We start from the raw sequence: 54,279 nt of genomic DNA, 5'->3' as shown, positions 1-54,279 counted from the left end.
CATGCCGCCAGGGTACTCCAGGGTTGCCATCGGGAACTCAGCCTTGTTCCAGGCGGAGACTTAGCCCATCGAGCCGGGCCTCAAATGCTCCGCCTGAGGCCGTCACCGGCCAGTCGGCTCGGTGGATCGACTTGCAGCCGCTATTACGAGCCAGTCTTTCCGCCGCCGTACTCCCGGCCGTGCCGCACACCGCCGAATGAGATCCGGTACAGGCCGGAACAGTTTCCTGCCCACCACCGCTTCAGCCCATGGAGGGAAATATGTCGCGCAACAAGGCGATCGTCGATGCTTGCCGACTAGCCTATTCCGGCTCATCGCAGTAGAGGGTGTAGTCGGGGTCTGTCGGTTTTCGAGGTCGCCGGCACGGATTTCAGGCTCGGCTGCACTCCTGTCCGAGCGCGACGAGACGTGCGCCGCGGAACGAGCTATGCACCCTCGTTGTCATCGCGCAGGGAATGGATCATGCTCTGCAGGATCCGAAATGCGTCTGACTGCTCGGTCTCGGTCAGGCCGGCCAGCATTCTGGCCTCGACGGACCGGACGGCTGCGCTCGCCTTCTCGAGGCTTCGTCGACCGCGAGGCGTGAGCCGCGTGGGAAGAACCTTCCCGACGGGTGCCTCCGCAGGCCTGGTGACGTAGCCCTCTCGTTCCAGGGCCTGGAGCAGCACGTTCATCGTCTGCCGTGTCACGAACGCGCCCCGCGCGAGCTCGGAGTTCGACAAGCCCGGTCGTTGAGCCAGCAGCTCGAGGCAGGAGTAGTGCGTCACGCTCATCCCGAGCGGCCGTAGCACCTCCTCCATGGCCGCGCGGAGGGCGCTCGAAGCCTCTTTCAGCAGGTAGCCCAGTGACGTCTCCAGGTCGACGCCGACATCGTTTTGACTCATGTCAGTATTCTGACATAGGTTGATGCATGTCAGAAAACTGACACGAAAAGAAGGAGTATCATCATGCCCGCCACCGGCCCCGACTTCATCTCGCTCCAAGTGCGCGACCTCGACGCTTCGCAGGCGTTCTACGAGCAGTACCTGGGCCTCGTCCGCTCGCCGGCCGGACCTCCGCACGCCGTCGTCTTCGAGACGAAGCCGATCGCGTTCGCACTCCGCGACGTCATTCCCGGCACCGACCTCGCATCCGTCGCTCAGCCCGGCATCGGTGCCGCGATCTGGCTCCACGCCACCGACGTCCAGGCCATCCACGATGCGCTCGTAGCCGACGGTCACACCATCGTCTCCGCACCGATCGACGGCCCCTTCGGTCGGACCTTCACCTTCGCCGACCCCGACGGCTACCAAGTCACGCTCCACGACCGCGCTTGATCCACCAAACGCCACCGGACGATCATCAGCTGCGCCCTGGGCTCGTGCCTGACGCTACCTTCTGCCCTGCTGACCTGACGACGTTCTGCCAGCTGGATGACCTCGGCTTGGAAGTGGTCGGCCAACAGCTGCATCCCGACCACACCGTGTTGCTCTTTGAGTGGTCGACCCTGATGACTGGTGCCATGCCTGCGGCTGTCTGGGGGTGCCGCGCGACAGCGTGCTGCGCCGACTGGTGCACGTCCCGCTCGGCTGGCGGGCAACGATCCTGCAGGTCCGCATCCGCCGCTACCGCTGTTCGGGCTGCGGGCAGGTCTGGCGCCAAGACACGACCGCGGCCGCCGCGCCGAGGGCGAAACTCTCGACGCAGGCGGTGATGTGGGCGTTGAAGAGTGTCGTCATCGACCGGATGTCGATCGCCCGGATCGCCGCCGGGCTCGGGGTGTCCTGGCACACCGTCAACGACGCTGTCCTGGCGACCGGCCACCAGTTGCTGATCGCCGACCCGACCCGCCTCGACGGTGTCCAAGTCTTGGGCGTGGATGAGCACTCGTGGCGCCACACCCGCCGCGGGGACATGTTCGTCACCGTCATCATCGACCTCACCCCGGTCCGCGACGGCACCGGACCGTCGAGACTGCTGGACATGGTCGAAGGCCGATCCAAGCAGGTGTTCAAGACCTGGCTCGAGGCCCAGACACCAGCGTTCCGCGACGGGATCGAGATCGTGGCCATGGACGGCTTCACCGGCTTCAAGACCGCCGCAGCTGAAGAAATCCCCGACGCAGTCGCGGTGATGGACCCTTTTCATGTTGTCGCCCTGGCCGGCGATGCGCTGGACCGATGCCGCCAACGCGTCCAGCAAGACACCTGCGCGCACCGCGGCCGGGTCGGTGATCCGCTCTACGGCATCCGCAGAGTGCTGCGCACCGGTGTCAGCCTGCTCACCGACCGCCAACACGCCCGACTCACCAGCGTATTCACCGCCGATGAGCACGCCGCGGTCGAGGCGACCTGGGGCACCTACCAGCGCACCGTGTCCGCCTACCGACAACCCGACCGCCGCGCCGGCAAGGCCGAACTCACCGCCGTCATCAAGACGATCAGCCACGGCGTCCCGGCCGGACTGCCCGAGCTGAGTCGACTCGGCAGAACACTGAAACAGCGCGCCGCTGACGTGCTGGCCTACTTCGACCGACCCGGCACGTCCAACGGCCCGACCGAGGCCATCAACGGCAGACTCGAACACCTCCGCGGCACCGCCCTCGGCTTCCGCAACCTGACCAACTACATCACCCGCAGCCTGCTTGACACCGGCGGCTTCAGACCCCGACTACACCCTCTACTGCGATGAGCCCCTATTCCGGATTCGACAAGAACGATTCATCCGACCTGGTCGCCCTGATGTCACCCGACGTGATTTTTCACTTCCCCGCATCCCTTCCCTATGGCGGCACATTCCACGGCCGCGAAGGGTTTCTCGCCTTCTATCAGGACCTCTTCGATCATTACTACGAGTACTTCAACTACGACGCGTACACGGTGCTCGATGCCGGGTCACACGTGGTGGTTCCGGTCAGGGCCAGGGCGAAGGCGAAGAACGGTCGCACCATGGAGAACGAACACTGCCTGCTGTTCACCGTCTCCGACGGGCTGATCACGGAGGCACGGCTGTACGCGGACACCGCCAAGGGGCGGGACGTGATCGAGGGCCTTCAGGTCTTCCCCTCAGCGGCTTCCTGAGTTCTGAATCGATTGGAAGAACGTACGGGAAAATCCGCGCTGCCCGCCGCCGGAAGCAGTCCGGATCAGCCAGTTGGACTCGTCGAGTTCTTGCGCTCGACCAACGGAAAGACATGCGAATGGCTCTGGGATACAACACAGTGGGCAGCGGTGCGACCAAGGTCATCTGGGCACATTCCTGGCTGGCTGGCCATGAAGCCTATGGCTGCATGATGCCCTTTCTCGACATCGAGCAGTTCACCTGGGTCTTCCCGGACTTCCGCGGGTACGGGTGGTCCAAGGGGCTGGCAGGTTAGTTCTCCATCCCCGAGATGGGCCGAGATCTCCTCCATCTCGCCGACGCCTTGGCATGGGACGAGTTCCATCTCGTCGGACACTCCATGGGCGGCCAGGCCGCGCAGTGGGTGTCCGGACAGCCGGAAGCCCGCGACCGCCTGCGCAGTCTGGCGTTGCTGTGCGCGGTTCCCAGCCGCGCCTTCCCTCTCGACGCGGACGGCTCGCGGCTGTTCGAGGCGGCCGCCGATGACCTTGACGCGCGGGCCACAGTCATCTCCGCAGTGACCGGCGGGCGGCTGGGAACAGGGTTTGTGCGCTACGTGAACGAGTTGTCCCGCAAGACTGCCGATCCTGCGGCCATGCGCGCCTACCTCCGGACCTGGACCCAGGACGACGTCTCCGATCAGGTCGAGGGGTATCGGCGACCTGTCCTCGTACTCACCGGCCAACACGACCCCGTTCTGACCGCTGCCGTGGCCGAAGAGCAGATCGCCCCGCAGTACCCCGACGTGCGCAGCCTCGTCCTCGACGGCGCAGCCCACCTTCCCCCCATGGAAACTCCTGCCCGCACCGTCACGCTGATCGCGGAGCACTTCCTGGGGCAGGCCGAGAAGCCGAGCAGCTGATGAGCCGCATCGCCTCCAAGGGCGACAGGCGGTCAGGCTGCGCAGTGAGCCAGGCCAGGTGCAGCCCCGCACCTCGGCACAAGTCCAATGCCCCATCATCTTCGGCGGAACGCTGCCGGGCACGTCCGAGAGGCCATCAACGTGATCATCAACTCCGACGGGCTGGATGCGAGGTCCGCCTACAAGCTCCTCATCGGGTCAGTCACGCCGCGGGCGATCGGCTGGGTGAGCACTCTGTCGCCGTCCGGTAGCGCCAATCTGGCGCCGATCTCGTTCTTCACCGTAGTGAGTCGAAAACCTCCGATGGTGTCACTGACCATCCAGCCCCGGTCGGACGGGAGGACGCTCAAGGACACCTTCGTCAACATTCGGGACACAGGTGAGTTCGTCATCACCTGGTCACGCTTCCCCACGCCCACCATATGCACCGCAGCGGCGCTGAGTTCGACAGCAACTGCGACGAGTTCGACGAGGTGGGTCTGGGCAAAGAGACCTGCGAAGTAGTACGGGCGCCGCGTGTGAAGGAAGCTCCGATCGCCCTGGAATGCACGCTCGATCGGATCATTCCGGTCGGCGATGTGCGGGATCACGTCGTCTGGGGCAAGGTCGTGCGGTTCCACATCAGAGATGACCTGCACACCGAAAACGGTCGGATCGACACCGGAGCCATCCCGACAGTCGGCCGGCTTGCCGCTGAATACACCCTGGCCGACAACGCATTTGTCACGCCCCTCGCCGAGGACGTGCTTCGCACACGGCTCGGCAGGCGTATGCGCCGCATCGACGAACACCCAGACGGATGGTCGCCGGTGGACAGCGCCGAATGGTCCCCCTCCGGATCCACCAAGGCATAACACGCTGAAATCGCCGAGCAGTTCACACCCGACGTCGCACTCCTCGTGGGAGGACCTCATGCCCGTCTTCAACGCGCACATCCCCGCCAACCGCTTCTCGCCGGAACAGAAGCGCGCCCTCGCTGATGCGCTCAACCAGTCCCTGGTGCAGGGACTCGGTATCCCCGAGGGCGACCGCTTCATCATGATCAGCGAACACGGTGACAGCGAACTGTTCCTGGACCCGACTTTCATGGGCATGCAGCGCAGCAGCGACGCCATGATCATCACGGTACTCTTTGGGGCTCACCGTCCTCTGGAGGACAAGCGGGCAGTGGCCGCGGCCATCAACAGGTTGGCGGTCGAGGCGCTCGGCATCTCGCCCGACGATATTTTCATCGCGCTGATTCCCGCCCCTAATGAGAACTTCTCCTTCGGCAGGGGGGAACTCCAACTGGCAGAAGGCGCCCCTCGTTGGTGAACTCCGGGGCCCGGTCCTGGAGAGCGATCAGGAACCGGCGGTGCGCGGGCGTAGATAGAAGGCGCATGTATGTCTCGTGTGCTCGTTGGTGGAAAGGTTGAGACTGTATGAGCAGCGAGGACTCGCCGGGGTTCGGCACTTCGGTCGCGCTTGAGTTGACGCCGCAGGGATGGGCAACCAGGGCCCGGCTCGTGCAGGCTGCGGCAAAAGTATTCGCCGAGATCGGCTTCATCCACTGCCGCTTCACAGACATCACTGCGAGAGCCGAAACCGCTCCAGCGACCTTCTTCCGGTACTTTGACAGCACGCAAGCGATCTTCAAGGCAGTCATGGATGAAGTGATCGCCGACTTCCTCGCGGCACCACGGGCCGATCAGCCCGACGACGCGGACCCGGTCCGCCAAATCGACCAGGAGAACCGCCAGTACGTGGGCGCCTACCGTAAGCACGCCGCGATTATGCGGGTTTTCGAGCAGGTGGCTGCCTACGATGACGAGGTTGCCGAAATGCGGCGCGCCCTGCGAGAGCGCTTCGCCGAGAGAGCTGCCCGCAGCATCGACCGATGGCGACGACTAGGACTCTGTGACCGTACGTACACTCCTCGTTTGCTGGCCGACCTGCTGATCGCGATGGTCGACAACTTTTCGCACACCCGGTTGTCTTTGCGGCACGACTATGCCGATCAGGAGATTGCGGCAGCAATGACCCAGGTGTGGGTCGGAGCCCTGGGTATCCAGCGAGCGGCGGACTGAGAACGACCGCCTACGTGCCTCCCCAAGCTCTCATCCGTGCGGCTCGGACGGCATGTTCGGCGGGACTGGCACTGCCGGCTGGGACAGCCAGGTGGAGCGGTGCCCCCGAGGGCCGGGAGCACGACCGTCCGTGGTCAGGCGATGGCTGGCTGCTTTTACTCTGGCATTCACGGTCGATCACGTCCTGCTTCGTAGCCACCATCGCCGGGTTGAGCTGCGGCGACAGGCTGTGGGCGGCGCACGGTGCGACGACGGTCAGAGCAGTGACCGCTCCAGGAGATCGACTAGGAGACGCAATCAAAAGTGCTATGGCTATTTTCGTGACGCCTCGGGGAATGAGCGAGCTTGCGGGCATGGGCCCGAGGGCGTCGGCAAGTGATCGGTTGGCGCCAGCCGGGTCGTTACCTCTTGGTTCGAGCCTCGGCGTGCCCTGCCGTCGCCCTGGCCGTGGCTGACCGGGTGGGCGGTAGGGCACGCCGGTGACGTGCTGATGCCCGGTGCGACCGGGCGGGGCTAACCGGCTGAGCAACCCTTGATCGCTATAACTGTAGCTACTATGGTTATGTCAGGAAGTTTTGTCCTCGAATAAGGAAACGACCATGGCGCTGCAACTTGGAGACGTCGCCCCCGATTTCACCGCTCCGACGGCAGACGGGGAGATCCGCTTCTACGACTGGCTGGGCGATGGCTGGGGGGTTCTCTTCTCGCACCCTGCCGACTTCACCCCTGTCTGCACAACGGAGCTGGGCGCCGTTGCCGCGCTCACCGAGGAGTTCGCGCGGCGGAACACGAGGGTGGCGGCGGTGTCCGTGGACAGCGCCGCCGACCACAGGGCGTGGTCGGCGGACATTGCCGAGACTCAGGGTCACAGCGTCGACTTCCCGATGATCGCGGACGTGGACCGCTCGGTTTCCGAGCTGTACGGGATGATTCACCCCAACGCCTCAGACACCTCGACGGTGCGTTCCGTGTTTGTGATCGGCCCGGACAAACGGATCAAGCTGACGCTCACCTATCCGGCCAGCACGGGCCGGAACTTCGCCGAGATCCTCCGCGTCATCGACTCGCTCCAGCTCACGGCGGAGCACAAGGTCGCTACGCCTGCCGACTGGCACGACGGCGAGGACGTCATCATCACGCCGGCTGTCAGTGACGCCGAAGCAGCCGAACGCTTCCCCGGGTACCGCACGGTCAAGCCGTACCTGCGCTATACCGCGCACCCGAGCCGCGCCTGAGCGGCAGCCACGGCCCGGTCGCCGAGCCCCCGTGATGACCACGCTTCCAAGGGGGCTGTCCCGGCCAAGAGGGCCGCGCCTTGGGCGAGCGTCGTGGGGGCCCGTGCTCCTGCGCCGCCGACAACATCTGGATGAGTCGCAGCGGCGTCTGCTGATCGGTGGGGAGGCCCGATCGCTCTGCCAGGCTCCCTCGGAGCGGTCGCCCCTGCTGCAGGGTCCGTGAGGTGACTGTCTCGCTCGGAGTGCGGGAACTCGAGTTCCCCACCCGGCAGTCGGCTCGGGACTCAGCCCTGGTGGAAACGTTCATTCAACACCGGACCCGGGTGAGAGACTATGTCGTCCCAGACGTACTGGTCATCCAGGAAGCCGTGGACGAACACTGCGGCGAGTTCACCTTCGCCCTAGCGTCGGAACCGCACATCACTGTGCCCGATCCGCTCCGTCTTCATCCTCGTTCTCACTTTCCGGGAGCGGACGTCGAGCCCGAGGGGGGCCGCCGGGCGTTGTTTGGTGGTGCGGAAGGCCAGCAGGACTGCGGAACCCGCGGCCCACAGGATGAGTGTCGCCAGCGGGGCGAGGACGTGGGAGCTCTGGAAGTAGCTGAGGTCGGCGATGGCGCGGACGGCGGCGCCGGGGGGCAGCAGTGCCGACACGGTCCGGGCTCCGCTGGGCATCAGGTCGCTGCCGACGGTTGCGCCGCTGGTGGAGTTGCCGACGGTCAGCAGCAGCAGGGTGGCGAGAGGGATACCGAGGGGGCCGACGTAGGTGGCCAGCATCTTCGTGGTGAAGGCAGCAGCGGCGGCCAGCAGGGCCAGGACGAAGGCGAGGGGGAGATACGGTGCGGGGACGGCGTCGAGGATGGGGCCGGCGATGGCGGCCGCGACAAGTCCCGACGCTGCGGCGAAGACGGCCATCAGGGTGAAGCGGTGCCGCAGGTGGAGCAGACTGCTGAGTCCCACGACGTTCTGGGCGAGGGCGAAGCCGGAGAGGGTCACCCCGAAGGAGACGTAGAAGCCGGCCAGGCCGCGGGCGTCATACCGGTCGAGCGGCACGATGTCGGAGACGCTGAGGTGCTGGTCGGCGCCGTGTGCGTAGGCCGTGACGAGCTTGGTGACCGCGGCGGTCGTCGACAGGCCGTTCGCGCTCGCGACGTCGAGTTTCAGGCCCTTGCCGTGAGGGCCGGTGCCGAGCACAGCCACGATGTCGCGGTGGCGCAGCGCATCGCGTGCCTCGGTGGTGGAGTCGGTGCGCCGGACGTCGATCGAGTCGCCCAGGGCCTGCTGGACCTTGTTTGCCAACTGTGGTCCCGTGACCGCCACGGGGATCCGGTGGGGCTGGGGGTCGCGCATGAGTCCGACGTAGCAGCTGACGAACGCAGAGACGATGACCAGGCCGATCAGGAACGGCTGCAGCCAGACGCGGACGGGGTGGCGGCGCTTGTGATGCGGGGGGTGGGGCTGGGGATGCACTCCGGGTTTCTCCATGACTGGTGGGTGATCGACGACAGTGGGACCGTTCGCGGTGACACCGCTGGGTTGCTCACCGCCGGGTCACCCCCTCGAGCCGGGCGGCGGTGGCGACGGCCTCGGCGACCGCGGGGGCCACTCGCGGGTCGAAGGGCGAGGGGATGATGTGGTCGGGGCGCAGTTCGTCGGCGATCACGGAGGCGAGGGCATCGGCGGCGGCGAGTTTCATGCCGGGGGTGATGCGGCTGGCGCGGACGCGGAGGGCTCCGGCGAAGATGCCGGGGAACGCGAGGACGTTGTTGATCTGGTTGGGGTAGTCGCTCCGGCCGGTGGCCACGACGGCCGCATAGGTGCGGGCGATGTCGGGGTGGATTTCCGGGGTGGGGTTGGCCATGGCGAAGATGAACGCTCCCTTGGCCATGGTGGCGACGGCGGCTTCGGGGACCGTGCCCCCGGAGACGCCGATGAAGACGTCGGCGCCTGCCAGGGCCTCTTGCAAACTGCCGGTGAGTCCGGCCCGGTTGGTGTGGAGGGCGAGGTCGCGCTTGACGTCGGTCAGGTCGCTGCGGTCGCGGTGGATGATGCCGGTCCGGTCGGCGACGGCGATGTCCCCGATGCCAGCCTCTATGAGGATCTTGGCGATGGCGACGCCGGCCGCGCCGGCGCCGGAGATGACCGCGCGCATGTCGGCGAGGTTGCGGCCGGTGAGCCGGGCGGCGTTGCGCAGGGCGGCCAGGGTGACGATGGCCGTGCCGTGCTGGTCGTCGTGGAAGACGGGGATGTCGAGGCGTTCCTGGAGCCTGCGTTCGATCTCGAAGCACCGGGGGGCGGAGATGTCCTCGAGGTTGATGCCGCCGAAGGAGGGGGCGAGGCGGGCCACCGTTTCCACGATCTCGTCCACGTCGGTGGTGGCCAGTGCGACGGGGACCGCGTCCACGGCGCCGAACTGCTTGAACAGGACCGCTTTGCCTTCCATGACCGGCAGCGAGGCCTGCGGCCCGATGTTGCCCAGGCCGAGCACGGCGGAGCCGTCGGTGACGACCGCGACGGTGTGGGAGGCCCAGGTGTAGTCGTGAACGAGTTCGGGCTGCTCGGCGATCGCGGTGCACACCTCGGCGACGCCGGGGGTGTAGGCGAGGGAGAGGTCGTCGCTGTCGCGCAGCGGCACGGTCGATGTGATCGCCATCTTGCCGTGGCGGTGCAGCGCGAAGAGCGGCTTGCTGTCCCGGCCGACTGCTTCGCGGTGCTCGGCTGACGTGGCGCTTTCTGCGTTCATGACTACTGTTCCTTCGTGCGCGTCGCGGCTGCCTGCCCTGGGCAGGTAGACGCGAGGGCTGCGGTGGAGGTCCGTTCCCCGGGCTGGTTCCGTACGGGACGGCGTGGTTGCTCGCGGGCTGCCCGCCGGGACGGGCAGGCGCCCGCGGCGGCGGGCCGGCGCCGTGCAATGTCGTGCCGGGGGCCTTGCGGTCGGCCCGGGCCGTGGCATGGCCGCCCTGCCGGGCCACGGTGCCGGTCATGGGGGGCCGGTCACGGTGGGTGCTGTGCACCATTCATTGGCGGGTGCCGGCGGCAGGGAGGCGTGGTGCCTGGGGGAGGGGTCCTGCGGTTTTCTGTGGTGGTGGGGGTGGGCCCGGGGCCGGTCAGTGGCCCTGGAAGTCGACGGCGGGCCGGGGCTGCTTTGCCTTGAAGGCCTTGACGGCGGAGGCGAGGCCCTTGTTGACGTCGTCGGTTTCGAACAGCGGCATGGCGATGTCGAACATCGCCTCGTCCGCGGCGGAGACGCCGCCGACGGTCCAGGCGCGCAGCAGGGCCTTGTGTGCGGCGTAGGCGCGGGTGGGTCCCTTGGCCGCCTTGCGAGCGAAGGCGGTCGCCTCGGCCAGCAGGGTGTCGTCGGCGAAGACCCGGTTGACGACACCGGCGTCGGCCATGACCCTGGCGGGCACCTGCTCGGAGGTGAGTGCCCATTCCGCGGCGCGTGCTCGGCCCGCACGCTCGGCGACCCGGTAGATCCCGCCGAGCAGGGTGACGATGCCCAGGGTCTGCTCAGGGTGGCCGAAGCGGGCCGTCTCGCCGGCGAAGATCACGTCGGCGCGGAGCGCGAGTTCCAGGCCGCCGCCGAAGCACAGCCCGTGGACGGCGGCGATCACCGGCAGCGGGAGCCGCTCGAGCTGGTTGAAGACCTGCATGTAGCGCTCGAAGAGGGTCCGCAGTTCGCGTACGTCCGCGTCCGGCCAGTCGACGATGTCGCCGCCGAAGCTGAAGTCCGGGCCCTCGGCGCGCACCAGGACCGCGCGGGCGTCGCTGTGGCCGATGGCCTCCAGCGCCTCGGCGAGTTCGGTGGCCATCTGCGGGTCGATGCGGTTCTGCGGGGGGTTGGTCAGAACCAGCGTGGCGAGGCCGTCGTCGATGGTGTGGGTCAGATGGGGCATGGTTCGTCCTTGCAGTCTGTCGGGGCGTCGGTCAGGAGAGGTGCTGGCGGAACCAGTCGAGGGCGGCGGCGCTCGCTTGGTCGAACTCGGTGGTGTACGGGGCGAAGTGGCCGCCGGGGATCATCTGCAGCCGCTTGGGCTCCAGGGCGCGCTCGAAGGCGGCGAGACCGGTGTCGGTGAGGGTCACCGTGTCGTTCCCGGCGACCACCATGAGCAGCGGCGTGGGAGAGACCCGGGTGACCCAGGTCCCGGGCTCGTACATGCGGGCCAGCCGGTTGGAGCGGACCGTGACCTCGTTGCTCCACATGCCCTCCGATACGGGTTGGAGGTAGAAGTCGATGGCTTCCTGCGTGCGGTAGGAGGCGGGCACGGCCGGGTCGTCGCCGACGACGGCCTGGGTGCGGGGGGCCTCGCCGCGGGCCTGGGCGCGCTCGTCCTCGTCGAAGGCCGCCTCCACCTTCACGACCGCTTCCGGCGCGATGCGGCGCTGCCCCTGCTCGAAGCCGCTGATGGTCGGCACCTGGGAGACCACGGCGCGCAGCCGGCGGTCGGTGGCGCCCAGCACGATCGCGTGGCCGCCGGCGTAGCTGGTGCCCCACAGGCCGATCCGGCCGGCGTCGACCTCGGGCCGGCTCTCCAGGTAGGAGATGGCGCGGCGCCAGTCGGCGATCTGCCGCCAGGGGTCGATGTCCTGCCGGGGAAGGCCGTCGCTGGCGCCGAAGTTGCGGTGGTCGTGCAGCAGGACGACGAAGCCCGCCCCGGCGAAGGCCCGCGCGAAGGGCTCCAGGCCGTGGTCCCTGACCCCGGCGTAGCCGTGGGCCATGGTGATCGCCGGGCGGGGGCCGGGACCGTCCGGCAGGAAGAGCCAGCCGCGCAGCGTGACCCCGCCGTCGGCGTCGAATGCGACATCCTCGCGCTGGACCATTGAACAACCTCCTCGGTGCGACCAGGGCCGGGCCCTGGCCGGAATGACGGAAACGGGGGCTCAGCCCTGGTGGAAGTACTCGGCGTCGAGCACGCCGTTCAGCCTGCGGCCCAGTTCGGCGGAGAACCGGTGGACGGCGCCGAGCGGCCGGTGGTGGATGGCGGCCCGGACGATCTGCCCGTTCGCGTTCTTCGTGAGGATCGTCACGCCGTCGATCTGCGTGCCGCCGAACGCGGTGGCCTGCCACTCCAGGTAGCTGCGCTCCCCGCTGACGGTCTCCTGGGTGAAGACGAGCGAGTCGTAGATCGTGCTCGCCGCTGCCATCACGTTCTTGACCTGGTCGCGGCCCTCGACCGTGCGGGTGAGCGCGCTCGCATCCAGCGTCACGTCGGCGGCGAACGCGTCGCTGAACGCGTTGGCCGACTTCTCCTCGAAGGCGTTGGTCCAGCCCGACGCCTGCACGGCGGGCAGCGCGCGGGCCAGGAAGCGATCGAGGTGGCCCGCGACGCGGGCCGGCTGCTCCAGGTGGGCCCAGTGCCCGGCCTGGCCGACCGCCACCGTCTCGGGCGCGGCGAACCGCGGCGCGACCCCCTGGGCGACCAACTCGTCGGTGACGAAACCGTCGTCCTCGCCGCGCACGATGAGCACGGGCCCCGTGTACCGGCTGGGCTGCTCGCCCGCCGGGTGCCTGTTGTTCCAGCAGTCGGCGGCTTCCCGCACGGTCTCGGGACGCATCCGCGTCCCGCTCACCACCAGCCGGTCGAGGTCGGCCTCCGCCAGCGCGGCCGACAGCTGTGACCTGACCGCGCGTTGCGCATCGGGATCGCCGCCCAGGCAACGGAAGGGGTCCATCATCTCGTCCGGCAGCCCGGTGCCGGCCAGCGGGACCGGGGTCACCAGTACCAGGCCGAGAGCCCGGTCGGTGCGCTGCGCAGCCACCAGCTCGGCCACCGCCGATCCCATGCTCTGCCCGACGATCACGAAGGGCTTGCCGAGGGCGTCGGCCACGGCGCCCACCTCGTCGGCGAACCGGTCGTAGGTGAACGGCCCGCGCGCCTGCGTGCGGTCTCCGCTTCCGGCCAGGTCGAGGGTGACGCATTCGATGCCGGGGGTGGTGAGTTCGCCGATCAGGCCGTCCCAGACGTACTGGTCGTCCAGGAAGCCGTGGACGAACACCACAGCGAAGTCTCCCTCGCCCTGCCGCCGGAACCGCACATCGCTCGTTCCGATCCGCTCTGTCCTCATTGCCGTGCTCACTTTCCGGGAGCGACCCTGACCTCGCCCGAGGGGGACCATTCCTTGGTGCTGATCGGGGACCAGTCGGCGGGCCGTCCGTCCAGGCGCTGCATCCGCTGGTCGTGCCGGGCTTCGAGCAGTTCCTTGTCCAGGGGGGTGGTGAAGACGTTCTCGACCAGCGTGTACTCGGCGGCCAGGCGTCCCACGGCCGGGAGGGCGGCGGTGTCGATCCGGCCCCGCTCCAGGTAGAGGTCGTCCCGGACGTGGAAGCGCACCACCCGGCCCCACACCACGTGGTCGACCATGTCGTCCCCTACGGGGATGATCCGGTCGACGACGCACTCGAAGGAGATCGGCGCATCCTTGACCCGGGGTGCGCGCACGACCTCGGACGGCTCCTTGCCCAGGTCGAGCGCCTCGAACTCGTCCACGTCCGGCTCGAACCCGTACGCCGAAGCGTGCATGGCGTCCGCCTGCGGCAGCGTCACCAGGTTGGTGACGAACTCGCCGGTGTCACGGATGTTGATGAAGGTGTCCTTCAGCGTGACGCCGTCCGCCTGCGGCTGCAGTGTGATCGAGACCATGGGCGGCTTCCTGCCGACGGCGGTGAAGAAGGAGATGGGCGCGAGGTTGGCCACGCCCTCGGTCGACACCGTGCTGACCCAGGCCACGGCGCGCGGAATGATGCTGCCGATCAGCAGTTTGTACGCGTGGGCGGCATCGAGTTCTGCAGCGTCAATGATCATCGTCAGACCTCCATCGGTGGGAACGCGGCATGGGAACAGCGCTGCGCGCCGTACGACCACTGCCGGGAGAACGGCTCATGGGTGGCGCCGGAGAGGGGGGCGCTGCCGCATCGAGCTCCTGTTGGAAATAAGCGTATGCCTTTTGACTATGTTGTGCAAGTTAGGACATTACGGCAGCTCGCCGCCACAATGAGAGAGCGTAACAACATAGCTGTATCGTGGTTGCCTCTGGCGGAAGTGCTGCGGCGCCCGCTGTGGCGACGCCCAGAGAGGAGTTGGCCGATGAGGATCCTGGTGGTGGGCGCCGGCGCGACGGGCGGATACTTCGGGGCCCGGCTCGCGCGGGCCGGCCGGGACGTGACCTTCCTGGTGCGGGCCGGGCGCGCGCAACTTCTGAAGCGGCGCGGGCTGCGGATTACCGGCCTGGGCGAGGAGACCGTCATGTGTCCCCGTGTGATCCGGGCCGGGGACATCGAGGCCCCCCTACGACGTCGTCCTGCTGGCGGTCAAGGCCACCGGGCTTGAGCAGGCCGTCGACGACATGGCGGCTGCGGTCGGTCCGCACTCCCTCGTCGTCCCTGTCCTCAACGGGGTCCGGCACGTCGACGTCCTGGCCGCACGCTTCGGCGATCAGGCCGTCCTGGGCGGCGTGTCGAAGGTGGCGACCACCCTCGACGCCCAAGGGGACATCGTCCGCCTCGCCCCCCTGCAGGACCTGCGCTACGGAGCTCGCCGCAACACCGCCCCGGCGCGGCTGGACGAGGTGCACCGCGTGCTCAGCGGTGCCGGGTTCACGACCGGCCTGTCCGACGACATCGTCGCGGAGATGTGGGCCAAGTGGGTTTTCATCGCCGCCCTCGGCGCGGTGACCTGCCTCATGCGCGGCTCGGTCGGCGAGGTCGCGGCCGTTCCCGGCGGGACGGCGTTCGCCCGGCAGGTGGTCGACGAGTGCGCCTCCGTCGCCACCGCGGCCGGCTACCCCGTGCCCGCACCGGCCCTGCAGCAGACGCTGGCGACGGTGACCGAGGCGGGCTCGCCGCTCACCTCGTCCCTGTACCGCGATGTGACGGGCAACCGCAGCGCCGAGACCGAGCACATCTACGGAGACCTGGTCCTGCGCGCCCACCGGCTCGGGCTCACCGTTCCACTGCTCGATCTGGTCACCATGCACCTGCGCCTGCACCAAAACCGCATCGAGGGCGCCCGCCTCACAGGGCAATACACCTTGGGCGAGTGCTTCCGGAACCCGTGGAGCGGCCCGCCGCGGTGCGGCGATCCCGCCGGCGGGCGGGGTCACGGCGGGAGCGGACGCCGGGTTTCCGGAACACGTTCCGCCGCGCCACCGGGTAGAACCATGGGCAAGACAGGCTTGTACGTGAAGTTCCGAGCGCAGCAAAGCAGCGCGACGCCCTGGCCGAGATCCTGCTCGAAGCCGCGAAGCTCATGACAGACGCACCAGGCTGCGCGCTGTGCGCCGTAAACACCGCCGTCGGCGACGAGGGCGTCACGTGGGGCACCGAGGGCTGGCGCAGCCGACCTTGAGAACTCGCTGTCCGTGATCGCAGTAAAAGAACTGGTCGGGCAAGCGATGCCGCTGCTGGCAGGACCGCCCAAAGGAATCGACCTCCGAGATTTAAGGCCCCCGGCGACGAATACCACCGCAACGGGCAGCGATCTTCGCGGCCGTTGTCGAGATCATAGTCAGAATCCGGGCATTTTTGCCCAAATGGTCCACCGTGTCAGTAAAGCGTGAGGGCTTCGGTTTGAGTACGGTCAGCTGCGGAAGGGGTCGCGAAGGTCTCCCGCCGCCGCGGCCCCGACCGGCGCACCGGCGCCAAACCGTCGTACCGGTGGGAGAAGGTGAGGGCCTGCTGGTAGTACTTCGGGCTGGGGACGCCGAGGAGGTTGCCGGCGCTGTCGGCGGCGACCATCAGACGTCTTCACCCTGGCGTCGACGCCGACGGCCGCCTCCGGCTGTTCGACGGCCGGGAGATGACCGAGGCGTTCCTCGGCCTGGAACGAGACGAACCAGTAACCCCGCTCGCACCGGACGGTCGTGAACGTGCACGGCAGGGCGCGTACGCCGGCGAGGACGGGAGCAGAAATCCTCGCCGGTCACTCGACGGCCTGCCAGCGGCAGCATCCGCGGGACGGGCACGCAGGGCGATGACTGCCTTGAGGCGTGCCCTGCCCTCGAACCCCCGGGGGGTCGTTCCGGCACGCGCGCAGCCGCGCACACCCCGGTGCCGAGGGGGAGACGGGCCGTCAACAACTGCGGGGCCCTATCGCGCTCGCGGCATGTCGACCGTCCGGAACTGTCACAGGGTCAGTTGCGGGGGCACCTCGCCGCCGAGCAGGACGACCAGCCGGGCGAGGTGGGCGTCGAGTTCGCGGCCGACGTCGGTGATGCGCGGGTCGCCGTAGCTGGCGAACAGCACGCTCGGCTGGTCGATGGCCAGTTTCGTGTCGCCCTCGAGGTCGCTGTACAGGAGGGTCCGCAGGGGGGGCGTGGAGCATGACCGATGGGTCGTGGCGGTACATGCGTTCGGCGATGGTGTGGTTGCCCATCAGGTACTGGGTGGCCTTCCAGCAGGACGCCGATCCGTTCATCACAGCAGGGATGTCCATGCGGTAGTAGCGCATGAAGCCGTGCGGAGCGTTGGTCTCGGCCAGTTCGAGCGTGGCCTGCCAGGAGGTCATGTCGTGGAAGCGGCCGAGATCGGCCTCGGGGACGAGGGTTTCGTAGTGCTCGCGGGCCGCGTCGTAGAGAGCGGGAAGCCCCACGACAAGCCGCCGGGCGGCGTGATCGATGACGCCGGTACGCGTGGTCATCTGAAATTCCTCCGGGAAAAGGGAACCGGGCTCCTGTAAAGCGGGGCGTGGAAATTTCGAACGCCGCCTTCCACGTCTCGCGGTCCGCAGCCCGCCGCATGGCCTGCCGCGGCCGCGACATCATCGTCGTGCGCTGGGTGCCCTTCACCCCGGACGCCCCGCAGTTGGAGCGAACGTGTCTGGTCCGCACGGGACCAGGCGGTGCACAGGACCAGATGTAATCCCCTTGCGCAGGGGGTATCAGCTGCATGCCGCGGCGGAAGGCGGCGGCCCGGCAGGACGCCTCGGTCGGCGACGCGTGCCTACAACGTGCTGGGGCGGCGCTCTTTTGGCAACTCCTGCCCCGGTCGCGGGCGGCCGGTACCCCCTTCAGGATGGCTGCCGGCCGGCAGGGGCGCGACCCGAGCCGGGCGGGGCGGGCCGGCGCCCGCGCGCGGTCCATGGCCTCAGATGGCCGCGACCGGGCGGTAGTTCGGCTGCCACATCGCCGCGCGATGGGGGGCAGCGGCACGGCCCCTCTCCTGAAGCTGCGGTGACGCGTCATCGACCTTCGACTTCCTGGCCTGGTCGACCACCCGGATTCCGTAGCGTGAAGTTACTCAGGTGACCAGCGACGTCTCCATCGCGGCGAGCTTCCTGGACGAGCTGAATCTGATCTGCCCGACGGAGCGCGGCGAGGCGTACGCGCTGTTTCCAGGGGTCCGGACGGCTGCAAGGTGCTGGCACCGTTCGTGTCAGCCGCTGCACTGTCGCCACCACGGATTCTCCTGGTCACTTTCCCAGCAGCCCGACCGCTCCGTACCACACCGGACCCGGGTTGAGCAGATCCGGGTAGAGCCCGGTCGTCCGGTCGAAGAACTCGCGGGCAGTCGGGTTTTCGTCGAGCAGCCGGATGGCGTCCAGCAGGTACTGCCGGGTCCGGTCGAGAATGGCGGGATCGTCCGGTAGGTCTTTGTTCTTGTGGCCGGCCACGACCGAGCGCGGCTCGAGCGCGGCGACGCGATCGATGGCCGCAAGCCATTCCTGCAGGCCGCCATTGCGGCCTTCGAGGATGTACTGGTGCACCCCGTTGTAGGCGACGTCGCCGGCGACTACGAGGCCGATGGACGGTACGTGCAGGACGGACGTCTCGTCGGTGTCCGTGTGCCCGACCTCGACGGCCTGGATGAGGTTGCGCTCCAGCAGGAAGCCGTCGACGGGAATGGGCTGGGCCAGAACCGGGCTGTCGGGGATCAGGCCGGGAAAGCGCTTGTCCCACATCTGTTCACGCCCGTCGGCGGCCTGCTGGTGCATGACCTCGATGGTGCCGCGGGTCGCGTAGACGGTGAGCCGCGGAATCGCTTCACGAGTTCCGCTGTGCCGAACCAGTGATCGCCGTGCCCGTGGGTGGAGTAGACGTGGGTCAGGCGCCTGCCGGACCGCTCGACCCAGTTACCGACCTGCTCGGTCTGTTCACGGGTGAAAGGCGGATCGACCAGGACGGCGTCTTCTTCCCCGAAGATCAGCGTCGAGGTCAGCGGTGAGGAAACGAGTCGGTCACCGTTCGGCAGACGTTCCTCGCCAGCCCGGGGTGTTCCGTCCGAAACGAAGGTCTCGTACGCCAGAGAGCTGGGCGCGGATGCGGTCATGATGACTCCTCCCTGAGGGGCAACGTGCGGCCCGCGCGGTCGTCTGGTCACGTACCTGCGGCGGCGGACCGCTTGCGCATGGGAATTCAATGCCTACACAAGGATGACTATGCGACATAACCGTACAGAAATTGACTCTTTCGTTGAGTCGAGTTACTTTCGGCTGGAGAAGTACGACAGGCCAGGCAGGTATCGACACGGCTGATCGGTTACAGCTCTCTCGTGGCTGCCTCTGAGTCCCAAGGAAGCGATCATGCCCGGAGCACGACTGAGCTGGAGTGTCCACGTAGCGCCGTCGATCCCCACCGAGATCGCGGACCTGCCGCCCGACGTCCCCCGGCGCATGTGGTCGCCCATCACGGCCACACTGATCACAGGCGAGCGCGATGCGGTGCTGGTCGACGCGCTGATGACTGCCGAGCAGGTCGACCGGCTGGCCGACTGGGTTGCGGCGAGCGGCAAGAACCTCACCACGGTCTTCGTGACCCACGGGCACGGTGACCACTGGTTCGGGCTGGGCACCCTTCTTGAACGCTTCCCGGGGGCGCGCGCAGTGGCGACGCCGGCAGTGGTGGAGCAGATGAAGAAGCAGATGGCGCCGGAGTTCGTCGCGTCGTTCTGGGACAAGCGCTTCCCCGGCCAGATCCCGGACCGGCTCGTGGCCGCGGAGCCGCTGGCCGGCGCTCGGCTGGATCTGGAGGGCCACGACCTCGTCGTCGTGGGACTCGGGCACACGGACACTGATGACACCACCTGTCTGCACGTGCCGTCGATCGGCTTGGTCGTGGCCGGAGACGCCGTCTACAACGATGTTCACCTCTACCTCGCCGAATCGCCCGCCGAGGGCCGCCGAGCCTGGCTGGACGCGCTCGACATCATCGCGGCGCTGGAGCCGGAAGCGGTGGTCGCGGGACACAAGAACCCCGACCGTCCCGACGACCCGAAGGCAATCGCCGAGACCCGGCGCTACATCCACGACTTCGAGGCGGTCGAAGAGCGCACCACGACCACTCTCGACCTCTACCGCGGCATGTTGGAACTGCATCCTGGCCGGGTCAACCAGGGCGCACTGTGGGGCTCGGCGAGGTCCGCCAAGGGCTGAGCGGCCGGGCCTGGCCGCCCGGTCACGCAATGGTCGGGGCGCCCGGGGCAAGGAGGCGTCAGCTGAGTGTGTATCCGACGTCCAGGCTTCTGTCCGCGACTCATCCGAGCGGCACAGCCTGCATGGGCGAACCCACCGGACCCTACGCGGAACTTCGGGAAGCTGACACTCGTCATTCGGAGAGTTACACTTCCAAACGTAATAAGTAAATAGGCTATGGACATGTTGCTGTAGCTGCCGTCACCGAAAGAGATCCGCGAATGTCCTGGACTGCGACAGCGCGATACGACCTGGAGCCCGCCCCGGGCGGGCTGGCCTTCGTGCAGGACCTGCTCAACACGCGGTCCGCCGGCAAGCCCCGGGAGCCCGACCTTCTGCAGACCGCTGAGGGCGCCCGTACTTGGCTTGACCAGGCATTGAAGAGCTGGAGTGGCGCGACCCACCGGCCCGCACCCAGCATCGAACTGACAGCCGAGGACGTGCAGGGCCTCCGCGACTTCCGTCATGACCTTGGCCAGATCCTCCACGCCCAGCTCGGTGACTCGGAGCCGGAGCCCGGCCTAGCGGCTTCACTGATGACCTTGCCCACCGCACTGCGGCTCGACGAACACGGCGCCATCCATGCTGAGCCCCGCGGCACGGGATGGCGGCAGGCGGCGTCACTCGCCCTCATCGAGGCCTACCAGGCGCACTGCACCGACACTCTGCGCCGCCTGAAGTCCTGCCGAAACACGCGCTGCCTGGCTGCCTTCTACGACCGCTCCCGCAACAACAGCGGCGTCTGGCACGACGTCCACGTCTGCGGCAACGCGGCCAACCTGCGCAACTATCGTGCGCGCAAGCGGGCCGGCGCCGACCAGGCCTGACAGCCGGCTCTCCGGCGCGGTCCTCGCCGTTGTGCCTCGCTTGTCGGCACCTGAGCCGCCTGCCGCAGCAGGGCAGCCTCCTTCGTGAACGGATTCGTCGTGCAGGAAGAACCACGGAGTCGACCGTCTGGCGCATCGCGCGGGCCTGACCGTGAGGGTGCCGCTTGTCGCACGATGTTGCCGCCCGGGTAGGGGCAGCTATCAAGGGCGGACGAGGACGGTGCCGATCTTGCCGGGCCGTACCGCGTGCTCCACGGCGTCTGGCAGCTCGCCGAGGCGGCACGTGGCGCAGGTCGATACTGACCATGAGGTGATCGTGGTCGGGACGCCCGTCGGATCGGCCGAGATACGCGCGACGCCTGGTCGGGAACTTGATTCCGTCTGCTTCATCGATGTCGTAGACATACTGCGCGGCCGCGAAGCCGCCAGCGATGTCAACGTGGTAGTCGTGGCGCCTGAGCAGATAGTCGTCCCCGAAGTAGAAGTCCTGCACGATGCTGTGGCTTGCGACAGCTTCCGGTTCTCACCCTTGGAGCCGCCGCCGGGTATCACCCGATGTTGCTGAGCGCTCCGACGATGATCTGAGCCACTTCGTCCGCGTGGGAGAGCGCGATGGCGTGCGAGCCGCCGGCGATCTCGGTGACGGTCGATCCCATGCGTTTGGCCGCAGCACGTTCGGCGTCGGGGCTGATCGCGTGGTCGGCGCCGGCGACGACGAACCAGCTTGGCAGCCTCTTCCAGCCCGGCTCGACCGCCAGGGGTTCGCCGAATGCCACATCGGCGGCGGGGCGTTGGATGACGGCGAGCACGGCGGCCTCGTCGTCGGGCAGGTCCGCACAGAACACCGAGTGGAAGTGCTCCGGCTGGATGTAGAACTCCGTGCCGGTCTCCTCGCCGCGCGGGAATGTGCGCGACAGAAGGGAGCTGTCCAGCTCGGCGGGCGGGAAGGCCTCGTTCGAACCGTGGATGGACACGCCCTGGTCGACACCGAAGGAGGCGACGAAGACCAGTCCCTTGGCGTTCTCCGCCTTGGCCGATGCATAGGTGATCACCGGGCCACCGTAGGAGTGGCCGACCAGCAGCACAGGGCCGTCGATCTGGCTGACGACGCTCGCGATGTACTCACCGTCGGCGGTGAGACCCCGCAGCGGGTTGGGCGGCGCAACGGCTGCCACGTCCGCTGCGTCTAGGCCCGGACTTCGCACATGGGGTTTCAGGTGTCCAGCCAGCGTGGGCGGGTTTCGTCGATGCCGAGTAACTCGAGGAGGTGGGCTTGAACACCGCGGATGATCAGAATGGTTGGCGGGTCGGTGGCTGTTCCGGCTCGCATCCGCAGGCCGGCGAGGTGGTAGAGGATCATGCGTCCGGTCGGGCGGACGGCCCGGTTGTCGGGGTAGAGACCGCGCATCGTCTGATTGCCGCCGAGGGCCTGGCGGACTTGGCGTTCGATGAGGCAGAACACCAGCAGGGCCAGGCAGATCACGGTAATCAGAGCGGAGATCCTGCGGTTGTGCTGCAAGAACACCGGGGCCACGGCGAGCGGGCCCTTGAAGTCGCTGTAGCGGCGCTCGACCAGTTCGGCTGGTCCTTGTAGCGCACCAGGACCTCCGCCGCGTCGGCCTCGGTGGCCTCAAGGGTGCTCAGCAGCGCGTACCAGCCGTCGGCTGCGGCTTGGCGGGCCAGGATGTCCTGGTCGAAGTGCCAGGTCAGGGTGGGGCGTCCGGCCGTGTCGGCGCCGATGACGGTGACCAGGCAGGAGGCGATGCGCCGTTTCCTGACGATGACGCCGATCCGGGCGGTGACCTTCTCGGTGGTGCTGTAGTAGCGGCCGCCGCAGGAGTGCTGGAGCTTGTCCAGTTCCTCACCGGCCTGCTGAAGACGCCGGGCCCGGGCTGCCTGCTGGGCCGTGGCGTTGGCGGTGGAATGGACCAGGATCCGGCGCACCGTGATCTGCGGGTCGCTCTTGCGCGGACCGGCCAGAGTCTGGGTGACTTCCAGCACGCGGTAGCGTCCGCGCTGTGCATCCGGTTTCCCGGCGTCCCGCTCGGCGGTGTAGTCGACCAGAGGGGCTGTCTCGATGTCGAGGCCGGCATACAGGTCATCGGGGATCTTGGCTGCGGACGCTGGAGCGATGAACCGCACCTGTGCTTGCGCCAGGGCCATCAGGTTGGGGTAGGAGACCAGCTTCGAGTCGCCGACCATCAGGAAGTCGCGGGGTGCTGCCAGCTTGCGCAGGGCCGTCATCGCCCCGACGACCTGGGCGACTTCGCCGGCTCCGCCGTCGTAGGCGCGGTGGAAGACGGGGATGCCGCCATCACCGGAGATCGCGATCCCGGCCTGGATCTGCTTGAGATCTGTCCTGCGGTCTTTCGGATGACCGTACTTGACCTGCGGGAATCCATCCTCCGGGTCCTCGTAGGCGCCATGCAGGGAGATGCTGGTCATGTCCCAGTGCAGGCGCGAGACATCGATGCCGAACTCGGCGATCGCGCTCGCTCCCACACTGCCGACGATGCCGTCCAGCTGGGGCGCGATCGCGTCCAGAGCACGGGCGATACGGTCGTCGTTGAGCAGATACGCCTCGATCCCGAAGACCTCCTCCACGGCCCATTCACGGGCCCAGTCACCGACCCGCACCAGCGGCGCGGGCGCGGACAGCCGGTTGGCCACCAGCACCTCGATGACCTGCCCATGGGTGAGATGCGCGATCTCACGGACCGGGCACAGCTCGTCGATGATCCCGGCCACGTCCAGCCGGCGCAGAAACCCGGCAGAGGCAGGCAGAGCGCCCAGACGCCTCTCCACCACGGGCGCGATCTCCACATTCATCCGTGGACGCTGCACCCGTGGCCGCTTGGCACGCGAAATCTTCGACACATCACATCAACGACTACACCGACGACCGGACACCGCACACACCTCGATCCAACCGGACGAGGCATGTGCGGAGGACGGGTCTAGAGCTTCCTCACCCGCACCAGGGGCGATATGAGGACAGCCCTCACCCTGCTCAGGGCCTCCGTGGAAGGTCTCCAGGACAAGGACCTCCTGATGACCGACTGCCGGGGTGAACCGCTCGACGAAGTGCTCCAGCGCCATACCGAGTGGACTGTCGCGGCGCAGCAACTCGCGGCAAAGCTGGGCAAGGCCTACTCCGCCGTCGGGGACCTCGCGTACAAGGAGGCCCCCGACGAGCAGGGGCCGGCGACGCGCGGCTGAGCCTGCCTGTGGGCGACCGACGGAATGCTGTGGCCTGCTGGAACGCAGTGTCCGTGGGGTGAGACTCCCGCGTACCGGACTCCGTTGGGAAATCCGCAAACCGGCGGGTGTGGTCCTGTCGTCAGGCGGCGAGTTGGAGTCGGGCGAGGTATGAGCTGCGGGTTCCGCCGAGGGGTGTTTCGTTGAGCCAGGCGTCGAGCCTGATGATGTTGATGGCGGTGGCTGCGAAGAGGTGCCCGAGGTGGGTCTTGGGCAGGCCGGCGTAGCGGGTGCGGCGGATGTGGGTGCGGCGGACGGCCTGGGAGATGGTGCCCTCCACCCCGGCGCGGATGTTGTAGCGCTGCTGCCACTGGTCGGTGAGCTGCTCGCGGCGCCAGTCCTCCAGTGCTTCCTGCTGGTCTTGGGGCAGCAGGGTCAGGCTGCGGCCCCACTTGCCGTTCGCCGCCTTGGTGCACTTGCCGCGCACCAGGCAGACCGCGCAGTCCTGGGCGGTGAAGTGCACGCGTGAGACGGGGGTGCCGCTGCTCTTGCGCTGGTCGGACCAGCTGGCACTGACCTTCCCCTGGGGGCAGGTGGCCTTCTTGGCTTGCCAGTCGATCGTGAACGCGCTCTGCGTGAAGTGCTCGCCCTCGTAGTTCTCGTGGCACGTGTCCGACCCGACCGGCCCCAGCAGCTCGATGCCGTGTGCGTCACACGCCACCACGATGTGCGCGGCCGTGACGTACCCGGCATCGACGTCGTGCTCATCAGGCAGCAGTTCACGTGCGGCCAGGCCCTGGTGGACGGCCTCGGTGACCTCGGTGTCGGCGACGGTGGCGTCCGTGATGAGGACATGGGTGATCAGGTGCGGGGCATCCGGCTCGCAGGTCTCGCTCAGGTGGGTCTTGTAGCCGCACCAGCCCGAGCCCTGCTTCACGCCGTAGCGGGCGTCGGGCTCGTAGGGGGAGGAGAGCCGGCGTCTGCCCGGCGGGAGGTCTTTGCCCTCCCGCCAGCGCACCCCCTCGCCGTCGCGGTGGTACTGCTCCACCCAGGCCCGGCGCAGGACCTGGACGGCGGGGACCTCCCGTAACCAGGCGGGAGCCTGGGGTGCGTAGACGGCCTGCAGGATGGTGAAGCCGTCCTGGCCGACCTGCTCGGCCCATTCCCGGCGGACGTTGTCACCCTTGGGGAAGCGGTAGGAGTCGATCCGGGCGCCGTAGCGTTTGGCCCAGTCAGCGGTGACCAGCGGGGACAGCCAGTGCGGGGCGGCTGCGGCCAGCGCCTCCAGCGCGGCGCGCAGACTCTCGCCGACGAACTCCATCCGGTTCAGTGTCCGCACGGCCGCGAGCACATGGGTGGAGTCGGTGCGCTGTCGTCCGCCGGAGCGCAGCAGCCCGAGGCCGGAGATCCGCTCCAGGACCAGGTCCAGGACCCTCTCCTCCAGGCCGTGCTCGATCAGCCGGGCGCGGAAATCGCTGAGGACGGAGAAGTCGAACCCCGGGTCATCCAGTTCCAGGCCGAGGAGGAACTTCCAGTCCATGCGGGCTCGCACCTGGTCAGCGGCCTGCCGGTCGGTGTGGCCCTCGGCATACTGCAGCACCGAGACCAGCGCCAGCGCTCCCGGTGACACGGCTGGACGCCCCCGTGCCGAGAACGCCTCTGCGAAGGATTCGTCCTCGAACAGCGGGCCGAGCACCTCACGCACCCGGACGGCCAGCGTCCCCTTCGGGAAGGACGCCCGCACCACCCGAGCGGTCAGCTCCGGCACCCCACGGTCGTCCCGAGACTCCAGCGACACCCAGCCCCACCCCTCGCTCCGACGAACAGAACGATCATGCCGACCTCAGCGAGTCAACGAAGCCGGTTTGCGGAATTCCCAACGGAGTCGTACCGGTGTGGGATTTCCCTGACGAACTCTCGCACGTGTGTTCCGTCAGCCCGGGAACCCCAAATCCTCGGATGCTCGGCAGGCGCAGAGGCCGACGGGTGCGGCGGCATCACTCCGGGTGCGGATCGGGATCGATCCTCATCCAAGGCAGCCCCTCGAACTCCGCGATGATGCGGCTCCAGCCATTGGTTCGCGCACCGCCGGTGGGGCGGCATCGTCTAGCCAGATCTCCGTGCCAGGCGGAAGGTCCTCCGGTCCGCGCTCGGTGCCGATGACGAGTGTGAATTCGAGGTCATCAGGGTTGCTGCGGCAGCAGTAGTAATCCCCTTCGCGCCAGGCTTCCAGAGCGAAGTCCGCGAGGATGGCCTGCCCGTGGCGGTCCCCGGGAAAGAGCAGAAGCAGCCTGTCGCCCCTCACGGGCACGTTGGTGTCGGCGACACGGGCGGCCAGCGCCTTGATGGGGACGGAGGGCTCGACCTGCAGACCGAAGCCCGAGCGGTGCGAACCGGTCGCGGTCGCGATGTGGTAAGGCACGCCGCATCTTCCCACCCTCGTAGGGCTCTCCCGGGAGCCGGGGCGCCGGTGGCGGTCGGCGGGGCGAAGGGCGCGTCGTTCAAGGCGACAGCCTCACCTCTCGTACGACTCCCCCCTCTGGGGGTGCATTCGTCTGCGGACGCGGTGAGCGGAGGCCGGGGCCAAGGGGTGGCCCCGGCCTCCGCCATGTCGTCCGGCCCCGCAAGGTTCTCGACGATGAACTCTCATGGGAGTTTCCTGGTGATCGTTTTGGTTGTTTAGGTAGCTGGCCAGCGGTCCTGTGAATACGCGGGAAGTGGCCGTCCGGTCGAGCCCCGCCCTGCGCACAGGGGTGTGGGGGATGTTCGGAGATCCTCCGCAGGCCCCGTTCGGGCCCTCGGCGATCATCCTCGCCACACCCGGATGTAGTCATCGCCACGTTGCGCCTCACCGATATGAGCATATGCTCTTAATTGTCGACTTGGGATCACCTGCGGTCGGCGCCCCCACCCACACCCGGTCTTACGGCTGGACCTTCGAAGGAGAAACATGTCGAACACGGATGACAGCAAGACCCAAGGCCTCAGCTACTACCCCTGGTGGCTGGACAAGCTGGCCGACAATGTCACCGGGAACGGCTCGTTCATCGACAACGGGCCCATCCAGGGCCCTGAGGCCGTCCACTCGGTCGTGACCGCCGCCCGCGGGCTGTACGAGTTCCAGGACTTCACCTACACCGGCGACTACGGCGACAACGGCTTCATCGAGGAGTACACCACCCGGGTCAAGGGCGAGACCCTCCACGTCGTTGTCACCGTCGCCCGCAATGCCGCCGGCGAGTGCGAACAGCTCGTCGTGAACCACCGGCCGCGCAACGCGATGCTGCTCTTCTCCCGCGAGATGCACAAGAAGTTCGCCGGCACCCCCCTCGCCGATCACTTCCTCGCCGACGAGTCCTGAACCGACGGCATCACCGATCAGCCCGGCCCTCGCGGGGGCCGGCCAAGTCATCGCGATGGTAGGCCTTCAGGCCTGACCCAGGCCGGGCCGCCGCCGCGGTTGCGGTGGGGGACGACTGCCGCATCGGCGTCCCACCCCGACAGCACGCCTCCGACACCGCCCGCATCGCCGTGACCGGCGCATCCACGCACCAACTCAACCCTCATACAGGACCTTCCTGGCACAGCCTGTAGCCCAGTCGTCCGTCTCCATCCCCGTTGTCCCGGCCAAGCCGCCGCTGAAGGAGATAGCCCCATGGGCGATCGCCCATCGGCATCCTCATGCTGGTACTGCTCTACTTTGTGTCACAGGGCACCATTAGTGGCGTCAGCGGCGCGGGCTCGACATCCCGTGCCACTGGCGAGGACGCCGTGCACCCATGGAATCCGCACCCGTGAGGAATCCTCTCGTGCGAGGCATGCCTCCCGCCTGGCCGCAGATGTGCTCGCCCTCGTCGTCGCCTCCTTTCTCGGTGAGCCGAGCGTCGACAGCTCCGTCGGCTTTGAAGAGGCTCATGCCGTGCCCCGCGAGCACGAGGTCGCCACCTGCAGTTGCCGGGAACTTCCCGCCATGCTGCGGCGCTTGCGACTCTCGGCCGTCGCCATCACAGGAGACCTCTGGAGCGCGATCGCACTCGTCTTCGGCGAGCTCAAGGGGCACTCAAACCGCCCCTCCGCCCCGAAAGCGCACCAGGTGACGGTTTTTCTGAGTTGCCACCATTGTGGCAAGATCCCTTGGCTACGCCCCCTCTTCAGCACTGCCGGCAGCGTCGACAGCCAGGCGTGCCGTGGACGCAGAGTCCGCAGGCGAACGCCGCATACCCGGCCTTGGATGGGTGCGGGCGCGGTTTCACCGTGGGCACCGCCGGTCAGGTCGTCCAGGACGTCCGCCAACCGTGCACCACGTGTGTGGGCGCGCTGGGCTCAGGCAAGCGCAAGCGGAGACTCTGGGAATCGTGGCCCTACTCAGCCCAGGGCTCGAAGCCGGTCTCGAGGACGGCTTCGAGGGACGCGCGCAGTCGAGCCGCGTCGGCATCCCCGAACGTCTCCTCGAACCGGGCCTGCACCGCCCGCCACAGGGGCAGCGCCTCCTGGACCCGGGACAGTCCTTCCGGCGTGAGCGTAACGATCCGCGCGCGGCGGTCGACCGCCGACGGCTCGATGGTCACCAGACCCTCACGGGCCAGCGGCTTCAGGTTCGAGGCCATCGTCGTACGGTCCATGGCGATCACCTCCGCAAGGGCGGTGATCGTCGTCTCCCCGTACGCACTGAGCTTCTGCAGGATGCTGAACTGCGTCCCGCGCAGACCGACCGGCGCGAGGGCCTTGTCGTAGGCCGCTCCGAGATACCGCGCCGCTTTGCGCAGCGCCAGGTTGTTGCACAAGGCTGTGCCATCCATCGATACAGCGGCCATCGTCGCCTCCAGAAGCTCTCCCGCCCATTATAGGAGCAAGTGCTCGTTACAGGCGAAGGAGCTTCATCACGCCCGGTGCGCGACAGTCACTGCGCCTGACGTCAGAGGGCCGACGGCGGGTCGAAAGGCGAAGCCCGGCCTGGCGAAGAGCAGCCGTGCGAAGGATTCTGGCGGCCCTGGGCACATCCGGGCACCAGTCGCTTTAAACCACCCCCGCCACCAACTTCAGCGCCTTGTGCAGAGCGGTGGCCGGTCTTCCGGCTGATGGCTGACGCCCCATGAAAGGCCGGGCGGCCCGCCGGGTCTTCCGAGGCCCCGCGCCACGGGCCCTTGATCGGGGGCGGCCGAGGAGGTATTCGGCGCGCTCCCGCTGGGTGTGCATCGCGTCGCTGGTGACGACCAGCCCGGAGACGAGGTCGGCGACGGTGGCCGGGAGCGGCTGGAAGCAGGTGATCTCGTCTCGCTTACAGCATGAGGGCTGTTCGATGGGCGAGCTCACCTTCTCGATCCGGTCGGCACTCTGCTGTGGCAGGCGCCACTTCACGCCCCGACGGCCCTCGCCTGCGAGCGCCAGATCACACACGGGCCTCCGCGTGCCGGGCGCGGTGACGTGCGGGGTGCCCCTCAGGCGAGGTGCTCGCGGAACCACTCGACGGCGGCGTCGCTCGCCTTGTCGAACTGGGTGGTGTACGGGTCGAAGTGGCCGCCCGGGATCGTCCGCAGTCGCTTGGGTTCCAGCGCGCGCTCGTAGGCCGCGAGGGCCAGGTCGGTCACGGTGACGTTGTCGTTGAGCGCGACCACCATGAGCAGCGGTGTGGGCGAGACCCTGTCGACCCAGATTCCGGGCTCGTACATGCGTGCGGCCCGGGTGGAGCGGACGGTGACCTCGTTCTCCCACACACCGTCGGGCTTGGGCTGGAGGTAGAAGTCGATGGCTTCCTGTGTCCGGTAGGACGCGGGCACCGCCGGGTCGCTGCCGACGACGGCCAGGGTGCGGGGGGCCTCACCGCGCGACTGGGCGCGCTCGTCCTCGGAGAATCCCTCCTCCAGGGCCGCGACGGCCTCGGGGACGATGCGGCGCCGGCCCTGCTCGAAGCCGCTGATGGTCGGCACCTGGGAGACCACGGCCCGCAGCCGGCGGTCGGTCGCGCCCAGGACGATCGCGTGGCCGCCGGCGTAGCTGGTGCCCCACAGGCCGATCCGCTCCGGATCGACCTCGGGGAGGCTCTCCAGGAAGGAGATGGCCCGCCGCCAGTCCGCGATCTGCCGCCATGGGTCGACGTCCTGGCGCGGCTGGCCGTCGCTCGCCCCGAAGCCGCGGTGGTCATGGATCAGGACGACGAAACCGTTCTCGGCGAAGGCCTGCGCGAACGGTTCGAGTCCGTGCTCCTTGACCCCGGCGTAGCCGTGGGCCATGGTGATCGCCGGATGCGGGCCCGGGCCGTCCGGCAGGAAGAGCCATCCACGCAGCTGTACCGCGCCGTCGGCCGTGAACTGGACATCCTTGCGCTGAATCATGGAACAACCTTCTTAATAGGGAGGGCCTTCAGCCCTGGTGGAAGTAGTCGGCGTCGATCTCGCCGGCCAGCCGGGTACGCAGTTCCGCGGAGAAGCGGAGCACGGCGCCCAGCGGCCGGTGGTGGATGGCGGCTCGGAGGGTCTGGCCGTCCGCATTCTTGGTCAGGATGGTGACGCCCTCGATCGGCAGGCCGCCGAACGCGGTGGCCTCCCACTCCAGGTAGGTTCGCGGGCCGTCGACGGTCTCCCGGGTGAAGCGGAGCGACTCGTAGATCACGCTCGCCGCGCCCATCACCTTCTTCACCTGGTCGCGGCCTTCCACCGGGCGGGTTAGGACGCTCGCCTCCAGGACCACGTCCTTGGTGAACGCCTCACCGAACGCGGCGGCGGACTTCTGTGCGAAGGCGTTCGTCCACCCCTGCGGGCGGGGGGTGTTCGCGGCGGGGGCGCTGTCGGTGCCGTGGGCCTCGGCGAGGAGGCCGTCGAGGTGGGTGGCGACGTCGGCCGCCTGCTCGATGTGGGCCCAGTGGCCGGCCTCGGCCACCGATGCCGCTGTCCTGGCGGTGAAGCGGGGCGCGATCGCGTCGTTGACCATGTCCTCGGTGACGAACCCGTCGCCCTCGCCGCGAAGGATGAGCACCGGGCCGGCGTAGCTGCTCGGCCGTTCGCCGTGGGGGTGCCCGGTGTTCCAACAGTCGGCGAGGGCGCGGACGACCTCCGGACGCAGATGCCGCCCGGTCGCCACCAGCCGGTCGAGCTCGGCCTCCGGGAACGCGGCGGACAGCTGTTCGCGTACGCCCCGCTGCCCGTCCGCGTCGCCGCCCAGTGCGCGGAACTGTTCGATCATCTCGTCGGGCAGGTGTACGCCCGCGAGGGGGACCGGGGTCACCAGCATGAGTCCGCGGGCCCGGTCGGGTCGCTGCACCGCGACCAGTTCGGCCACGGCGGCGCCCATGCTGTGACCGACGATCACAAAAGGCTTGCCGAGGGTGTCGACCACCGCGCCCGCCTCGTCGGCGAACCGGTCGTAGTCGTAGGGTCCGTCCACCGCGTCGCGGTCGCCGCAGCCGGCCAGGTCGAGTGTGACGCACTCGATGCCGGGTGTGGTGAGCTGGGGGATCAGGCGGTCCCAGGCGTACTGGTCGTCGAGGAAGCCGTGGACGAACACCACGGCCAGGTCTCCGTCGCCGGTGCGCCGATACCGTACGTCGGTGTCGGCGACGCGTTCCGTCTTCATATATGTCCTCACTGTCCGGGAGCGGACGTCGCCCCGGAAGGGGACCGGTCCTGGCTTTCGATGGGGGAAGTCGGTCGGACGTGCGTCCAGGCGCTGCATCCGGTGGATCGTGTCGTCTCTCGTGACCTGCGGATTCGGGATGCGACGCGTTCGATTGGCTGGGCGCGGCGCTGTCCTCGGATCACGGGACAGAACGCAATTGGCCGCCTAGATCCGGGCCACGCCGTCGCGCCGGGCGGCCTCTGCGACGGCTTCGGCGACCGCGGGGGCCACTCGAGGGTCGAAGGGCGACGGGATGATGTGGTCGGGACGCAGTTCCCCGGCAATCAGGGAGGCCAGGGCGTCCGCGGCAGCGATCTTCATGCCCGGCGTGATGCATGAGGCGCGGACGCGGAGGGCGCCGGCGAAGATGCCGGGGAAGGCGAGGACGTTGTTGATCTGGTTCGGGTAGTCGCTACGGCCGGTCGCCACGACGGACGCGTACTTGTGGGCCACGTCAGGGTGGATCTCGGGCGTGGGGTTGGCCATGGCGAAGACGAAGCCTCCCTCCGCGAGGGTGGCTACCGCGGCCTCGGAGACCGTGCCGCCGGAGACGCCGATGAAGACGTCGGCGCCGGCCAGGGCCTCCTCCAGGGTGCCGGTGCGTCCCGCCTGGTTGGTGTTCACGGCGATGTCCCGTTTGACGTCGGTCAGATCAGTACGGCCGGAGTGCAGGACGCCGGCCCGGTCGGCGACCACGACATCACCGATGCCCGCCTCCAGCAGGATCTTGGCAATCGCGACCCCCGCCGCTCCCGCGCCCGATATGACCGCGCGCAGGTCGTCGAGGGTCCGCCCGGTGAGACGGACGGCGTTGCGCAGGGCCGCGAGGGTGACGACAGCCGTGCCGTGCTGGTCGTCGTGGAAGACCGGGATGTCGAGGCGGTCCTGAAGCTTGCGCTCGATCTCGAAACACCGGGGCGCGGAGATGTCCTCGAGGTTGATGCCTCCGAAGGACGGTGCGAGGCGAGCGACGGTTTCGACGATCTCGTCCACATCCGTGGTCGCGAGCGCGATAGGTACGGCGTCCACGTCACCGAACTGCTTGAACAAGACCGCTTTGCCCTCCATGACCGGCAGTGACGCCTGCGGGCCGATGTCGCCCAGACCAAGCACCGCGGTGCCGTCCGTCACCACCGCGACCGTGTGCGAGACCCAGGTGTAGTCGTGCACGAGATCGGGCTGCCCGGCGATGGCCGTGCATACCTCGGCGACACCCGGCGTGTACGCAAGTGAGAGGTCCTCAGGGCCTCGCAGCGGCACCGTCGGGGTGATCGCCATCTTTCCCCCGTGGTGCAGCGCGAACACCGGCTCGACGCGTCGCCGGGGCGTGGGGCTCTGCGTCGACGTGACGCTTTCTGTTTCCACAATTGATTCCTTTGCTGATCCCTTTGCCGGCGTCCCGTGCCCGCTCGCCAGGCCGGATGCGGAGGCCGGACGACGAGGCCGTGTGCCCTGAATCTCGTGCGGAGCGGCTGCCGCCGGGCCGGCGACGACCGCTCGGGCGCTGTCAGGCAGGCGCTGGTTCTCTGTGGGGTGGTCCCGTCTTGAGGTGGCCCCCGATGCACAGTTCGCGCCGGCATGCCCGGTCGGCGGATCGTGGTGGGCTCCCGGCGCGGGGCAAGGCACTTCGCGGCGGCGCCGGAACGCTCCGGCAGCACCGGTGGTTGCGACGCTGCTGGCGACGACGGCCGTGCACCCGCGTCGGGCACCGCGCCCGGCCTGCCCCGGTCTCCGTCGGACAGGCCCTGGCGACGGCCGGGGCCGTGGGGTTCACCAGCGCGGAGTCCCTTCGGCCAGCTGCAGTTCGCCCCTTCCGAACGAGAAGCTCTCGTTCGGGACCGGGATCAGGGCGATGAAGATGTCGTCGGGCGAGACCCCGAGCGTTTCGACGACCAGCCTGTTGATGGCCGCGGAGACCGCCCGCTTGTCCTCCAGGGGCCGGTGGGCCCCGAGGAGAACCGTGATGATCATGGCGTCTGAGCTGCGCTGCATGCCCATGAACGTCGGGTCGAGGAACAGTTCGTCCTCGCCGTGTTCGCTGATCATGATGAACCGGTCGCCCTCGGGGATGCCGAGCCCCTGCACCAGCGACTGGTTGAGGGCATCGGCGAGCGCACGCTTCTGCTGCGACGAGAAGCGGTTGGCGGGGATGTGGGCGTTGAAGACCGGCATGGGGGGCTCCTTCGGGGAGTGCGGTGTCGGGTTGCCCGACCGTTCGGAGGGCCTGGTCCAGGCCCCGGTTGCGGCGCTGCCGCCCTGGATGTCCGCGGCGCACGGCCCGAGCCTGCGGGGCGCGGAGGCGATGGGTGTGGGCGTCGGTGCCGTCAGGCCTTGGTGGCTCCGGAGGGGGACCACTCGGCGCTGTCCACCGGCGACCATCCATCCGGGCGCTCGTCGAGGCGTTGGCTGCGCCTGCCCAGACGCTCGCGCAGTACATCCGCCGGCAGGGGTGTGACGAACGCGTTGTCGGCCAGGGTGTACTCGGCGGCGAGGCGGCCGACCGCCGGAATTGCCGCGGTGTCGATCCGACCGTTCTGGGCGTAGACGTCGTCGCGGATGTGGAAGCGCACGACCTTGCCCCAGACAACGTGGTCGTTGACGTCGCCGACCTGGATGATCCGGTCGAGCGTGCATTCCATGGCGATCGGGGAGTCCTTCACACGCGGCACCTTGACCACTTCACAGGCCTCTTTGGCCAGGCCGACCTCGTCGAACTCGTCCTGGGAGCTGTCGAATTCGATCGCACTGCGATGCATCTCGTGGGCCTGCGGAAGCGTGACCAGGTTGGTGACGAACTCACCGCTGTCCCGGATGTTGACGAGCGTGTCCTTCAGGGTCCCGTCCGACCGCGGCTGCAGGGTCAGGGACACTATCGGGGGGATCCGGCTCACTACGGTGAAGAACGAGATCGGCGCCAGATTGGCGATACCGGATGACGACAGGGTGCTCACCCAGCCGATCGCGCGCGGTGTGACCGCGCCGATGAGGAGCTTGTAGGCGGACGTCGCGTTCAGTTCGTCGCTGTTGATGATCACGTCGATGGCCTCTCTGGCGTGCACGGCGGTACCCCGCCGGTGAAGGTGCGGCTGGTGCGGGCTGGGGACGGGGCAGCGGGGCCATGGGTCTTGGGGGTGGTGCGCCGCGCCGTCGCGGTTGCGGGGTCAGTTGGCTGCGGAGGGAAAGAACTCAAGGCCCTCGAGCACGTCGCGCCCCTTGGCGGTGTCGGCGTACAGCCGCGCCTCCGTGACCAGTCCGTCGGTCACGGCGAACAGCAGGAGGTGCTCGTTCTCCATCGTGCGGCCGTTCTTCGCCTTCGCTCGGGCCCGGACGGGGACCACCACGTGCGACCCGGCGTCGAGCACCGCGTGCAGGTCGTAGTTGAAGTACTCGTAGTAGTGGTCGAAGAGATCCTTGTAGAAGGCCACGAAACCCTCCCGCCCGTGGAACGTCCCGCCGTAGGGCAGTGAGGTGGGGAAGTGGAAGACCACGTCCGGCGACATCAGAACCACCAGGTCGGACGAGTCGTTGTTCTCGAATCCGGTGTAGGCGCGGTGGCAGGCATCAACGATCGCCTGGTTGCTCGACATGCTTCCTCCATGCTCATGGCTGAGTGCGGTGCTGGGTGAACATGTGTCCACGCACCTTGGGTTCCGTCCGGTCGTACGCGGAGGGACCGGAGGCAAGGGGGCGGGCCGATCGGCTCGTGAGACGCGCGGCGGGCCGGAAGCCTGACGGGCTCGGGCGGTCGCCGAGCGGCTTCGCGGGCCGAGGGTGCGGTAGTGCCAGTGCCTGCCGACCGCCCGATGGCCGCTAAGTTCTCATCTGGAACCCAGGAAGTCAAGGCTGGGTTCCAAATGGCGACCCTGGGGCTATCCTGGCGATATGGAGTGGCGTGAACTAGATCTGGGCAATTGCAGCGTCGCCGCGACCTTGGGGCTGATTGGCGAGCGGTGGACCCTGCTCATCCTGCGCGAGGTCTTCGCCGGCCTGCACCGCTTCGACGAGATCGCGGAGCACCTAGGGGTCTCCCGTCGCGTCCTGACCGAACGCCTGGGGCAACTCGTCGACGCCGGCCTGCTGGAGCGCCGGAGCTACCAGGAGGCCGGACAGCGCGCGCGCTACGAGTACCACCTCACGTCGCCCGCCCACGACCTGCAGTGGATTCTGGCCGCCCTCCTGCAGTACGGAGACACCCATCTCGGCGGCCCGGAGGGCCCGCCGACACTGCTGAACCACGCCGGCTGCGGCGGCCAGGTGCATGTCGAGCTGCACTGCTCCTGCGGGCAGGAGGTCTCCGGCTCCGAGGTGGTGCCGATTACCGGCCCCGGCGCCGTCAGCGCGTCTTCCTGACGGCAACCCGCTCCTCGATCACTCCCGCATCCCGGCAGCGCAGGGCGACAGGCAGCCTCGGCGTTCCCGCCGCGTCCGGGCCGGCCCTGTTCGCCTATCGGCCCGGCCACGCTGCGGCCGGTCCAATCCGGGGCGCGTGTGATGACACGAGAGAGGGCCGTCACACCGAACATCCGTGAGCGTGACAGACATCGCAAGATGATGTCTCTTTCGGCCGAAACGCTGATGCATCGGGCGCCTTCAGGGGAACCCGTTCCTTGGAAACAGCAACTCCCTTTCAGCACACGCAACTTCGATGAACGATGAGGGGGATCCCCTCAGTCGCCCGGGCGTTCTCTGAAAGAAGTAAAGTGATTGTGTACATGTCGTTAGTGTTCCGTAAGGAAAGGCGGTTTCGAGGATGCCCTGGACTGCGACCGGCCGATACGACCTGGAGCCCGCCCCAGGCGGGCTGGCATTTGTCCAGGACCTGCTCAACACGATCTCTGCGGGCAAGCCGCGCGAGCCCGACCTCCTGGAGGACGTCGAGGTCGCGCGGACGTGGCTCGCCCAAGCCTTCGCGAACTGGAACGAAGAGACCGGCCAGCCCGCACCCGTGGTCGAGATCACGGCAGATGACCTGCAGGAATTGCGCGACTTCCGGCACGACCTGCACCGACACCTGCAGCCGGCGGGACCGGACACCTCGCCGAAGTCGCACCCGGTGCGCACGCCCACGGCCGCGCAGACCGCCCTCCGCCTCGACGCGGACGGGCGCATCCGCGCCGAGGCGCGGGGCAAGGGATGGCGCCAGGTGGCATCTCTCGCCATGATCGAGGCGTATCAGGCCCAGTGCGCCGACTCCCTGCGCCGCTTCAAGAGCTGCCGGAACACCCGCTGCACCGTCACCTTCTTCGGCCGCTCCCGGAACAACAGCGGCGTATGGCACGACGTCCGCGTCTGCGGCAACGCGGCGAACCTGCGCAACCACCGCGCCCGCAAGCGGGCGGCCGCCGGCACCGCATGCCCAACCGCTCCTGGGAGCCGGCCCGCCCCTACTCCCTCGCCAACCTCGGACAACACCCGTAAGGGGAGACACGGCTGTCCGCCGCCATCGGCGGGCTCCGCCACGCCGCAGCGCGCCCCTGGCACAGCATTCATTCGTACGGCGCCGCGCCGATCCGCCCAGGGCCGGGACGCGCGAACGGGCGGTCGTTCCGCATGCCTGCTCCGGATTCCGACCGCACAGCGATGGCCCCGCACGGGGCGGCGGCACTGCTCGGCCGGGCCAGCGTCCGGGCCAGAACCCGGGGCCCAGGCGCATGAACGGGAGCATGCGCCCGTCGGGGGTGTCGCCGCGTCCCCGGAGATCCACCGCCGCGGAAGAACGCCCCCATCCATGCCTGCACACAGCACGCAGGAGCGTCCGGTCGTATCCGCGGCCGCCGGACAGTCGGCGGCGGACGGCCGCCGCATCCGGACTCCGTCCGGCCCCCCGGTTCACCCGAGGCCGTTCGCCCGACGGGGCGAGGGTGACTCCGCTGTAACCGGAGATGACATAACCAAATGTGCTACGCTTATTTCTTGAGGGTCATACGGAGACCTGCCACCCCGCTCGGGCGAGCGCAACCGGGGTCGGCGGAACGCCTTCGACGAGCCGACCGTGCCGGTCCACCACGGTGCCGGGCGTATCGCACCCGTCGGATCAGACCATCTCAACTGCGCACCCAGACGTTGTGCCCGGCTCGCGACCCGGCCACGGAGCAAACGGTCGCGCGAGCCACATTCCGCCCCTGAAGGAGGCACCATCATGACCGCATCCGCATCCGCATCCTCTCCTCTGGCGTACGAGGTTCTCGTCCAGGAGGGGACGCCCCGGGCCGGCGGCGAGCGGCTGCCCAACGGTGAAGGGCTCGTCTCCTCGCCCCTGACGTCGACGCTGATCTTCGGGGGCGAGGACGCCGTGCTGGTCGACCCGCCTCTCACCATCGAGCAGACCCAGCGGGTGGGCGACTGGATCGAGCGCTCCGGCAAGCGCCTGGCCTACATCTACGCCACCCACGGGCATGGCGACCACTGGTTCGGCACCGCCGATCTCGTGAAGCGGTTCCCCGGCGTCACTGTCTACGCGACCCCCGGAACCATCGAGGTCATGCACAAGCAGGCCACCGAGGGACGCGAGGAACTGTGGGACAAACGCTTCCCCGGCCTGATCCCCGACACCCCGGTCCTGGCCGAGCCCGTCCCCGCCGAGGGCTTCTTGCTGGAGGGCAACCTCATCGAGGCCGTCGAGGTCGGTCACACCGACACCGACAAGACCACGGTCCTGCACGTGCCGTCGATCGGCCTCGTGGTGGCTGGCGACGTCGTCTACAACGGCGTGCACCAGTACATCCTCGAAGGCGGCGACGGCGGCCTGCAGGAATGGCTCCTGGCCCTCGACCGCGTCGCCGCGCTCGAGCCGCGCTCCGTCGTGGCCGGTCACAAGAACAAGGACCTGCCCGACGACCCGGCCACCATCGAGGAAACCCGCCAGTACCTGGTCGACGCCATCCGGCTGCTCGGCCAGAACCCCACCGCCCGCGAGTACTTCGACCAGATGACTGCCCTCTACCCGGATCGACTCAACCCGGGCCCGGTGTGGTATGGAGCGGTCGGCCTGCTCGGAGCCTGACGGAACGAGGGGAACGAGCCCGAGACGCGCCGCGCGGCGCCTTCCACTACGGAACGGTGCCGCCGCCGTGCACATAGGGAACGCCGCGGAGCGGACCGGTCGACGTCATGCTGGGACGGCGGGAAGAAGGTGGCAGGCCGCTAGCGGCACCTGGTGGTGGACTGCCTCGGCCGGGTCCTTGTCGTCGCGGTGACCGCGACGAGTGTGCAGGACAGGGGGAGACATCCGTCGAGCTGATCGAGCGGCTGCGCAGGCTCTACCGCAACCACAGACCCACGCTGAAGCATGCCCAGCGGCTTCACTCGCTGGGTGGTCAGCTCCGTACGGTCCCCGATAAGCGGTTCCGTGGATGCCACGACCAGGCGCTCGCGGGTGCTGCCCGGGCCCGACCAGGCGCCGCCTGCATGAATGCACCTAAATCCGTCCATGATTATGTGTATGCGGGAGGTGGTGTCATGGATGGTATTGCCGATATGGGAGGTACTCCGGGATGGGGACCCGTCCCGTCACCCAACCCGATGAACCGGTCTTCGCGGAGCCCTGGCAGGGCAGGGCGTTCGCGCTGGCGCTCCTGTCCTCAAGCGTGGCCGGGGCGAACGTGGACGCCTTCCGCCACTCGCTGGAGCGCCTGGACCGGGCCGCCTACCTGGAGGACGGCTACTTTGGACGCTGGCTCAACGGTGGGGAGCTGCTCCTCACGGAGAGCGCGATCCTCGCGCCGGGCGCGATCGACGCCCGCGCCCGAAATCTTCGCGGCGAGGGCGTGCAGGAGCCGCCGTTTCCTGAGCCCGCCAGGCCGGACTACCGGCCCACCGCGGAGGGCCCACTGCGCTCCGTGGACGCCGCGCCCGCCTTCGCGGTCGGCGATCGGGTGCACGCCAGGAGCTTCTCGGTTCCCGGGCACACCCGGCTTCCGGCCTACATCCGGGGTCACGCCGGTGTGGTGGAGCTCATCCAACCCGCCCATGTGCTCGCGGACACCAATGCCTGCTTCCAGGGTGAGAACCCGGAGCACGTCTACTCGGTGCGATTCGACTCGCGCGAGCTGTGGGGCGTCGACGCGGAACGATTCTCCGTCACCGTAGAGATGTACGAGAGCTACCTGGAGACAACCTCATGACCGACACCACCGGCGCACGGGGGACGTCTTCCTTCCGCTCTGCGCACCGAGGCGCTCGAGCAGTTGCTCACCGAACGGGGTCTCATCGACCCCAAGGTGATCGACGGGATCGTCACCACCTATGAGACCAACGTGGGCCCGCTCAACGGTGCCAAGGTCGTAGCCAAGGCGTGGACGGACCCGGAGTACCGGCGTCGGCTGCTCGCGGACGGCACTGCCGCGATCAAGGAGCTCGGCTTCTCGGGGTCCATGGGCTGGCACATCGTGGTCGTGGAGAACACTCCGACCAAGCACAACGTGGTGGTCTGCGCGCTGTGCTCCTGCTACCCCTGGCCGGTGCTCGGCCTGCCGCCGAGTTGGTACAAGGATCCCTCCTACCGCGCCCGCGTGGTCAAGGAGCCCCGCACGGTGCTCTCCGAGATGGGCCTCGACCTCGACGAGGACGTCGAGATCACGGTGCGTGACTCCACCAGTGAGGTGCGCTGGCTGGTGCTGCCTGAGCGTCCGGCCGGCACCGAGCACCTTACCGAGGAGGGACTCGTGCCTCTGGTGACCCGTGACGCGATGGTCGGTGTGGCCGAGGTGGCGGCCCCATGACCGCGCCACTGGACATCGAGGGCCCGGCCGCACCGCCGCGCTCCAACGGTGAGTTGGTCTTCGCCGAACCCTGGGAGAGCCGCGCCTTCGGCATGACTGTCGGCCTCTACGAGGCGGGCGCCTTCACCTGGCCGCAGTTCACGGACGCACTGATCGCCCGGATCAGGGCTTGGGAGAGCACGGCGGCTCCCGACGAGCCCTACGACTACTACCGGCTCTGGCTCGCCGCCCTGGAGGACGTGCTCACGGACCTTTGCGTCGTGAGCACCGACCAGGTCACCTCCCGTACCCGGACCCTGGCCGAGCGCCCCGCGGGCCACGACCACCGGGACGGCCACGGGCACGATGACCATCACTGATCGCCGGCGCCCGCCCTGTCGGCGCCATCGCGGTACGGGGCCGCACCGGCCAGGGACCGACAACGGCGGAGTGCCGCCGGCCGCTCCGTACCCGGCGACCGGCACGGGTATGGACATGAGACATCAGAGGAGTTGAGCGCTGGGCCCCGCGACTGTCGACCGTGCCACGGGGCCGCGCGGGCCCCGGCGCCCCCGTGGCCGTGCGGCGCCCGGCGCGGCGTGGTCTCCCTGCGCGGTGAGCCGGCACTCTGCCGCAGCCGTGCCGTATACGGCCCTGTGAGTGCCGGTCGCCGAAACGGCGGTCACTCACAAGCCCGGGCGTGGACCGGTGGCGGAGCGGTCAGCCCAGGTAGAAGTCCTTGCGGGCGGCCACGAACGTCTCGATCGACTCGGGAGCGATGCCGGTCACGCGCTCGACGCCGTCAGCCGTGCGGTCGTAGCGGTTCTCCTGGTGGAGACGGCCCATGACGGCGATGTGGCGCTCGATGTGCGGTGGCAGGGCCGCCTTGGCGAGCACTTCCGCCTCCCACCGCTCCAGCGGGACGTCCACGTAGCGCACCTTGCGGCCCAGCGCCCGGGTGAACTCCGCGGCCAGCTCGTTCATGTCGACGGAGCGCGGCCCGGTCAGTTCGTAGACCTGCCCGATATGGGGAGCCGGGTCGCGGAGCACGGTGGCGACGACCCGGGCGACGTCGTCCACGGCGACCGGTGAGGTGCGTCCGGTGCCGAATGGCAGGGCGATCGTGCCGTTCTCCTGGATCGTCCGTGCCGCAAGGGACGTGAAAAGGGGGTTGTCCAGAAATGACGTGGGCCGGATGTGGACCACCGGCAGGCTCGACCAGTCGAACACCTGCTCAGCGAGCCAATGCAGTCGCTGCTGGTGCGACTCCTCGGTGCTGGTGGCGGTCATCTGCGACACCGTCATCTGAGAGAGGTCGACCAGGGCGTCCAGTTCCCCGTGCTCGCGTGCGACGGAGGCCACCACCGTGGCCGCCAGCAGGTGGTCCGGCGACACACGCATCGCGAAGTACATCCGCGTCACGCCCCGCAGCGCGGCCGCCAGGGACTCGGGCCGGGTCAGGTCGCCGATGACGACCTCCGCGCCGAGCCTGCGCAACTCGGCGGCTCGCTCGTCCTCGGTGCGGACCATGAACCGCACCGGGACGTCCTGCGCACGCAGCTGTTCGAAGACCGTACGGCCCACGCCACTGGCGCCGGGGATGAGAACGAGATTGCTGGCGACCATCAGTTGTCGTCCTTGGTGAGTGATCGGATATCCGAGTTGCGGCATGAGCAGAGGACCAGTGCGGCCGCAGCGGGCGCCGGCGGGCTGCCGCTGCTCCGAGAGGCAAGCGGACCGGCACGCGCCGGTCGATGGCGGCGGCCCGGCCTTGGGGGCAGAGGGCCGGGGGACGGTCCGTCGCCCGGCCCGGCGGCCCCCGTGCCGCAGGCGACCGGCCAGGAGGCACCCGGAGGGGTCGGAAGGCCGGTAGCGGGGCGCACGCCCCGGGTCGCTGATTCAGGACTCGTCCTCAGCGAGGAAGTGGTCGGCCACGGGGGTGCCGGCGAACTCCTCGTGCATGAGGCGGGAGAAGAGCAGCATCGCGTTGCGCGGGCGGTGCAGTACCGCGAGATCCTGGGCCTGCCCGGCGGCGTTGCGGGTGACCGTGACGACGACCTTCAGGGGCTCGCCGTGAATCGAGGAGTCGTAGATCTCGAGGAAGCCGTCGTCGCCGAAGTCACCGGTGTAGCTGAAGTCCTGGTGCCCGTACAGTTCGCGGGCCTTGATCACGATGGAGCGGACCGTCTCGGCGCCGCGCGCAGTGCCGCTCATCGCCGCGCCTTCCAGGGTGGCGTCGTCGGCCAGGTTGTCCAGCCACCACGGGTAGTAGCTGAGGCCCTGACGGTCGGCATCGCCGTTGCCTGCGTTCCGCATGTCGTGTCTCCTTCGAAGATCCCGGCCAATGGCGGGACGGTGGGGGGTGGGTCGCCGGGGCGGAGCAGCTCCGGCCGACACATAGGAGCATATCCTCGTATTGTACATTCGAGCAAGCATGTCACCCGGTCGGCGGGCAACTGGTCGCGTCGCCGGACCTTGCTTCGAACTCATTAGGAGCATATGCTCCTAAATGTTTCGGGGAAGCCGTTGCCTGCACGTCCGCGCCGGCGGCCCGACGCGGCGGGGTCTTCCGAGCGGACAGCACAGCGGGGTCAATCGCCTCGACGGCGCCTACCCTCCCGCCCCCGTTGCACCGACATTCCAGAGGGTGCAAGGCCACATGCCTGCGCCCCGTGCATTGTTCAAAGGAGTCACACCATGACCGTTGTGAGAGCTGCCGCAGTTCAGATAAGTCCCGTGCTCTACAGCCGCGCGGGCACCGTCGAGAAAGTCGTGCGGAAGATCCGGGACCTGGGCGCACAGGGCGTCCAGTTCGCCGTCTTCCCCGAGACCGTCGTCCCCTACTACCCCTACTTCTCCTTCGTGCAGCCGCCCTACACCATGGCCAAGGAGCACCTGCGCCTCCTCGAGGAGGCGGTGACGGTGCCGTCCGCCGAGACCGACGCGATCGGCGCGGCAGCCCGCGAGGCGGGCGTGGTCGTCTCGATCGGCGTCAACGAACGCGACGGCGGCACCATCTACAACACTCAGCTGCTCTTCGACGCGGACGGCACGCTGATCCAGCGCCGGCGCAAGCTCACGCCGACCTACCACGAGCGGATGATCTGGGGCCAGGGCGATGCTTCGGGACTGCGCGCGGTGGACAGCGCCGTCGGCCGTATCGGCCAGCTCGCCTGCTGGGAGCACTACCTGCCACTGGCGCGCTATGCCCTGATGGCCGATGGCGAGCAGATCCACGCCGCGATGTACCCCGGCTCCTTCGGCGGTGAGCTGTTCGCCGGGCAGATCGAGGTGAACATCCGTCAGCACGCGCTGGAGTCAGCCTGCTTCGTGGTCAACGCCACCGCCTGGCTTGATGCCGACCAGCAGGCAAAGCTCGCCGAGGACACCGGAGCCCCAGCCGCTGCGATGTCCGGCGGCTTCTTCACCGCCATCGTCGACCCCGAGGGCCGCATCATCGGCGAACCGCTCACGTCCGGCGAGGGCGAGGTCATCGCCGACCTGGACTTCGAGCTGATCGACCGGCGCAAGCGCCTGGCGGACACGCGCGGCCACTACAGCCGCCCGGAACGGCTCAGCCTCGTGGTCGACCGCACGCCGGCACCCCACCTCCGCGAGCGCGACGCCCACGCCGGAACCCACTCCTTCACGGCACCAGGTGAAGACCGCACCGCCGACACCCAGTGAGACGTTGCACACCTGACTGACCCGAAGACGGCAACGGTGCTGTCCGTAGGGTCGTGGCCCTGGGGCGTGCCGATGCTCCAGAGGCCTGCCGAGGGGCCCGGTCACAGGAGACCGGGCCCCCGCGGCGCCGGGCCGGTGGACCTGCCCGCAGGATGTGCAGCACCCCCCGCACGGACGACGACCACGTCTGAGGGTTGCCTCGTCCCGCCCGGCGGCGGCTCTGTCGCGCGTCGTGACGGGCTGCAAATTTATACTTGCCGTTGAGGGAGCTGTCCCGTGGTGACCAACAGCGCAGTCGAAGAGCACCGCCGCCGAGACCGGTCCGGCCACAGCCAGGGCGCGGATCTCGCGGAGGCACTGCACGCTGCTGTCCGCAAGACGATGCAGCGGGTCGACGCGGCGGCAGCCGCGGTCTACCTCCTGGCCGAGGACGGCACCGAGCTCCGCGCGGCGATGATCGCAGGCGGTGCGCCGTCCCTGTTCACCCTTCCGGCACGGATGCCCCTCAATTCGCCCTAGGCGACAGCGCGTGCTCTGGCTTCGGGGACAACAGCGCTCCTGACCGACCCCGACCCCGCACCGACGCAGCAGCAGTACGCCCGGCCGTACCCGTACGCCGCGCTTGCGGCCCCGGTCCTCGCCGCCGGCCGGCGTTTCGGTGCCCTGACCGTCCTGCGGCTGGAGACCCGTGGCGACTACCGCGGGGCAGACCATACGGCCGTACAGGACCTCGCTGCCGAACTCGCCGAGGCCCTCGCAGCGCTCGCAGAGCGTGGCATCCCGATCACACCCGGGCCCATGCCGGCGCTCGTGCCGACGAGGTTCGATGCGGATACGAGCGCCGACACTCCGGGCTGGGGAGTCTCTGGCGTCCCCGGGTCCTCCGGCGTCAGCCTGATGTATCCACTGCGGCGGCTCTCCGACCTGCTGAACCAGGCCACCACCATGGGCGACATCGTCGCAACGGCCCAGGAGTGCATCATGTCGCCGTTGCATGCCGACGGCCTGGTCCTGACATCGGCCGGCGAGAACCGCCTGTGGGTCCTGGGGCACAGCGGCAGGTCGTCAGGAATGGCCCGAACTGTCCACGGTGCCCCCCTCACTGCCCCCACGCCCGCAGCACAGGCGGCCCAGGGCGCCCCCTGTTCATCTCCGCAGGCCAGCCGTCGGCTGCCCGCCCCGACTGGTGCGAGGACTTGCCACGAGCCGAGGCCCAACTGCCTCTCATCGCCAGCAGCCAGACCAACGACCTGGCTCTCACGGGACACAAGAACGTCATCGGCATCTGCTGCCTGTCGTTTCCCGGCCCGCGCGACTTCCCGCCGGAGGAGAGAGCAACCCTGAGCATGATGGCGGCCCTGCTGGGAGCAGCGCTGCAGCGCGTAGGGCTGAGCGAGAAGCAGCACCAGACAGCCGAATGCCTTCAACGGCGGCTCCTGCCCTCCACACTGCCCGAGCTGCCCCGACTGACGACGGCGGCGCGCTACCGGCCCGCCACTGTCACCGCGAGGGTGGGCGGCGACTGGTACGACGTGATCAGACTGACGGACGAGCGAATGGTACTGATCGTCGGCGACGTAGAAGGACACGCCGTGGAGAGCGCCGCCGTCATGGGCCAGGTACGCACCGCGGTGGCCGCCTACGCGGCGGAAGGACACCCTCCCGCCACGGTGATCGACCGGACCGCGCGGCTGCTCACCGCACTACGCACGGAATTGCTCGTGACCTGCTGCGTCATCGCGCTGGACACGGCCGACGGCACCACGGAGGTGGCTCTGGCCGGACATCCGGAGCCGCTGGTGCTCCGGCCCGACGGCAGCACCGGCACGCTCGACGCACCCGCCAACGTCCCGCTCGGCGTCCCAGCGCCCGACGCCTACCGAGGGCGTGAGCACATCCTCGCGCCCGGGACGGTCCTCTTGCTGTACTCGAACGGCCTGATCGGCGGAAACGCCACCGACCCGGGATCCAGCGCCCAGGCGCTCCTCGACTCCGGCAACCGCGCGGCCGGAACCGATCTCGAGCACCTGGCCGACCATCTCGTCGCCGAGGTCTTCAGCCCGCAGCAGCGCCGCGACGACGCCGTGCTGCTCCTGGCCCGCTACGAAGACGCCGCCAAGGCGCGGGCGCACCGCGAACGGCCGGCCTGTGCATTCAGCGCCAGGACGTCCAAGGGGTCAAAGCGGTACGGAACTTCGTCAGCGACCGGTTGTGTGCCTGGGGGCTTACAGAGGTGTCGGACTCCCTGCAACTCATAGCCTCCGAGATCGTGACCAACGCGCTCATCCACGCGGGCAGCGACGTCGATGTCCGGCTGAGGGCGTTCGCGGATCATGTCCGGCTGGAAGTACGGGACTCCGACAGTAACCCGCCCGTTCCCTCACCACTGGCGCTTGACGAGGAGGAGAACGCGGAGGCCGAACACGGCCGCGGCCTCCTCATCGTGGAAGCCCTCGCCGGTGGGTGGCACAGCTTCCCCAACGGCCGGGGCAAGACGGTGTCACTGGACATGCCCATCCCGGCTGTCTGAGCCGCGAGCATGCTCTCGCGCCGCCCGTGAAATTGCCCGCCAAACGGCTCCTCGCAGGCAGGTCCGGCATTGCGGACCTGCCTCTGGTCCATGAGGAGAAGCTCTCATGGACCAGGGCGAGGTCCCCGCGGGTCCAGGCGGGCCTGCTCGTCTGCGACCGCCCCGGGAACGCCGCGGTGTGCAGCGGCCGGCCCCGCCCGCCGGCCAGGAGACCTGGACACCCGTTCCGGCCTGCCGCCGGGGCGCTTGCGGCAGGCCGGCGTGCGGCCCTCCGGTGAGTGAGGATGCGTGCAGATGCGGGCGGGGTCAGCAGCGGATCCTGCGCTGCCTCACCACGGTCGTCCCGGTGCGGTCACCGGGTGACGCTGAAAGTGAGGTGCCTCTCTGTCGTACCGGCGGGGACCGTGTGGACGTGGCCTCCGGCGGCGCTGTAGGCGCCCGAGCCGCCAGTGATCGCGACGTCGACGGCGGAGGCGGCCGGGAGGTGAAGGAGCGCCTGCCCGGTGATCTGCCCCTGGGGCAGCGAGAAGGTGCCCAGGCACTGCAGCGCGTCCGGGCTGGTGTGCACGTAGGTGCACACCACACTGTGGTCGCCGAGCTTCGTCCCGTTCTGGTACAGGTCCTCGGCGATCACCAGCTGGTCGCCGAGGCTGTGTCCCTTCTTGCCCACGTCGATGGATGCGGTCTGGGTCTGTTTGGCGACCATCTGGATGATTTCGGTGCGGTGGTCGTGGCTGTGGTAGCCGTCGAAGGTGCCGGCCGATGCGAGCGGTGCACCGGCGACGAGCACGGCGGCAGCGCCGGCGGCGACGCCGGCGGCCGGGATGAGCTTGCGGAATCTGAACTTGCGCATGGTGGTGCTCTTTCCATGATCTTCTGGGTGGGTGCCGGCGCGAAGAGGGCGGCAGCGGGTCCGTGTGGAGGGACTGCCGCCCGGGCCGGTCTGAGCGCATCACCTCAGGTCGACGCTGACGAGCGGGATGCCACACTTTCCTCGCACACGAGGAAAGTGTGAGCTTTGAGTGTGGCGAAAGGTCTGTCGGAGGGGCAGGGGAGCTGCCAGCAGCGCGTAGGCGGCAGCGGCGTCTCGGTGATCCAGTCCGTGCTCGCGGTCCGGCGCTTTCAGAGGATGATCGGAAGGTCTGCGGTGCAGGCCTCGACTTCCGCTATTGCGAACCTTGATCCGACCGGCCGGTGCTGTGGGGCGCGGCCGGGCGAGACCAGCCAGCCGTTTCCGGGGTGGGCTGTGCGCAAGACCACCGGTGCATGCAGCGGCTGCTGCTCGCTGCGGCTCGGACGATGGGCACCAGCGCGCCGAAGGCCTCGTCGACGCCATCAGCTGGAGGCCGGATCGCGACGCCCGAGCCATGCGGCTCGTGATCCTTGCCCCGAACAGGCCTGTGGTGTCGTCCTGTTGGAGCGGCACCGCAGGCCTGTTCGGGACTGCAGGAGCGGTGTGTTATTTCGTGGTGCCCCAGAGCTGGCCAGCGGGGACATGGGACGGGTTGCCCATCAGCCTGTCGACCCGGATCTGGTTGGGCACCATGTTCCGGTGTCCGCCGTGCCGGTGACCGCTGTGCTGGAACGCGTTGTGCGTGAAGGTCATCGCGTAGGGGTGGGCGAAGTTTCTGGTCGAGCCGTTGACCAGCGGGAAGTGGCCCTGGGAGGCCGTCGCGGGCGAGTCGGCGGTGTCTATGATCCAGACGGTCTCGGCCGATACACCGCACTTCTGCAGCGTGAGACCCTCGTCCTGGTACGCGTTGTGAGCGAGACCCGCGCACAGGCCGGTGCGCTGGCCATGGGGCGCGTACTCGACCTCCACCGCATGCAGGCTGCCGTAGTGCTTGTTCACCTCGGCGGACACGAGGCCGTCCTTGTAGAAGTCCGACACGGCCCCCGACCGGTGGCCGACGATGTCCCCGGCCGCACGGTGCGTGCTGACGGGCTGCATCGCGGTGGGCTGTCCCACCCTCGCCACTCCTCGGTAGACGGTCTCAACCAGGTTGGGCTGCTCGGACGTCCCGAACTTGGTGCTGTAGATCTTGATGCAGCTCGCGCCGCACTCGGGCGTGGCCGCACTCGCGGACAGAGTCCCCACCGCACTGAGACCGCCCGCGAGGGTCACCACTGCCGCAGCAGCCAGCACCTTGTTCTTGACGTTCTTGACAGACATACATGATTCCTTCACTCGAGTCACAGCCGCACCGTGCGCACTGCTCGGACCTACGGGCCCACACCCGTCTCCAACCACCGAACGACGACAGCCGGCTCACTGGTCACCCGCGCTCGAGCAACCCGCAGCGGCCGCAGCTCGCGGCCCTGTCGCGTCCCGGCAGCCGATCGACCAGGCGGGCAAATGCCAAAAAACGGATCCTTCACTTAGGAGCATATGCTCCTAAGTATGGAACGGCAACCCCCTCCCGCCATCCATCGCCCGGCGCGACGGCGGCGATCACAACCCCGGCGGTCGTGCCGCTCGGGGAGCGGTCGACAGTCAACGCCTCGCGTGGGTCCGGAACAGGCCCTTGACTCTGTTGGGGATCTTGGAGTTGCCGAGGTCAGGTGCCCAGGGTGCGCCAGGATTTTGGCCGGGGGATCTCGTGTTGATCGAGGTAGTTCTGGAAGGCGGTCGGCCGGCGGGGAGGGAGTGCCTCCTCGGTCGGTGGGAGACCGCTGAGCCGCTCGATGTTGATGGCGATGGCGGTCAGGACGTGCTGGAGGTGAACCTTGCCCTGTCCGCGGTAGCGGCAGCGGCGCATGCCGTGGCCGTGTGCGAACTCGTTGACCGTTCCCTCCACTCCGGAGCGGACCGCGTAGCGGGTCTTCCACTCGGGTGTCTGTTTGCTCGGCACGGACACGGAGTTGCAGGTCGCGGAGTCCTTTGGTGAACCGTGCCACGATCAGCGGGGCCGCTGTGGGTGAGGAGGTCGGGTAGGGGCCGTGCCAGCCCTGGCTGGCCTGGCCCTGAGGGCAGGTGACCTGCCGGAGGTCGTAGTCGATGTGGAAGTCGTCCCGGGCGAAGCCCTCGCCTCGACGGTGTTGCCGGGTGGGGTTGCCCCGGAGCGGCCCGGAGACGGTGACCTGGTGGTCACGTGCGGCTTGTTCCAGGTGGGTCAGGGAGGTGTAGCCGCTGTCGACCAGGTGCTCGGCGGGCAGGAGTCCGCGGCGGGAGAGGCGGGTGTGGATGCCGGGCAGGACCTTGCTGTCGTGGGTGGTGGCCGCGGTGGTGGCCACGTCCGTGATCACGTTGGGGCCGTCGGGAGCACAGGTCTCGGTCAGGTGAGCGGAGAACCCCTTCCAGCTGATGATGTGTCCGTGTCGTGCGTAGCGGGCCGAGGTGTCGTAGGGAGAGACGACCGCCCGGGACGAGGGCGGCAGCCCGGGTCCGCCTTCCTTCTCGGCGGTGCGCCAGCGCAGATGTCCTGCTGCGTCACGGTGGTAGTTCTGCACCATGATCTGGCGCAGGGCCTGGATGCGAGGACCGGACGTGCGGTCTGCTCCGTGCCGGAAGAGGTGTTCCAGGAGCCGGACGGCGTCGTTTCCAGTGGCAAGGATCCTGGTCTTGGGCTTGGTGGGGTTCTTGCCCAGGAGGACCGGTCGGCCGTAACGGCGCCCCCAGTCCTCGTCGACCAGCTCGTCCAGCAGGTGCGGGGTGGTGCCGGCGAGTTCCTCCAGCGCGGCGCGGACCGCTTCGGTGACCATCTCCAGCCGGGTCAGGTCGCGGACCGCGGCCAGGACGTGGGTGGAGTCGGTGCGCTGTGTGGTGCGCTCGTGCACCAGACCGGCCTCCTTCAGGCGGGCCAGCGCGAGGTCGAGGAGCCGGTCGGCGCGGTCGCCCTCGGTGAGACGGTCGCGGAAGTCGGTCAGCACACTGTGGTGGAAGCCGGGATCGTCCAGCTCCATGGCCATGGCGTACTTGAAGTCGATGCGGCAGCGCACCGCCTCGGCGGCCTGCCGGTCCGACAGACCGAGCACGAACTGCAGCACACAGACGGTGGCCAGCTGGGCAGGCGAGAGACCCGGACGCCCGTCACGCGGATACCAGTCAGCGAAGTCCTCGTCACGCCACAGCCCGTCCAGGCGGTCTCTCACCCACATTGCCGCCGTACCACCCGGGTTGCTCGCCCGCGCGATCTGCGCGGTCAGAGGCGGGACTTGCTCACCGGAACGAGGACGGAGCAACAACGGACACCTCGACAACTGCATGGGCTCTCGGAACACCCCGAGCATGCCCACCGATCACGCCGGCGCACCGGGCAACTCCAAGATCCCCGACAGAGTCAAGCTAGGCCCTTCGTCAAGCGATCGTGATGATGGTTGGCATGAGGGATGAGGTTCAGGGCCTGGGTCGTGAGAGCCGTCGGGGGTGGACGCCGCTGCACTTGGCGGCGGATGAGCAGGATGCGGCGGCTGTCGGCTCTCTCCTGGCAGCGGGTGCGTGGGTGGATGCCCCGGACGAGCAGGGCAACACGCCTTTGCGGCAGGCGGTGTTCACGTATCGAGGCGATGGCGCGGTGCTCTCCGTGCCGGTCAGTGCCGGTGCCGATCACGTGCAGGCCCCTCCATCACGCTTTCGTCCGGCCTGCCGGGGCACCGAGCTGCCACATCCACGTGACGGAGAGCTCTTACGGCCCGGGTGAAGCCGGCGCTCAAGCCCCTCATCAGCGGTCCGTCGATGCCTCCGGATCAGGTGACACCTCCTCCCCAGGTCATCCGTTTGACAGGGGCGGAACAGTCATGCCGGGCCCGGAGGCCAGCGGTCCTCTTGCAGGACCGCGAAGAAGATAACTCGGGGGCGAGGGGCTGCGGGGTGTAAGCGACGTCGCCCGAGACGAGCCGGGTGGTGCAGGTGTGGCATACGCCGGTGCGGCAGGACCAGCGGGTGGGGATGTCGCAGGCTTCGGCGAGTTCGAGGAGGGACGCGCGGGCGGGTGACCAGGGGGTGGTGATGCGGGCGAAGGTGATGAGGGGGCCGGGAGGCTGGTTGCGGCCGGAGTGCGGCGGCGGGGTTGATGCCGGGGTTGATGGCGGGCAGGGCGCTGAAGGCTTCGGTGTGGATGCGCTGAGGGCTCAGGCCGTGCTCGTGCAGGTAGCCGCTGATGTCGTCCATGAAGGCGGCCGGTCCGCAGAGGTAGGCATCCGCGTCGGCGGGGATGTTCAGGGCTGGGTTGATCACCCGCAGGGCCCGCGGCATCCGTCATGTCGCGGCACACTGGAAAACGGCGCTGAACCAGTTCTCCCCGTTCTTCGAGGACAGGCTCAACACCGGCTGAAGCCCACCCTGCAGCAGGCCGGGGAACCGCTCGGCCTGCTGGCCCCCGGGGCGTGGGCGATCCCTGCCCGGGCGTGTGGGGCATGACGTTCACGGCTGGCGCAGGCCCCCCAGCCGCCCGCCTTCGTACGTGTGCGGATCGTATGGGGGGCTGAAGTTTCACCGAGTCGCTCTCGGCGGAGCGGTGCGGTTGCCGGCACCTGTCTGTGCCGGGTGGCGGTGCGGCTGTCGGGTGAGCGGGCCCGTCGGCGGCACGTGGGCGGGGCTGGAGACGGAGGTGGTGTCGCATGCCCGGCGATGATCTGCTCGCACTCATCGATGAGGGCGGACGCGTGGTCGAGTGGGGATGTTTGGCCGAGGAGCTGTTCGGGTGGTCCGCCGAGGAGGCCGCCGGTCAGATGGTGACCGCGCTCCTGCGTGAGGCCGCCGCCGGCGGCGCGTGGTGGCAAGAGGGGTTCTCGGAGGCGGCCGCTGTGCTGGTGAAGCCGGTACGGCGGGGCTCTTCGGTTGTCTGGCAGGTGCGCACGGCGGGGCGGGACGCGGCGGGCCCGAAGGTGTCATGGGCCCAGTCCCTGGTGGGGTTGCTCGTCCTGGACGGCCGGCTGCAGGTGGTCCGCGTGGACGCCGCCTCGCAGGGGCTGCGTGGCGCACCGGTGGGACATCTTTTGGGCAGGCATTTCATCGAGGCGTACGCACTTGAGGACCCCGGGGAGGAAGCCGCCGTGGCGGGCGGGGTCCTGGAGAGCGGGGAGCCGGTGGCGAACCGGCTCGTCCGCGGCGGTGAGACGGCGGGCCGGCCCGGGTGCCGCATCTACTCCGTCTCGTACTTCCGTCTGGAGGATTTCGACGGTGAGGTGCTGGGACTGGTGGCGTCCGCGGCCGATGTCACCGAGCGGGAGCGCGCACACGACCGCCTGGCCCTGATGGACACGGTCCGCGCACATGTGGGCCAGCAGCTGAACATCGGGGTGGTCTGCCGGGAGCTGGCACAGGCGGTGGTGCCCGCCTTCGCGGGCATCACCGTCGTCGAGGTCATCGAAGACGTCGTCCGCGGAGAGGACCCTCCGCGGGCGCCGGTCGAGGGGGATGTTCCGCTGCGCCGGGCCGCCTTCGAAGGCCTGGTCTCGGCCTACCCGGTCGGGGACGTGCGCCCTCTGCCGGCCGGCACCCCCTTCTCGCGCGTGCTGTGCGACCTGCGGCCGCGCCTGGTGCCGATCGGACAGGACAGCGCGTGGCTGGCCGCCGACCCGGCCCGGGCCGACGCCATCAGACAGTCCGCTGCGCATTCCCTGCTCGTGGCGCCGCTGGCGCTGCGCGGCCGGGTGCTGGGCGTGGTCAGCTTCTACCGCCACGGGCAGGAAGACCCCTTCGACGAGGATGACATCGAGGTGGCGTCCGCCGTGTGTGCGCACGCGGCGCTGTGCATCGACAACGCCCGCCGGTACATGCGCGAGTGGATCATCGCCTCGACCGTCCAGCGCAGGATTCTGCCCAGGCCGCCGCTCGCACAGTCCGCTGTGGAGATCTCCCACCTGCACCTTCCCGGCCCGCAGGGCTGCGACGCGTGGTGCGATGCGATCGCGCTGCCCGGGGCACGGACCGCGCTGGCCGTCGGCGATGTGACAGGGCGGGGCATTGTCGCGGCCATCACGCTGGGACTGCTGCGCACAGCCATCCACACCCTGGCTGCGCTGGACCTGCAGCCCGACGAGCTGCTGGCCCGCCTGAGCGACACCGTGGCCCGTCTGGCCGCCGAGCGCGCCGCACTGCCGGCCCAGGATCCCCTGCACCATGAGCCGCTCACCGCCCGCTGCACCATCGCGCTCTACGACCCGGTCGACCTCACCTGCACCGTCGCCTGCGCCGGCCTCCCTGAGCCGGTCGCCGTCCTTCCCGACGGCACCCGGGCGGACCTGTCCGTTCCCCAGGGCCCCCCGCTCGCCGCGGCCGGCAGGGCCCCCTTCCCCGCGACCACCGTCGGCCTCCCCGAGGGCAGCACCCTGGTGATGGGCACGGCCGCACCCATCAACGGGCCGGCACCGCCGGGTGCACAGCCGCTGCTCCCGGACCAGGCGGGCACGATGCCCCTGGCGGACCTGCGCGACCACATCGCCTGCACGCTGGCCGGCGGCGAGGGGAGGAACGGGACACTGGTGCTGCTCGCCCGTACCAAGGCACTGCCCGAAGACCGGGTGCTGACCCGCCCGCTGCCGGCCGACCCCGAGGCCGCACCGATCGCCCGCCGGGCGGCCCGCCGCCGGCTGGAGGACTGGGGACTCGACGAGGAGACGGCGTTCACCGCCGAGCTGATCATCAGCGAACTCGTCGGCAACGCGGTTCGCTACGGTGCCCCGCCCCTGCAACTGCGCCTGATCCTGGACCGGATGCTGACCTGCGAGGTCAGCGACGCCGCGGCCAGTGCTCCGCACGTGAAACACGCCCGCACCATCGACGAGACGGGCCGGGGGCTGTTCATCGTCGCCAGCCTCGCGGACCAGTGGGGCACCCGCTTTCAGGCGCTGGGCAAGACCGTCTGGGCACAGCAGCCCACCGGGGCACCCCGGCAGGCCCCCCACCCGCAGGAAGCCCGGCCCGGCATCGCTGAGCCGCGTCGTTAGTCATCTGGATTCCTCCGTGGATACCCCAGCCTTCAGGCTGGGGTAGAACCGGACTCCTGCGGAGCAGGGCAAGGGAATGAGGTTCCCCCGAGATGCGGAGTGTGTTGACAGAGGGTCAGATGGGACTCATGAGAGGAACATCGACCATGGCTGCTCCCAGGAAGTACTCGCT

General features: G+C 68.8%; 60 protein-coding genes and 2 pseudogenes (1 of these 62 only partly in view). 31 read left to right on the top strand and 31 right to left on the bottom strand.

Translation table 11 applies throughout. The features are described 5' to 3' along the window. Both ACIBK0_RS42590 and ACIBK0_RS42585 read right to left on the bottom strand, forming a co-directional pair. A protein-coding gene (locus ACIBK0_RS42590) for a winged helix-turn-helix transcriptional regulator (RefSeq protein ID WP_399092748.1) crosses the window boundary here: on the bottom strand, nt 1-3 show its beginning. The gene continues 465 nt to the left of window position 1, outside the view; the window shows 3 of its 468 coding nt (coding positions 1-3); it begins with the start codon at nt 1-3; its stop codon lies off the left edge, out of view. Between the two features lie 422 nt (nt 4-425). Further along, nucleotides 426-884, bottom strand: coding sequence for a MarR family winged helix-turn-helix transcriptional regulator (locus ACIBK0_RS42585; protein WP_399092745.1), 459 nt, complete (start codon nt 882-884; stop codon nt 426-428). 63 nt (nt 885-947) lie between these two features. Between ACIBK0_RS42585 and ACIBK0_RS42580 the strand changes: the two genes are divergently transcribed. From ACIBK0_RS42580 to ACIBK0_RS42535, 10 genes and pseudogenes are all read left to right on the top strand, one after another. Further along, the gene (locus tag ACIBK0_RS42580; protein ID WP_168512773.1) at nt 948-1,316 is read left to right on the top strand and encodes a VOC family protein; all 369 of its coding nucleotides are present in this window, start codon (nt 948-950) and stop codon (nt 1,314-1,316) included. Nucleotides 1,317-1,360: 44 nt separating this feature from the next. Beyond that, a pseudogene (locus ACIBK0_RS42575) lies at nt 1,361-2,670 on the top strand (ISL3 family transposase). Further along, on the top strand, nt 2,667-3,059 hold the full coding sequence (locus tag ACIBK0_RS42570; RefSeq protein WP_399092742.1) for a nuclear transport factor 2 family protein: 393 nt from the start codon (nt 2,667-2,669) through the stop codon (nt 3,057-3,059). The pseudogene ACIBK0_RS42575 and the gene ACIBK0_RS42570 overlap by 4 nt, the downstream one beginning before the upstream one ends. Before the next feature lie 119 nt (nt 3,060-3,178). Further along, on the top strand, nt 3,179-3,355 hold the full coding sequence (locus ACIBK0_RS42565) for an alpha/beta fold hydrolase (protein ID WP_399092739.1): 177 nt from the start codon (nt 3,179-3,181) through the stop codon (nt 3,353-3,355). A 15-nt stretch (nt 3,356-3,370) separates the two neighbouring features. Then, nucleotides 3,371-3,961: an alpha/beta fold hydrolase gene (locus ACIBK0_RS42560; RefSeq protein ID WP_399092736.1), complete on the top strand. Its 591-nt coding sequence runs from the start codon at nt 3,371-3,373 to the stop codon at nt 3,959-3,961. 87 nt (nt 3,962-4,048) lie between these two features. Next, nucleotides 4,049-4,465, top strand: coding sequence for a flavin reductase family protein (locus tag ACIBK0_RS42555; RefSeq protein WP_399092733.1), 417 nt, complete (start codon nt 4,049-4,051; stop codon nt 4,463-4,465). Beyond that, nucleotides 4,384-4,815, top strand: coding sequence for a flavin reductase family protein (locus ACIBK0_RS42550; RefSeq protein WP_399092730.1), 432 nt, complete (start codon nt 4,384-4,386; stop codon nt 4,813-4,815). Before ACIBK0_RS42555 ends, ACIBK0_RS42550 begins: the two co-directional genes overlap by 82 nt. Before the next feature lie 58 nt (nt 4,816-4,873). Then, complete coding sequence (locus ACIBK0_RS42545; RefSeq protein ID WP_399092727.1) at nt 4,874-5,275, top strand: tautomerase family protein; 402 nt, start codon at nt 4,874-4,876, stop codon at nt 5,273-5,275. A gap of 107 nt (nt 5,276-5,382) precedes the next feature. Next, complete coding sequence (locus tag ACIBK0_RS42540; RefSeq protein ID WP_399092724.1) at nt 5,383-6,027, top strand: TetR/AcrR family transcriptional regulator; 645 nt, start codon at nt 5,383-5,385, stop codon at nt 6,025-6,027. Nucleotides 6,028-6,626: 599 nt separating this feature from the next. Then, nucleotides 6,627-7,262, top strand: a complete 636-nt coding sequence (locus tag ACIBK0_RS42535) for a peroxiredoxin (protein WP_399092721.1) — start codon at nt 6,627-6,629, stop codon at nt 7,260-7,262. Between the two features lie 401 nt (nt 7,263-7,663). Here ACIBK0_RS42535 and ACIBK0_RS42530 read toward each other — a convergent pair whose 3' ends face one another. The 6 genes from ACIBK0_RS42530 to ACIBK0_RS42505 form a co-directional block, all read right to left on the bottom strand. Beyond that, nucleotides 7,664-8,746 carry a hypothetical protein gene (locus ACIBK0_RS42530; RefSeq protein ID WP_399092718.1) on the bottom strand — a complete coding sequence of 361 codons (1,083 nt, stop codon included), beginning with the start codon at nt 8,744-8,746 and terminating at the stop codon, nt 7,664-7,666. 55 nt (nt 8,747-8,801) lie between these two features. Continuing rightward, nucleotides 8,802-10,004, bottom strand: coding sequence for an NADP-dependent malic enzyme (locus tag ACIBK0_RS42525; RefSeq protein WP_399092716.1), 1,203 nt, complete (start codon nt 10,002-10,004; stop codon nt 8,802-8,804). Between the two features lie 364 nt (nt 10,005-10,368). Beyond that, nucleotides 10,369-11,157 (bottom strand): enoyl-CoA hydratase/isomerase family protein, encoded by a 789-nt coding sequence (locus ACIBK0_RS42520; protein WP_399092713.1) that lies wholly within the window; start codon nt 11,155-11,157, stop codon nt 10,369-10,371. 31 nt (nt 11,158-11,188) lie between these two features. Next, complete coding sequence (locus tag ACIBK0_RS42515) at nt 11,189-12,082, bottom strand: alpha/beta hydrolase (protein ID WP_399092711.1); 894 nt, start codon at nt 12,080-12,082, stop codon at nt 11,189-11,191. Nucleotides 12,083-12,142: 60 nt separating this feature from the next. Beyond that, on the bottom strand, nt 12,143-13,327 hold the full coding sequence (locus ACIBK0_RS42510) for an alpha/beta fold hydrolase (RefSeq protein WP_399092709.1): 1,185 nt from the start codon (nt 13,325-13,327) through the stop codon (nt 12,143-12,145). Between the two features lie 8 nt (nt 13,328-13,335). Then, complete coding sequence (locus tag ACIBK0_RS42505) at nt 13,336-14,064, bottom strand: flavin reductase family protein (protein WP_399092706.1); 729 nt, start codon at nt 14,062-14,064, stop codon at nt 13,336-13,338. 282 nt (nt 14,065-14,346) lie between these two features. Here ACIBK0_RS42505 and ACIBK0_RS42500 point away from each other — a divergent pair, with 282 nt between their 5' ends. Further along, nucleotides 14,347-14,589 carry a 2-dehydropantoate 2-reductase N-terminal domain-containing protein gene (locus ACIBK0_RS42500; RefSeq protein ID WP_399092703.1) on the top strand — a complete coding sequence of 81 codons (243 nt, stop codon included), beginning with the start codon at nt 14,347-14,349 and terminating at the stop codon, nt 14,587-14,589. Next, the gene (locus tag ACIBK0_RS42495) at nt 14,561-15,511 is read left to right on the top strand and encodes a ketopantoate reductase family protein (RefSeq protein WP_399092835.1); all 951 of its coding nucleotides are present in this window, start codon (nt 14,561-14,563) and stop codon (nt 15,509-15,511) included. Before ACIBK0_RS42500 ends, ACIBK0_RS42495 begins: the two co-directional genes overlap by 29 nt. 292 nt (nt 15,512-15,803) lie before the next feature. On the opposite strand, the gene ACIBK0_RS42490 is transcribed toward ACIBK0_RS42495, so the two are convergent. Continuing rightward, on the bottom strand, nt 15,804-15,995 hold the full coding sequence (locus tag ACIBK0_RS42490; RefSeq protein ID WP_399092700.1) for a hypothetical protein: 192 nt from the start codon (nt 15,993-15,995) through the stop codon (nt 15,804-15,806). 772 nt (nt 15,996-16,767) lie between these two features. Between ACIBK0_RS42490 and ACIBK0_RS42485 the strand changes: the two genes are divergently transcribed. Both ACIBK0_RS42485 and ACIBK0_RS42480 read left to right on the top strand, forming a co-directional pair. After that, nucleotides 16,768-16,935, top strand: a complete 168-nt coding sequence (locus ACIBK0_RS42485) for a hypothetical protein (RefSeq protein WP_399092697.1) — start codon at nt 16,768-16,770, stop codon at nt 16,933-16,935. Nucleotides 16,936-16,943: 8 nt separating this feature from the next. Then, nucleotides 16,944-17,117, top strand: coding sequence for a hypothetical protein (locus ACIBK0_RS42480; RefSeq protein ID WP_399092694.1), 174 nt, complete (start codon nt 16,944-16,946; stop codon nt 17,115-17,117). A gap of 550 nt (nt 17,118-17,667) precedes the next feature. Here ACIBK0_RS42480 and ACIBK0_RS42475 read toward each other — a convergent pair. Both ACIBK0_RS42475 and ACIBK0_RS42470 read right to left on the bottom strand, forming a co-directional pair. Further along, entirely contained in the window at nt 17,668-18,189 is a 522-nt protein-coding gene (locus ACIBK0_RS42475; RefSeq protein ID WP_399092691.1) for a hypothetical protein, read from the bottom strand. Then, a complete protein-coding gene (locus ACIBK0_RS42470; protein WP_399092688.1) occupies nt 18,129-18,524 on the bottom strand; it encodes an MBL fold metallo-hydrolase in 396 nt (131 codons plus the stop codon). The genes ACIBK0_RS42475 and ACIBK0_RS42470 overlap by 61 nt, the downstream gene beginning before the upstream one ends. Before the next feature lie 253 nt (nt 18,525-18,777). On the opposite strand from ACIBK0_RS42470, the gene ACIBK0_RS42465 reads away from it, so the two are divergent. The 3 genes from ACIBK0_RS42465 (at nt 18,778) to ACIBK0_RS42455 (ending at nt 21,057) form a co-directional block, all read left to right on the top strand. Further along, on the top strand, nt 18,778-19,626 hold the full coding sequence (locus tag ACIBK0_RS42465) for an MBL fold metallo-hydrolase (protein WP_399092685.1): 849 nt from the start codon (nt 18,778-18,780) through the stop codon (nt 19,624-19,626). A 260-nt stretch (nt 19,627-19,886) separates the two neighbouring features. Further along, nucleotides 19,887-20,492 (top strand): CGNR zinc finger domain-containing protein, encoded by a 606-nt coding sequence (locus ACIBK0_RS42460; protein ID WP_399092682.1) that lies wholly within the window; start codon nt 19,887-19,889, stop codon nt 20,490-20,492. Between the two features lie 283 nt (nt 20,493-20,775). Next, a complete protein-coding gene (locus ACIBK0_RS42455; protein WP_399092679.1) occupies nt 20,776-21,057 on the top strand; it encodes a hypothetical protein in 282 nt (93 codons plus the stop codon). Here the strand turns inward: ACIBK0_RS42455 and ACIBK0_RS42450 are convergent. From ACIBK0_RS42450 to ACIBK0_RS42440, 3 genes are read right to left on the bottom strand one after another with little or no spacing between them, the layout of a single operon-like run. Further along, entirely contained in the window at nt 21,041-21,667 is a 627-nt protein-coding gene (locus ACIBK0_RS42450) for an alpha/beta hydrolase (protein ID WP_399092676.1), read from the bottom strand. The two genes, ACIBK0_RS42455 and ACIBK0_RS42450, sit on opposite strands and share 17 nt — an antisense overlap. Nucleotides 21,668-21,705: 38 nt before the next feature. Next, a complete protein-coding gene (locus ACIBK0_RS42445; RefSeq protein WP_399092673.1) occupies nt 21,706-22,026 on the bottom strand; it encodes a hypothetical protein in 321 nt (106 codons plus the stop codon). Beyond that, entirely contained in the window at nt 21,981-23,321 is a 1,341-nt protein-coding gene (locus ACIBK0_RS42440) for an IS1634 family transposase (protein WP_399092670.1), read from the bottom strand. The genes ACIBK0_RS42445 and ACIBK0_RS42440 overlap by 46 nt, the downstream gene beginning before the upstream one ends. A gap of 159 nt (nt 23,322-23,480) precedes the next feature. Between ACIBK0_RS42440 and ACIBK0_RS42435 the strand changes: the two genes are divergently transcribed. Next, complete coding sequence (locus ACIBK0_RS42435) at nt 23,481-23,711, top strand: hypothetical protein (protein ID WP_399092668.1); 231 nt, start codon at nt 23,481-23,483, stop codon at nt 23,709-23,711. Between the two features lie 121 nt (nt 23,712-23,832). Here the strand turns inward: ACIBK0_RS42435 and ACIBK0_RS42430 are convergent, their stop codons facing one another. Continuing rightward, nucleotides 23,833-25,488: an IS1182 family transposase gene (locus ACIBK0_RS42430; protein WP_399092665.1), complete on the bottom strand. Its 1,656-nt coding sequence runs from the start codon at nt 25,486-25,488 to the stop codon at nt 23,833-23,835. Between the two features lie 228 nt (nt 25,489-25,716). Then, complete coding sequence (locus tag ACIBK0_RS42425; RefSeq protein WP_399092662.1) at nt 25,717-26,112, bottom strand: hypothetical protein; 396 nt, start codon at nt 26,110-26,112, stop codon at nt 25,717-25,719. 528 nt (nt 26,113-26,640) lie between these two features. On the opposite strand from ACIBK0_RS42425, the gene ACIBK0_RS42420 reads away from it, so the two are divergent. Beyond that, nucleotides 26,641-27,051 carry a hypothetical protein gene (locus tag ACIBK0_RS42420; RefSeq protein ID WP_355493053.1) on the top strand — a complete coding sequence of 137 codons (411 nt, stop codon included), beginning with the start codon at nt 26,641-26,643 and terminating at the stop codon, nt 27,049-27,051. A 1,000-nt stretch (nt 27,052-28,051) separates the two neighbouring features. Here ACIBK0_RS42420 and ACIBK0_RS42415 read toward each other — a convergent pair. From ACIBK0_RS42415 to ACIBK0_RS42380, 8 genes are all read right to left on the bottom strand, one after another. After that, a complete protein-coding gene (locus ACIBK0_RS42415) occupies nt 28,052-28,504 on the bottom strand; it encodes a MarR family winged helix-turn-helix transcriptional regulator (RefSeq protein ID WP_399092659.1) in 453 nt (150 codons plus the stop codon). Between the two features lie 202 nt (nt 28,505-28,706). After that, the gene (locus tag ACIBK0_RS42410) at nt 28,707-29,048 is read right to left on the bottom strand and encodes a hypothetical protein (protein WP_399092656.1); all 342 of its coding nucleotides are present in this window, start codon (nt 29,046-29,048) and stop codon (nt 28,707-28,709) included. Nucleotides 29,049-29,128: 80 nt separating this feature from the next. Next, on the bottom strand, nt 29,129-30,022 hold the full coding sequence (locus tag ACIBK0_RS42405) for an alpha/beta hydrolase (RefSeq protein ID WP_399092653.1): 894 nt from the start codon (nt 30,020-30,022) through the stop codon (nt 29,129-29,131). A gap of 28 nt (nt 30,023-30,050) precedes the next feature. Further along, the gene (locus tag ACIBK0_RS42400; protein ID WP_399092650.1) at nt 30,051-31,259 is read right to left on the bottom strand and encodes an alpha/beta fold hydrolase; all 1,209 of its coding nucleotides are present in this window, start codon (nt 31,257-31,259) and stop codon (nt 30,051-30,053) included. 207 nt (nt 31,260-31,466) lie between these two features. Beyond that, nucleotides 31,467-32,669: an NADP-dependent malic enzyme gene (locus ACIBK0_RS42395; protein ID WP_399092832.1), complete on the bottom strand. Its 1,203-nt coding sequence runs from the start codon at nt 32,667-32,669 to the stop codon at nt 31,467-31,469. 402 nt (nt 32,670-33,071) lie between these two features. Continuing rightward, nucleotides 33,072-33,473 (bottom strand): tautomerase family protein, encoded by a 402-nt coding sequence (locus ACIBK0_RS42390; protein ID WP_351316156.1) that lies wholly within the window; start codon nt 33,471-33,473, stop codon nt 33,072-33,074. 152 nt (nt 33,474-33,625) lie between these two features. Beyond that, nucleotides 33,626-34,360 carry a flavin reductase family protein gene (locus tag ACIBK0_RS42385; protein ID WP_355491471.1) on the bottom strand — a complete coding sequence of 245 codons (735 nt, stop codon included), beginning with the start codon at nt 34,358-34,360 and terminating at the stop codon, nt 33,626-33,628. A 102-nt stretch (nt 34,361-34,462) separates the two neighbouring features. Next, a complete protein-coding gene (locus ACIBK0_RS42380; RefSeq protein WP_351316162.1) occupies nt 34,463-34,888 on the bottom strand; it encodes a nuclear transport factor 2 family protein in 426 nt (141 codons plus the stop codon). Nucleotides 34,889-35,183: 295 nt separating this feature from the next. On the opposite strand from ACIBK0_RS42380, the gene ACIBK0_RS42375 reads away from it, so the two are divergent. From ACIBK0_RS42375 to ACIBK0_RS42350, 6 genes are all read left to right on the top strand, one after another. Beyond that, nucleotides 35,184-35,651 carry a winged helix-turn-helix transcriptional regulator gene (locus tag ACIBK0_RS42375; RefSeq protein WP_399092646.1) on the top strand — a complete coding sequence of 156 codons (468 nt, stop codon included), beginning with the start codon at nt 35,184-35,186 and terminating at the stop codon, nt 35,649-35,651. Between the two features lie 400 nt (nt 35,652-36,051). Beyond that, nucleotides 36,052-37,218 carry a CGNR zinc finger domain-containing protein gene (locus ACIBK0_RS42370; protein WP_399092643.1) on the top strand — a complete coding sequence of 389 codons (1,167 nt, stop codon included), beginning with the start codon at nt 36,052-36,054 and terminating at the stop codon, nt 37,216-37,218. Between the two features lie 222 nt (nt 37,219-37,440). Beyond that, nucleotides 37,441-38,304: an MBL fold metallo-hydrolase gene (locus ACIBK0_RS42365; RefSeq protein WP_399092640.1), complete on the top strand. Its 864-nt coding sequence runs from the start codon at nt 37,441-37,443 to the stop codon at nt 38,302-38,304. A gap of 490 nt (nt 38,305-38,794) precedes the next feature. Beyond that, nucleotides 38,795-39,424 (top strand): nitrile hydratase subunit beta, encoded by a 630-nt coding sequence (nthB, locus tag ACIBK0_RS42360; RefSeq protein WP_399092637.1) that lies wholly within the window; start codon nt 38,795-38,797, stop codon nt 39,422-39,424. A 39-nt stretch (nt 39,425-39,463) separates the two neighbouring features. Next, nucleotides 39,464-40,021 (top strand): nitrile hydratase subunit alpha, encoded by a 558-nt coding sequence (nthA, locus tag ACIBK0_RS42355; RefSeq protein ID WP_399092829.1) that lies wholly within the window; start codon nt 39,464-39,466, stop codon nt 40,019-40,021. Next, complete coding sequence (locus tag ACIBK0_RS42350) at nt 40,018-40,380, top strand: nitrile hydratase accessory protein (protein WP_329374675.1); 363 nt, start codon at nt 40,018-40,020, stop codon at nt 40,378-40,380. Before nthA ends, ACIBK0_RS42350 begins: the two co-directional genes overlap by 4 nt. 340 nt (nt 40,381-40,720) lie before the next feature. Here the strand turns inward: ACIBK0_RS42350 and ACIBK0_RS42345 are convergent, their stop codons facing one another. Next, nucleotides 40,721-41,626 (bottom strand): NAD(P)H-binding protein, encoded by a 906-nt coding sequence (locus ACIBK0_RS42345; RefSeq protein WP_399092634.1) that lies wholly within the window; start codon nt 41,624-41,626, stop codon nt 40,721-40,723. Nucleotides 41,627-41,899: 273 nt separating this feature from the next. After that, a complete protein-coding gene (locus tag ACIBK0_RS42340) occupies nt 41,900-42,316 on the bottom strand; it encodes a hypothetical protein (RefSeq protein ID WP_399092631.1) in 417 nt (138 codons plus the stop codon). Between the two features lie 381 nt (nt 42,317-42,697). On the opposite strand from ACIBK0_RS42340, the gene ACIBK0_RS42335 reads away from it, so the two are divergent. The 4 genes from ACIBK0_RS42335 to ACIBK0_RS42320 all read left to right on the top strand — a co-directional run bounded on the left by ACIBK0_RS42335 (nt 42,698) and on the right by ACIBK0_RS42320 (nt 46,217). Continuing rightward, nucleotides 42,698-43,687 (top strand): nitrilase-related carbon-nitrogen hydrolase, encoded by a 990-nt coding sequence (locus ACIBK0_RS42335; RefSeq protein ID WP_399092628.1) that lies wholly within the window; start codon nt 42,698-42,700, stop codon nt 43,685-43,687. A gap of 279 nt (nt 43,688-43,966) precedes the next feature. Next, nucleotides 43,967-44,206: a hypothetical protein gene (locus ACIBK0_RS42330; RefSeq protein ID WP_399092625.1), complete on the top strand. Its 240-nt coding sequence runs from the start codon at nt 43,967-43,969 to the stop codon at nt 44,204-44,206. A gap of 677 nt (nt 44,207-44,883) precedes the next feature. Then, nucleotides 44,884-45,945: a PP2C family protein-serine/threonine phosphatase gene (locus ACIBK0_RS42325; RefSeq protein ID WP_399092622.1), complete on the top strand. Its 1,062-nt coding sequence runs from the start codon at nt 44,884-44,886 to the stop codon at nt 45,943-45,945. Next, complete coding sequence (locus tag ACIBK0_RS42320; RefSeq protein WP_399092619.1) at nt 45,897-46,217, top strand: ATP-binding protein; 321 nt, start codon at nt 45,897-45,899, stop codon at nt 46,215-46,217. Before ACIBK0_RS42325 ends, ACIBK0_RS42320 begins: the two co-directional genes overlap by 49 nt. 352 nt (nt 46,218-46,569) lie before the next feature. Here ACIBK0_RS42320 and ACIBK0_RS42315 read toward each other — a convergent pair whose 3' ends face one another. The 4 genes and pseudogenes from ACIBK0_RS42315 to ACIBK0_RS42300 all read right to left on the bottom strand — a co-directional run. Next, nucleotides 46,570-47,070, bottom strand: a complete 501-nt coding sequence (locus tag ACIBK0_RS42315) for a hypothetical protein (protein ID WP_399092617.1) — start codon at nt 47,068-47,070, stop codon at nt 46,570-46,572. Between the two features lie 606 nt (nt 47,071-47,676). Beyond that, nucleotides 47,677-48,390 carry a hypothetical protein gene (locus ACIBK0_RS42310; protein WP_399092614.1) on the bottom strand — a complete coding sequence of 238 codons (714 nt, stop codon included), beginning with the start codon at nt 48,388-48,390 and terminating at the stop codon, nt 47,677-47,679. Nucleotides 48,391-48,775: 385 nt separating this feature from the next. Next, entirely contained in the window at nt 48,776-49,015 is a 240-nt protein-coding gene (locus tag ACIBK0_RS42305; protein WP_399092826.1) for a transposase, read from the bottom strand. Between the two features lie 1,075 nt (nt 49,016-50,090). After that, nucleotides 50,091-50,315, bottom strand: a pseudogene (locus ACIBK0_RS42300) (transposase); the annotation flags it as partial. Nucleotides 50,316-50,527: 212 nt separating this feature from the next. Between ACIBK0_RS42300 and ACIBK0_RS42295 the strand changes: the two are divergent. Further along, nucleotides 50,528-50,857: an ankyrin repeat domain-containing protein gene (locus tag ACIBK0_RS42295; RefSeq protein WP_399092612.1), complete on the top strand. Its 330-nt coding sequence runs from the start codon at nt 50,528-50,530 to the stop codon at nt 50,855-50,857. A 46-nt stretch (nt 50,858-50,903) separates the two neighbouring features. Here ACIBK0_RS42295 and ACIBK0_RS42290 read toward each other — a convergent pair whose 3' ends face one another. Beyond that, the gene (locus ACIBK0_RS42290; protein ID WP_399092823.1) at nt 50,904-51,107 is read right to left on the bottom strand and encodes a 2Fe-2S iron-sulfur cluster-binding protein; all 204 of its coding nucleotides are present in this window, start codon (nt 51,105-51,107) and stop codon (nt 50,904-50,906) included. Between the two features lie 669 nt (nt 51,108-51,776). Between ACIBK0_RS42290 and ACIBK0_RS42285 the strand changes: the two genes are divergently transcribed. Beyond that, a complete protein-coding gene (locus ACIBK0_RS42285; RefSeq protein ID WP_399092609.1) occupies nt 51,777-54,107 on the top strand; it encodes a SpoIIE family protein phosphatase in 2,331 nt (776 codons plus the stop codon). Nucleotides 54,108-54,279 lie beyond the last annotated feature (172 nt).

The sequence above is a fragment of the Streptomyces sp. NPDC050564 genome (assembly GCF_044457265.1).
GTDB lineage: Bacteria > Actinomycetota > Actinomycetes > Streptomycetales > Streptomycetaceae > Streptomyces.
The sequence above is the reverse complement of the archived record's forward strand: the minus strand, read 5'-3'. Positions and strand labels throughout refer to the sequence as shown.

Coding starts and splice junctions, on each gene's coding strand:
- ACIBK0_RS42525 (WP_399092716.1), bottom strand. CDS start 10,004: ATGAACGCAGAAAGCGCCACGTCAGCCGAGCACCGCGAAGCAGTCGGC.
- ACIBK0_RS42375 (WP_399092646.1), top strand. CDS start 35,184: ATGGAGTGGCGTGAACTAGATCTGGGCAATTGCAGCGTCGCCGCGACC.
- ACIBK0_RS42530 (WP_399092718.1), bottom strand. CDS start 8,746: ATGGAGAAACCCGGAGTGCATCCCCAGCCCCACCCCCCGCATCACAAG.
- ACIBK0_RS42390 (WP_351316156.1), bottom strand. CDS start 33,473: ATGCCGGTCTTCAACGCCCACATCCCCGCCAACCGCTTCTCGTCGCAG.
- ACIBK0_RS42555 (WP_399092733.1), top strand. CDS start 4,049: ATGCCCCATCATCTTCGGCGGAACGCTGCCGGGCACGTCCGAGAGGCC.
- ACIBK0_RS42440 (WP_399092670.1), bottom strand. CDS start 23,321: ATGAATGTGGAGATCGCGCCCGTGGTGGAGAGGCGTCTGGGCGCTCTG.
- ACIBK0_RS42380 (WP_351316162.1), bottom strand. CDS start 34,888: ATGTCGAGCAACCAGGCGATCGTTGATGCCTGCCACCGCGCCTACACC.
- ACIBK0_RS42465 (WP_399092685.1), top strand. CDS start 18,778: ATGCCCGGAGCACGACTGAGCTGGAGTGTCCACGTAGCGCCGTCGATC.
- ACIBK0_RS42510 (WP_399092709.1), bottom strand. CDS start 13,327: ATGAGGACAGAGCGGATCGGAACGAGCGATGTGCGGTTCCGGCGGCAG.
- ACIBK0_RS42475 (WP_399092691.1), bottom strand. CDS start 18,189: ATGCACCAGCAGGCCGCCGACGGGCGTGAACAGATGTGGGACAAGCGC.
- ACIBK0_RS42370 (WP_399092643.1), top strand. CDS start 36,052: ATGCCCTGGACTGCGACCGGCCGATACGACCTGGAGCCCGCCCCAGGC.
- ACIBK0_RS42560 (WP_399092736.1), top strand. CDS start 3,371: ATGGGCCGAGATCTCCTCCATCTCGCCGACGCCTTGGCATGGGACGAG.
- ACIBK0_RS42310 (WP_399092614.1), bottom strand. CDS start 48,390: ATGTCTGTCAAGAACGTCAAGAACAAGGTGCTGGCTGCTGCGGCAGTG.
- ACIBK0_RS42515 (WP_399092711.1), bottom strand. CDS start 12,082: ATGGTCCAGCGCGAGGATGTCGCATTCGACGCCGACGGCGGGGTCACG.
- ACIBK0_RS42570 (WP_399092742.1), top strand. CDS start 2,667: ATGAGCCCCTATTCCGGATTCGACAAGAACGATTCATCCGACCTGGTC.
- ACIBK0_RS42405 (WP_399092653.1), bottom strand. CDS start 30,022: ATGATTCAGCGCAAGGATGTCCAGTTCACGGCCGACGGCGCGGTACAG.
- ACIBK0_RS42435 (WP_399092668.1), top strand. CDS start 23,481: ATGAGGACAGCCCTCACCCTGCTCAGGGCCTCCGTGGAAGGTCTCCAG.
- ACIBK0_RS42345 (WP_399092634.1), bottom strand. CDS start 41,626: ATGGTCGCCAGCAATCTCGTTCTCATCCCCGGCGCCAGTGGCGTGGGC.
- ACIBK0_RS42490 (WP_399092700.1), bottom strand. CDS start 15,995: ATGGTCGCCGCCGACAGCGCCGGCAACCTCCTCGGCGTCCCCAGCCCG.
- ACIBK0_RS42285 (WP_399092609.1), top strand. CDS start 51,777: ATGCCCGGCGATGATCTGCTCGCACTCATCGATGAGGGCGGACGCGTG.
- ACIBK0_RS42340 (WP_399092631.1), bottom strand. CDS start 42,316: ATGCGGAACGCAGGCAACGGCGATGCCGACCGTCAGGGCCTCAGCTAC.
- ACIBK0_RS42505 (WP_399092706.1), bottom strand. CDS start 14,064: ATGATCATTGACGCTGCAGAACTCGATGCCGCCCACGCGTACAAACTG.
- ACIBK0_RS42545 (WP_399092727.1), top strand. CDS start 4,874: ATGCCCGTCTTCAACGCGCACATCCCCGCCAACCGCTTCTCGCCGGAA.
- ACIBK0_RS42580 (WP_168512773.1), top strand. CDS start 948: ATGCCCGCCACCGGCCCCGACTTCATCTCGCTCCAAGTGCGCGACCTC.
- ACIBK0_RS42315 (WP_399092617.1), bottom strand. CDS start 47,070: ATGCGCAAGTTCAGATTCCGCAAGCTCATCCCGGCCGCCGGCGTCGCC.
- ACIBK0_RS42400 (WP_399092650.1), bottom strand. CDS start 31,259: ATGAAGACGGAACGCGTCGCCGACACCGACGTACGGTATCGGCGCACC.
- ACIBK0_RS42540 (WP_399092724.1), top strand. CDS start 5,383: ATGAGCAGCGAGGACTCGCCGGGGTTCGGCACTTCGGTCGCGCTTGAG.
- ACIBK0_RS42365 (WP_399092640.1), top strand. CDS start 37,441: ATGACCGCATCCGCATCCGCATCCTCTCCTCTGGCGTACGAGGTTCTC.
- ACIBK0_RS42550 (WP_399092730.1), top strand. CDS start 4,384: ATGCACCGCAGCGGCGCTGAGTTCGACAGCAACTGCGACGAGTTCGAC.
- ACIBK0_RS42460 (WP_399092682.1), top strand. CDS start 19,887: ATGTCCTGGACTGCGACAGCGCGATACGACCTGGAGCCCGCCCCGGGC.
- ACIBK0_RS42470 (WP_399092688.1), bottom strand. CDS start 18,524: ATGACCGCATCCGCGCCCAGCTCTCTGGCGTACGAGACCTTCGTTTCG.
- ACIBK0_RS42585 (WP_399092745.1), bottom strand. CDS start 884: ATGAGTCAAAACGATGTCGGCGTCGACCTGGAGACGTCACTGGGCTAC.
- ACIBK0_RS42535 (WP_399092721.1), top strand. CDS start 6,627: ATGGCGCTGCAACTTGGAGACGTCGCCCCCGATTTCACCGCTCCGACG.
- ACIBK0_RS42350 (WP_329374675.1), top strand. CDS start 40,018: ATGACCGCGCCACTGGACATCGAGGGCCCGGCCGCACCGCCGCGCTCC.
- ACIBK0_RS42335 (WP_399092628.1), top strand. CDS start 42,698: ATGACCGTTGTGAGAGCTGCCGCAGTTCAGATAAGTCCCGTGCTCTAC.
- ACIBK0_RS42295 (WP_399092612.1), top strand. CDS start 50,528: ATGATGGTTGGCATGAGGGATGAGGTTCAGGGCCTGGGTCGTGAGAGC.
- nthB (WP_399092637.1), top strand. CDS start 38,795: ATGGGGACCCGTCCCGTCACCCAACCCGATGAACCGGTCTTCGCGGAG.
- ACIBK0_RS42500 (WP_399092703.1), top strand. CDS start 14,347: ATGAGGATCCTGGTGGTGGGCGCCGGCGCGACGGGCGGATACTTCGGG.
- ACIBK0_RS42420 (WP_355493053.1), top strand. CDS start 26,641: ATGTCGAACACGGATGACAGCAAGACCCAAGGCCTCAGCTACTACCCC.
- ACIBK0_RS42520 (WP_399092713.1), bottom strand. CDS start 11,157: ATGCCCCATCTGACCCACACCATCGACGACGGCCTCGCCACGCTGGTT.
- ACIBK0_RS42415 (WP_399092659.1), bottom strand. CDS start 28,504: ATGGCCGCTGTATCGATGGATGGCACAGCCTTGTGCAACAACCTGGCG.
- ACIBK0_RS42565 (WP_399092739.1), top strand. CDS start 3,179: ATGGCTCTGGGATACAACACAGTGGGCAGCGGTGCGACCAAGGTCATC.